Consider the following 57671-nt stretch of genomic DNA (forward strand, 5'->3'; position numbering starts at 1 on the left):
GGTGGAAGACATCACGCAACGTAAAGAGACGGAACGCCAGCTCACGGAAACTCGAAACATCATCAGTGAAGTCATCGAGAACATCGAAGACGCCTTCATCAGCTTTGACCACCAGGGCATCGTTCGTGTCGCTAACGCGGCCGCCGTACGAATGGCCGCCGTCAAGGAGCATAGCGAGCTGATCGGGAAACCCTATGAAGTCTTGTTCGCTGATGATCCGACATCTCCCTTGCTGTCACTGCTGGATCGCGTCCGTCGTTCGCAGCGTGGTGAGAGCAAAGAGTATTTTGCGACGCACTTGAACCGATGGTACGACGCCAAATCGTTTCCCATCAACGGCGGTGCGGCGTTGTACATGAGTGATGTGACGGCACGAAAGGACACCGAGGTGCACCTGGAACAAGCTCGATTGGCTGCGGAGGACGCGAGCCGGGCCAAGACGGCATTCCTGACCAACATGAGCCACGAGATTCGCTCGCCCATGTCGGCGATCCTGGGATTCACCGACATCGCCCTGCGAGACTTGAGAGACGGAAAAAAGGTGGAGGAAACGCACCTGGAAACCGTCATCCGTAACGGTCGTTTCCTGTTGAGAATCATCAATGACATCCTCGATCTTTCCAAAGTCGAAGCCGGCAAGCTACAGGTTCGGCGCTCGCTGTTCAGGTTGGTCCCAATGCTTGCCGACCTGATGGACCTGATGCGGCATCGCAGCAAGGCGAACGATGTCCCCTTGAGTATCGAATTTGAAACGAAGGTACCCGCGCAACTGCACAGCGATCGGTCGCGGGTCGAGCAAATCCTCGTCAATTTGATAGGCAATGCGATCAAGTTCACGCCGCAAGGTAGTGTCCGACTGGTGGTATCCTGTCAAGATTCCCTCATTTTCTTTAGGGTAATTGATACAGGCATTGGCATTTCGGCACGCAAGATCAAGAGTCTCTTCCAAATGTTCTCACAAGTCCACGACAACGAGAAACTCGTTGGCGTTGAAGGAACTGGTCTTGGACTCGTGATCAGTAAACGTTTGGCTAATCTGCTCGACGGAGAGATCGACGTCGCGAGCGTCGAGGGGCGAGGAAGTACGTTCACCCTGCAACTGCCCATCGGCGATATTCCACAGATTGAAATGATCACTCCCAAGACCGAGGATTTGGTTCCGGAGCGGACCAATAGCGGAATGATCACAACCGTCCGCGGCAGGATCTTGGTCGCGGATGATGCCCGAGACATACGCCACGTTACCAAACATTTCCTGTCCAGGGCCGGTGCCGAAGTCGTTGAAGCGGTCAACGGTGCGGAAGCCGTCGCAGCGGTGCGTGAAGCAGAGGCGATCGGCAGACCGTTTGCCTGCATCCTGATGGACATGCAGATGCCTGAGATGGGTGGCCGTGAAGCGACCAGAGCCATTCGTGATCAAGGGCTGACCATGCCGATCATCGCGTTGACGGCCGGTGCGACAGCCGACGAAATCCAGGAAGCCCTCAACTCGGGTTGTACTCAATTCATCAGCAAGCCCGTCAATAGCCCCAAGCTGATCGAAACGGTGGCAAAGTTGACCGGCTCTTATGCGGGCGGCGATCGTGTAAATTAGTCACTTCATTTATTCTCGTGCAGGCCGATGCCGGTCCAGAACATCCATTCTCTACCCATGAATCATCCGATCCGCAACTTGCCCCCCCTGATCGTTGGCGTTGGCGCATCCGCAGGCGGATTGGAAGCGTTTCAGGAACTGCTGCGATCACTCCAAGATACAAATGACATCGCGATTGTCTTTGTCCAACATTTAGAGAAGGAAAGCGACGAGTTACTGATCGAACTTCTCAGCAAGTCGACGCCATTGGATGTCGTTCGGATCGGTGGTCGCAAGAAGGTGAAAGCGGGGTCAATCTACGTCTGCCCCCCTTGGACGTTGTTAGAACTAAGGAATTCATCGTTACGAATCGCCAATGCGGATTCCAACGTGCGTCCCGACGCGCCCATCGACCACTTCCTCCAATCGCTCGCGGACGACCAGGGTGAACGCGGCGTCGGGGTGATTTTGTCCGGCACAGGTTCTGACGGAACCTTGGGACTGAAGGCGATCAATGACGCAGGTGGAATGACATTCACTCAATCCGCCGAGTCAGCCAAGTTCGACAGCATGCCGCGTAGCGCCATGACGACGGGAGTTGCCGACCACGTTCTTTCTCCCGAAATGATTGGATTAGAGCTGAAGAAATACGCCGCGTACCTGTCGAGCGTCGAAAACTCACTGGACAGCTTATCCACTTCACGAATTCACGAGGCCATCCCGACCATCTCAAAGCGATTGATGGAGGTCACCAACCACAATTTCCAGCACTACAAACAAAACACGTTGGCAAGACGGATTCGTCGACGAATGCACGTACTGAAACTTTCTCAAGTCGATGCGTACGTCAAGTTTCTGGTTCAAGATGAGGATGAGCCTCAGGCATTGTTTCGCGAATTGCTGATCAGCGTGACAGAGTTTTTTCGTGATCCTGATGCATTTGAACTGCTCTCACAGTCCGTCATCCCAAAGCTGTTTGCCAACCGCGTATCCAGTGACACCGTGCGGATTTGGGTCCCCGGCTGCGCCACTGGCGAGGAAGCCTATTCGATCGCCATGCTCTGCCGTGAGCACATGGACCAGATCCCATCACCTCCGGAAGTTCAGATCTTTGCCACCGATATCGATGACCACGCACTGAAGATCTGCCGGCAAGGAACTTACCCCATCGGGATCGAGGATGAAATCTCCAAGGAACGACTGCAACGTTTCTTCATCAAGCGTGGTAAGAAATTTCAAGTCACGAGAGAAATCCGTGAACTGGTGATGTTTTCGTCGCACAACCTGATTAGCGATCCCCCGTTCTCGCGTCTGGATATGATTTCCTGCAGAAATCTGCTGATCTATCTTGGCCCACACCTTCAAAAGAAACTCATTCCGCTTTTTCACTATTCACTGCGTCCCTCTGGATATCTGCTACTCGGCCCGTCTGAGAATATCTCATCGCACGCCGAGCTATTCCGAGTTGTCGATGCAAAATATAGACTGTCTCAACGTAAAGGAACCGGCGTCAATACAACGGCGGCATTGTCAACGAATGACGCGGGGAGTGCGAATGGCGGACCAGACATGAATCCATTGAATGCTGATGACGAGACAGAAGATCTGATGCAAATCATGCAGCGGATCGTACTGGATGAGTTCGCTCCAAAATCTGTCATTGTTGACGAAGACGGAAAAATACTCTGTGCATCAGCTGACATGCACAAATATTTGACCGTGGGGACCGGTAGTTTCCAAAACAACGTCATCAAAATGGCACGCAATGGACTGCGTGTCGGACTGCGTGCCACGTTGCAAGAAGCCAAAGCGAAACGTCGGCGAGTCGTTCACGACAACCTTTCGGTTCGAATTGACGGAAAACTACAGCCCGTGATGCTGACGATTCAGCCGATGCCCCGTGTCGGAGAGGAGGCGGAATTGTTCATGATCGTGTTTCATGATGCTGGGCTTCCACTCACTCATGGCGATGAGCTGGCCAATCTCGATGGAACGGAGAATTCCGTTTCCATCCGAGCCGACAGTGATGCAGATTCACTCATCGCTCATCTAGAGCGTGAACTGGCATCGACCCGAAATGACTTGGAACGATCGATTCAAGAGTTCGAGACCGCCAACGAGGAATTGAAATCCTCGAACGAGGAACTGCTTTCGCTCAACGAAGAAATGCAGTCGGCCAACGAAGAATTGGAGACATCCAAAGAAGAGATTCAAGGCGTCGTTCGCGCGCTAGAGCAATCCAACAGCGATCTTAATAATCTGCTTCGCAGTACGCAGATTGCGACCATCTTTTTGGATGATGATCTACGGATTCGCAGTTACACTCCGGCGGCGACTCAAATTTATGGTCTGATTCCGACCGACATCGGTCGTCCACTGAAACAGTTGATGCCGCTGGCGGATAAGATTCCTCCATTGCCAGAATTGAAGGATTTGGATGCTGATTCACCTATTGAAGACGCGATTCAAACTCAAACCGGTGAGTGGTATATCCGTCGCGTGCTGCCGTATCTCTCGCAGTCGGGTGAACGAGAGGGGATCGTTGTCACGTTCAACAATGTGACTGAAGAACGAGTGTCCCAAGAGAAAATCCGAGAGAGCGAGGGACAACTTCGCTCACTCGTCAGTTCCACGGCAGAAGGCATCTATGGAATCGACCTCAATGGCAATTGCACATTTGCAAACAACGCATGCGTCAACTTGCTCGGCTACGAGAGTCCAGATCAGTTGCTCGGCAGGCACATGCACGAACTGATTCATCATACCAAGCCGGATGGGACAAGCTATCCAGCAGAAGATTGCAGAATCTATGGTGCCTATCGATTGGGCGAGCGAGTCCATGCCGACGATGAATTCTACTGGAGAGCAGACGGCAGCTCGTTTGATGTGGAGTATTGGGCGTACCCGCAGTTCAAGGAAGGAGAGGTGGTCGGCTGTGTCGTAACATTCCTTGACATCTCTGAACGAAAAAAATGGCAATCCGAACTTGCCGAACGTGAAGAAAATCTGCGACGCGTGATCGACAACATGCTGGGGTTTGTCGGAATCCTGGACGTCAACGGCGTGCTACGTGAAGTCAATGCGACGGCACTTCTCGCGGGAGGACTGCGCCGTAACGATGTCATTGGCAAGCCGTTTTGGGAGTGCTATTGGTGGTCTCATGACGATCAAACTGCGGTCGACCTGAGAAACGCGATTGAATCCGCGGTGAACGGTGAAGTCGTGCGATACGACGTGGAAGTACGAATGGCAGGCGACTCACGGATCACCATCGATTTCATGCTGGTTCCCGTTCGAGATGACAATGGAGTGATTTCACATTTGATTCCCTCCGGCATCGACATCAGCGAGAGGATTTGGGCGGAACGTGAAGTTCAGCAGCGTATTGCGCAACTGAATCTTGCTCTGGAATCCGGACAAATGGGAATCTGGGAGTGGGACATTCCCGCAAACCATGTGACTTGGTCTCCCAGACTGTATGAAATGTTTGGCTACACAGAGCAAACGTTCGTTCCGACCAAAGCTGGGTTTCTCGATGCGATTCACCCCGATGACCGCGAGCGAATCGAGAGTCTTCTCGATTCCGCATTCGCCCGACAATGTGAAGACCATGAACTGGAATTTCGCGTCATTCGGGGCGACCATGACGGTTTTGTCTGGACACATTGTCGAGGCAACGTTCGACGAGATGCGGATGGACGGCCGTTGTCGATCCTCAGTGTTGCCGTCGATGTCACCGAAAGGAAGCAGCGCGAACTGTCTCTCACATTCCTTGCTGACTTACACAGTCGACTCGCTGCGCTGACATCAGCAGATGCCATCATCGCCGAAGCGAGCCAACGCATCGCGCAGCATATGCAGGTCTCGCATGTGTTGGTCGTTGAAATGGATAAAGATGCAGAGCAAGCCGATGTGATCTCGGACTTTTGCACCGACGGCTCGCCGAGCTTGGTCGGCGTCTACAACATGTCAGACTTTGCGGCGGTCGAGGAACGTCATGCTCTTGCCTCCGGTCATGCCATGGTGGTGAACGACACAAGCTCTGCTACGCGTAGTGACCGATACAAGCAGAGTTTCGCATCACTTCAGATTGGTGCGATCATCAATGCCCCGTGCAGTCGAGATCAGCAACTGGAATTCATGATCTGTATCACCAAGCGTCACGCGCACATGTGGCGAGACGACGAAATTGACTTGATGCGGCAACTTTCTAACATCATCCGCTTGAAGCTTGAGCGGGCCAATGCCGAAGCAGCTCTTCGGGAGAGTGAAATCAAATTCCGCGATCTGGCGGACAACATCTCTCAGTTCACCTGGATGGCCGACGCTTCGGGTTCTATCTCTTGGTACAACCAGCGTTGGTTTGAATACACCGGCACCACTCTTGACGAGATGAGGGACTGGGGATGGAAGTCGGTTCAACACCCCGAACATCTTGAACGCGTCATCGGTAGCTGGACTCAATCGCTTGAGTCTGGAGAAGTTTGGGAAGACACCTTCCCGCTCCGTTCTAAAGATGGAGAGTATCGTTGGTTTCTCTCACGTGCCCAACCGATTCGAGACGCAACCGGTCGCATTGTCAGATGGTTCGGCACGAATACAGACATTACTGATGCTCGACAAGCATCGGAAGCATTGCAGGCCAGTCAAGAACGATTGCGACTGGGGATCGAAGTCGCTGATTTTGCGCTCGCCCAGATCGATTATTCAACCGATACCGTCTTGCTGTCATCCGAAGCAGCGAGGCTCTACGGTTTAGGTGAGTCTGAGATACAGGTCACACGTGAACAAATTCACGAGACATTTCACACGGACGATCGGGTATCGCTGCAGCACTGCATCGCAGAAAGTCTCAAACTCGACGGAGCAGGTCAGATGGCCGTCGAACATCGCATCGTCATGCCTAATGGTAGTGTTCGGTGGCTCAACATCCGCAAGCGAATTTTCTTTGATCACGACACCAATCCGCCACGACCGAAGAACGGAATCTTGGCGGCCAGGGATGTCACCGACCACAAGCACTGGGAACTGGAACTGGCTGATCGCGAATCGCATTTACGCCGGGTCATCAATAATCAACTCGGACTCGTGGGGGTGATCGATCGCGACGGAGTCCTGGTCGAAGTCGATGACAGGTCGATGAACATTGCCGGCGTGAATCGTGATGACGTGATCGGCAAGCACTTCGCCGAATGCGCTTGGTGGACCTATGACGAATCCATTGTCGAGCAAATGCGATCCGCTATGGACACTGCCTTTGGGGGTGAAACAGTGCGATTTGACATTGCTCTCTACCAAAAAAGTGATTTGAGATTGATGATCGACTTCATGATGGCACCTGTCATGGGCGAAGACGACAACGTGGAATTTCTGATCTGGTCTGGTGTTGATATCTCCGAGCGAAAGCTGGCCGAAGAACAATTGCTGCAAGCTCGCGCCGTTGCCGAATCTGCAAACCAATCCAAAAGCGAGTTCCTCGCCAACATGAGCCACGAGATTCGCACGCCGATGACTGCCATCCTCGGATACACGGACTTGATCGCCGATCAACTTCAAGACACGGAGGCGATGGACCATGTGCGGACGATCCGCCGAAACGGCGATTTCTTGCTGGATATTATCAACGACATCCTTGATCTTTCAAAGATTGAAGCTGGCAAGTTCGAAATCAGTCAGCAAGCGTTTTCGCCTCAACGTTTGGTGGAAGATGTCCGATCGATCATGGAAGTTCGCGCGAGTGGCAGCAAGATCGAACTGGGGGTCGAGTATCGAGGCCCCATCCCTGAACAGATCGAAAGCGATCCCAAACGGCTACGCCAAGTATTGATCAACTTGGTAGGCAACGCGATCAAATTCACGCCCGAGGGCTCCGTTGAACTTGTGGTCAGCTATACCGAGCAATCCAGAAGACTACGGTTTGATGTCATTGACTCAGGGATCGGGATCAGTGACAAGCAACGCAAGCGACTTTTCCAACCATTCTCGCAAGGGGATGGAAACGTCAACCGTGAATTTGGTGGGACCGGACTTGGTTTGGCGATCAGCAAGCGATTGACCGAGATGCTCGGCGGCGACATCTCTGTCCAGAGTGAGCTCGGCAAAGGAAGCACGTTCACGGTTTCAATCGTCATCGGCGAGTCGCAACACGTTTCGTTGGTGAACCCTGTGGCGGATACTCCTGAGCCTCATTCGACCACGAGCTCCAGTGCAGTTCACCTGAGTTGCCATGTTCTGGTCGTCGATGACCGCCGTGACATTCGCTTTCTTAGCAAACGATTCTTGACTTCAGCCGGCGCTACGGTCGATGAAGCCGAGGACGGCGAAGTCGCCATTGCCAAAGTGACTCATGCGATCGAGCAAGGCAGGCCGTATGACTTGATCCTACTAGACATGCAAATGCCCCGACTGGATGGTTACACAACAGCCAAAGCCTTGCGTCAACTAGGTTTCGCCGAACCAATCATTGCACTGACCGCCGACGCCATGCAGGGAGACATGAAACGCTGCCTTGAGAGTGGTTGCGACGACTACCTCAGCAAACCCATCGATAAAACGCAATTGCTTAATCTGGTCGGTAAACTGACTTCCTAGCCACGACGCCATTGGGCACGAGAATTGCATCCCATGATTCCGTCTCACGTAATTTCTTCACCGATCTATCAAGGCGGCAAATCACGATGCTCTGGCTCATTGGTTGGATTTTCTTCGGCTTTCTCGTAGGACTGATCGCTCGTGGATTGATGCCGGGTCCTCAGCCCATGGGCTGCCTGGGAACGATTCTCCTGGGTATCAGCGGATCCTTCGTCGGCGGCGTCATCGGCTACTTGGTTCAAGGAGGCTCGCTAATCCAATCCAGCGGATGGATCGGCTCCGTCATAGGAGCTGTCATTCTGCTACTGCTGCAAATGAGACGTGAGCCGTCAAACTGAAAAAGGCGACGAAGCATGGCTGCTTCGTCGCCTCACTCATTCTTGATGAAACGACTTGATCACTTTCCTGAAAGATCCATCGCCATGAAGTTGATTTTTCGTTCTGCAAGTCGGGTCAAGGTCTGGTTGGCAAGACCCTCTTCATTAAGAGTCTGTTGCAACGTATCAGCCGCATCTCGATGCCCCAGCTTCTCAGCGTAGGAGCGTGCGGTGCCATAACCAGCCATTTCATAGTGCTCTACTCGTTGAGCAGCAGCGACCAAACCGGCGTCCAAGACTCGTGGCTCGATGTCGCTACTGATGATGGACTCGCCTTCCTTAATCAGCCCCTCCATCGCGGCACACTTGTGACCGCCAGGCTCAAAATCCAACGATTTGAAGATCCCCTCCAGTCGCGTGACATGCGTTCTTGTTTCTTCCAAGTGAGCTGAAAACGCATCTTTCAATTCGTCAGCGGTGGCCGCGTCACGCATCTTAGGAATCGCATCCAACAATTGGGTCTCTGCGCTGTAGAGATCTTTCAGTTCGTGGACATACAGCTTATGGAGTGAATCTAGTTTCATGGTTCTTTGTTCCGATTGCGAGATGAGATTTGATGAGAGGGCGAGATGACTGCTGAGAGAAGCAATGACCAATACGCCCTCTTTTTTCATCGCTGGATATCTAACGCATCCAGCGTTCACGCCAGCTCAATTCCCGTTCTCGCTGCGCCCCCATGGCGACACCGATCAACAGGCCTGCGAGCAACCCGACACCGAATGCGGTTCCAACGGATTCGAGTGGATGCCGCGAAAGTGTTTTCACTGAGGCGTTGTACCCACGTCGTGCCTGCTCGCTGACCGCGTCATAGCCTTCCTTCAACGTGTCCCCAGCAGCGGACGCATACTCGGAGGCACGATCCATCATTGATCCGCACGCTTCTGAGCACTCTTCAAAGAACGCTTCGATCTGCTCGCGAGTCTGACCTGTTTTCTCCTGAACCACGCCAACGAGCTGATCAATATTGCCTTCGGCGCGAGACAAGTCGTCATCGGTAACTTGACCGTACTTTTCTTTCACTTTACCAGCAAACTGTTTCCAATTGCCGGACATCTCTTGCTTCGTAGCCATCTGAAATCTCTCCTGAGAGTGTTTGTCGTACTCGAACCGAACTGTTTCTTCAGCGATGCAACTCATGTGCCAACCTTGTCGGAGTGGATCGACGGGCGGACAAATCGCGATCACAATGCATGTGCGTTCAAATAACGCAATGTTTGGGAAGCATCCCTTGCTCTCCGATCGACCCGGTTGTCTCTCAACCGTCCATTTCCGATCGTCGACGGATTCGCTCGATTGGCAAAGCCATCAAATCGACAGCAATGTCGGCAAAGATCGCGCGTCCTTTCGTCAGCCAAGCAGCGGCGAAGGACCAGACAGCGATCCACTCCATCCAAAAGAGAAAGTTGTATTGGTTGCAAACACTTTTCCAGTGAGCCGGAAAGAGAAACAGATACGCCCCCATCGCCACCATGCTCAACAGAATCACCAAACCACTTGATCGATAGATCAGATTACGCTCCAGAATGTGAGGCTCCAGTTCCTGCTCCGAGGCTCGCGGGTTGGGGAAATGGTAGAGCGAATAGAAAGCGAGCGTCAGAAAGAACGCACCGCCGCTGAGCGTGTGCACGTAGCCGACGAGTGATTTCTGAAACAGCGGATCGCTCTTTGCGTCGAGTGGAAACAACGCCACCCCAAGCGCTGCGAGGCAGCCGATGTTGGCTGTCCAGCTTTCGATCCAATCGTACCCCCGATAGCAGAATAGAAAGATTCCGATCGAACACATGGCTCCGACGAAGACGTCGCGCAAAGCCGTGTGGTAGTAGCTGCTGATGTTGTCTTGGATTTCAATTCCGAGCACCAGCCACCCCAGAGGCCCGAGAACGATCGGCAATAGTAATCCGATAGCACCGATCGCTCGGCGAACACTTTGATAGGACACCACCAGCGTTCGTGTGCTGTCAGAGAATGAATCATTCATGTGGTTGGTCATGCTGTGGCTGGCAATGCTTGGTGAAGTCGTAGACTCAAGCACTACGACCGGCCATAGCGTTTGACGACGATACCCAAAACGACTCCGATGGCAACGCTCGCGGCAACCGTGACGACAGGCCGTTGACCGACCCAATGTTTTGTCATCTCCATCAGCTTCCCGGCCGTACCCTGTTCGGCCTCGCTCACATGGCTCGAGCCAACGGGACCAACGGAATATCGTCCAGGGCGGTCAGACTTAGATCGTGGTTCTGCGGGGGCAATCATGATGGTGGTACCTTTTGAGTCCAAGTGAACGGGTTGTTTGAGCCGGAATGTTTCTACAGGACACTTACTTGGCATTCGCCGTACCAAAGCGAGACGGGGCGGTAAGAATACTGCCTGGAGCCCACTTCATGGCAGGAAATGGCACATTCACCACCACCATGATCGATCTCCGACCGCAATCATGATCAGGACGATTTGCAGCTGATAGCCGCGGAGGCGCCGGACACGTCAAGCCTGGAACGCCAGTCCCAGGTCCCGCGCCCCGACGGTCCCCACGTCAAGACGCGAAGGCGGCGACAGGACGTTTCGTTGAGGCATCGCATTGTACGAAACGGAGCGGAGCAAAAATGGGATTGAAATCATTTCGGTGATTCCCGTGCGGCAATCAGCGAAGTGCTGTACTCCCGATAAGCCCTGTGGATGTTTGCACGCGAAGGCGCTAAGGCGCGAAGGGGGGAGCACCTTTCTTCGCGCCTTTGCGTCTTCGCGTGAGCAATGATGGATGATGGGGACCATCTGATATCGTTGGTCGACTGTTCGCAGTCGCGGATGCGACGACAGCATAAAGCATGGGGCGTGGGAACGTGAAAGGAATCGTTGCTGCATATGACCGTGAAGCGGTCTCAGACGGTAGCCGGCGATAGAGCGCAGCGATCATCGCCGGTTCATTCAGTCTGACGAGAACCGACCCCGGAGGCGGTCGCAGCCCCGATTCCGAGAAGTCTGCGACACCCTTCGGGGTCGATTCAACATGGTCGCATACCACGGGTGCGCCTTCGGCGACCCGTGGCTACCTTCTGCGATCCCTCGCGGGATCCAATTTCGCTTTCCCGACTCAGGCCCCATGCAGATGGGTGATCAAAGACGTCAGCAATAAACTTCACGTCCCTGAGCCCCATGGGGGTGCCCATGACCGCGACAAAAAAGCCGCGAAGCGGCGGCAGATTCGGCACGGCGTCCACAATCTGTCGCCGCCTCCGCGGCTTGGCTGGAATCGTTGCGAAACGCCACCTGGGACTGACGTCCCAGGCTTTACGCTTCCGCCGCCTCCGCGGCTTTTATTTATTTGCGGGGAAAACGGGAGCAGCACTTTGTTGAGGCATCGCATTGCCTCTAACCGAGCGGAGCAAAAATGGGATTGAGATCGATTCGGTGATTCCCGTGCGGCAATCAGCGAAGTGCTGTACTCCCGTAAGCCTGGGCTGTTCAAAATTTGGCGTTGGGTCGTTTTGAGTTTGCGCAAGTTTATGTCCCTACTGCCGGCGCAGCTGGTAACCCCAGTGAGCCTCAGGCGCTAGCCGTGGACCTGAGGCGGATTGTGGTGCCGGCCCACGGCTAGCGCCTGAGGCTCACTTTGATTGCGATGCATGGAACAAAATCATGAACTGAAAAAACAATGTCAACACCAAACTTTGAACAGCCCACCGTAAGCCCGATAAGTCCTGAGGATGTTTGCACGCGAAGGCGCTAAGGCGCGAAGGGCGGGCACCTTTCTTCGCGCCTTTGCGTCTTCGCGTGAGCAATGATGGATGATGGAAACCATTTGATATCGTTGGTCGACTGTTCGCAGTCGCGGATGCGACGACAGCATAAAGCATGGACTCAGGCAGATGCTGGTGCGCAAAGTTCGGCTACAATTCACCCATCATAGAACTCCGTTGCATTGGGAGAATCGGCGACAGGACTGCACAAGAAGGAGACTTCTGGCCCAGCCTGCGAAATGGGATCCACCAAGCCGAGAACTCCCGAAGCAGTGGTCGTCCAAGTATCGAGCGAACTACGTTATGGATCAAGCCGCGCGCATTCGGCAACTTCTGGACCAATATCGGGAGGCACTCCGGCAGGATTCGGACTATGACCTGTCGGCCGTGTATCAAAGCCATCCGGATTTGATGCCTGAGCTGAAACGAATGTTCGAAGCGTTGCGATCTGACATCTTGTTTTCCCTTTCGGAGCGGACACGGACCTTTCATCCAGATTCCTCCGCCACCGAGACGCTTGATCTGGAGTCCACCGAAACAACATCGGATCCGCAGAGATTATCGGTTCGTTATGTCGGCGAGTATCGCCTGGATTCGATCTTGGGCGAGGGTAGTTTTGGACAAGTTTGGCGGGGAATGCAGTTGAGCTTATCGCGTCCGGTGGCCGTCAAGTTACTCAAACGCGAACATCAGCACCCTGACCTCGTCGCCCGCTTCCGCCGAGAAGCGATGCTGTTGGCGCGGCTCCAGCATCCAAACATCGTCTCGGTTCTGGAAGTCAACGAATGCGACGGTGTGCACTATATCGCGATGGAATTCGTTGAGGGAACGGATCTTAAGCATGTCATCCAACAAGGCTTGCCAACGCCCCACTGGTCAGCGAGAGCGATGGCGACCGCAGCACAGGCCGTCGCGCATGCTCACGAGGCTGATCTGATCCACCGCGACTTGAAACCCGCGAACATTCTGGTCGATACGAACTCGCAACTGAAACTCACAGACTTTGGCCTCGCCCGCCAAACAACCGGTGGCACGGAGCTGACCAAGACCGGCGCGATCGTCGGCACGATTTCTTACATGGCTCCCGAACAGGCGAGCGGTCGAGCTGATCAGCTTGGACCGGCGGTCGACATCTATGCAATCGGTGCAACGCTCTACCATTTGCTCACCGGACGGCCGCCATTTCCATCCCGTGACGGCCTGCACGATCTGGCTGTGCTGGACGAAATACGCGAACGAAATCCGGTGCCGCCTCGACGCCTGTGTCCCGACCGCAACATTCCTCGAGATCTTGAAACGATCTGCCTCAAGTGCCTTGAGAAGGAACCCAGGTTGCGCTACGAATCTGCGGCAGCCTTGGCGGCCGATCTGACGCGATTTCTTGACGGGGATCCCATCCTGGCTCGGCCCACATCGCTTTGGGAACGGACTTGGCGTCGCGCAAAGAAACGCCCCATGGCGGCGGCTTTGGTGGCCACGCTGCTGCTGGTCTCGCTCGTCGGCGGCGCCACGGTTTGGACACTTTCCCTGAAAACCACACGCTTGACCAACGAAGTGGAATCCGTGAGGCAGGAGAAATCGTTCGCCGAACAGGAAAAGTCCCTGGCCGAGCAGGAGAAGTCACGCGCCGAGCAAGAACGCAACACTGCAGCGGCAACCGCTGTTGCCAAGGAACAGGAAGCGGAAGCAGCGAATCAGCAGAAAGCGTGGCAGGAGTACACGACCGACATGCAGTTGGTCGGGACTGCTTGGCAGGCCGGCAAGATGGAGGTGGTACGTGATCTGTTGAACAAACATCGTCCCGAGAATGACCCCGGGGCGACAGACTTGCGCGGGCCGGAATGGCACTACTGGGACTTTCGGGTGCACAACACGAGCCAGTTGATTCCGGCCGCACACGGCCGCAGCGCAGCGGTGAGCAGCGACGGTCGCCGCTTGGCCATGGCGGATGAAACGCACGCAACGATCTGGGACCTGCAAACTCTCCAACCACTGCAGAGGTGGCGCATCTCGCCGGGGCGGCCGACCAACTTCGCCGACTCGTCGGACCATCATGGTGAATTCGACCACAGCGTCGCCTTCAGTCCTAGCGGCAGACTGTGCGCGGCGACGAACTTTCGAATCATGCGTGACCGGCGTGTCGGGTCGGTCCGTGTTTGGGACGTCGAGACCGGCGAAGAACGCCTGGCAATTACCGGTGATCGGTTTATCGGAGGACGCGCGGTGTGTTTTTCGCCAGACGAAAGGCTCGTACTGGCGGGCGGATATGGCTACGCGTACAAAGCTTGGGATCTGGAGACTCGCCAGGAAGTCATCCCGAAGCTTCGCTCGAGCGATCCGACGAACCCCAGTTTTGTCAAAGTCGGTACGCCGTGGTCAGGAGAAGTTGTCGTCTGGGACATGGCGTTCTGGAGAAACATTTTGATGCTGCGTTGTGACCTCCTCGGTCCATCATTTCCAGATTGGCCTCATCCGGAAAAACAAGTCACGCCCTGGATTCATTCCGAAATTCCACTTCGTCTCCGTGGTCCGACCCGCCAGCACCGCACCGTGTACGGATATGACGGCGTCGAACTGTATGCAGCAGTCCGCAATGATGACGACACGCTGGACCTGCACCAGATGGCAAACCCGAGGGTCAATGGAATAGAAGTCAAGCGTTTGGAGGGTGGTCCGGTGAGCTGTGTTACGATTCGCGATCAGGCACTCGTCGCCGCAGGCCGTGACCGTGTGATTCGGATTTGGGAGACTCATTTGATGAGATCGCCGCGGGAATTGCGTGGCAGCGAGCAGGAAATCACCGGCATGGCTTTAAGTCCTGACCACAATGTCCTGATCACGTTTCCACCCACGCGAGTCTGGCGTCTAGACCAGCAGTCGGAGTTCGCATTACCGCTGCCGCCTGTCGCCCCGCACTTGATCAATCGTATCGACAGTCATGGGAAACAGTATTGCGTTACCCACCAAAGTAGAAATGTAAAACTGATTGATGATACGCAGGGCCGCGTCATTGCCGACATTCCGTGCGAGCAGTTCGTCGGAGCTTGGTTCAGCCCCGATGATCGACGCGTTGCCGTGACCTTGTCCGACAAGAAGCGGTTCACAACGCAACTTTGGGATCTCGTCACCGAGCAACGGATCGCGGAGTTGCCAATTTTCGGCCGCGCCGGAAATCCCCACGCGTTCAGCGGCGGCGCCTTCAGCAGTGACGGTCGTTGGCTTGCTGGGCATGGATGCCTCTGGGATGCCGAAACGGGTAAACAAGTCCTCAACTGCGGCGATCAGTTGACACCCGCCGTCGCATTCAGCCCCAGCAACCAACGCGTGGCATTTGTCGGCGCTCGCGAAACTTGCGTGTGGGATCTGGTCAACAAACGGCAGATCGCCAAATTGCCTTGCGGCGGCAACGGAGTTGTCTTTCAGGAGGATGAAACGCAACTGATTCTTGCCGGTCAAAGCATATCTGTTTGGGACATCTCGACCGCACGTGAAATACCGACCACGTTTGGCTCCGGCGCGGCGGACAGCATCGCTTTGTCGCCAGACGGCCGCCGAATATATGCTCTCAAGCCGGGTGAAGTTCGGATTTTCAGCAATCGAGATTGGAACCACCTGCTCACGCTACGCTGTGCCACCCCACGAACTGCAGCAGAACTCGAGGCCCTCTTTGACGAAGTCGCCAGAAAGCCTCAGGTGGCGAAACGTTGAGCCGACGACTCGTTCACGTGGCTCTGCAGGACATCCCAAGCGGCGACAGATCCGGCACGGCATCATCCACAATCTGTCGCCGGCTTCGCCGCTTGGCTGGAATCGTCCCAAAACGCCACCTGGGACTGACGTCCCAGGCTTTATGCTTCCGCCGCCTCCGCGGCTTATTGTTGTTTCCTGGCAGCTACAAACGAGAAAACACGGACAGAGCACCCTGTTGGAGCAACGCGTTGGACGAAACGGCGCAGAGGAGAAATTGGGATTGAGATCCGTTCGTTGATTCCCGTGCGGGAATCGGTAAGGTGCCATGTCCCCGTAAGCCTGTCCCCGTAAGCCTAAAGTGCAATGTCCCCGTAAGATTCCCGTAAGTCCGATAAGCCCCGTGGATGATTGCACGCGAAGGCGCTAAGGCGCGAAGGGGGGGTACCTTTCTTCGCGCCTTTGCGTCTTCGCGTGAGTATTGATGGATGACGGAGACCACCTGATATCGTTCTTGGTCTGTTCGTAGTCGCGGATGCGACGACAGCATAAAGCATGGGGCGTCAGCCCCATGAGACGCCCAAAACCGCGACAAAAAAGCCGCGGAGCGGCGACAGATCCAGCACGGCAACATCGACAATCTGTCGCCGCCTTCGCGGTTGGCCTGGAATCGTCGCGAAAAGAGACCTGGAACTGACGTCCCAGGCTTTATGCTTCCGCCGCCCCCGCGGCTTATTTGTGTTTGCTGGAAGTCTTAAAGAGGAGAACAGGGAGAGCGCACCTTGTTGGAGAACCGCGTTGTACGAAGCGGTGCGGAGGAAAAAACGGGATTGAGATCGATTCGGTGAACCGGTGCGGCAATCAGCAAAGTGCTGTGTTCCCGCAAGCCCGACAAACCCCGTGGATGTTTGCACGCGAAGGCGCTAAGGCGCGAAGGGGGGGTACCTTTCTTCGCGCCTTTGCGTCTTCGCGTGAGTATTGATGGATGACGGAGACCACCTGATATCGTTCTTGGTCTGTTCGTAGTCGCGGATGCGACGACAGCATAAAGCATGGGGCGTCAGCCCCATGAGACGCCCAAAACCGCGACAAAAAAGCCGCGAAGGCGGCGACAGATACCGCACGGCATCATCGACAAACTGTCGCCGCCTTCGCGGCTGGCCTGGAATCGTTGCGAAACGAGACCTGGGACTGACGTCTCAGGCTTTATGCTTCCGCCGCCTCCGCGGCTTATTTGTGTTTGCTGGAAGTCTTAAAGAGTAGAACAGGGAGAGCGCACCTTGTTGGAGAACCGCGTTGTACGAAGCGGTGCGGAGGAAAAAACGGGATTGAGATCGATTCGGTGAACCGGTGCGGCAATCAGCAAAGTGCTGTGTTCCCGCAAGCCCGATAAGCCCCGTGGATGTTTGCACGCGAAGGCGCTAAGGCGCGAAGGGGGGGTTACCTTTCTTCGCGCCTTTGCGTCTTCGCGTGAGTGTTGATGGATGACGGGGGCCACCTGATATCGTTCTTCGTCTGTTCGTAGTCGCGGATGCGACGACAGCATAAAGCATGGGGCGTCAGCCCCATGAGACGCCCAAAACCGCGACAAAAAAGCCGCGAAGCGGCGACAGATCCAGCACGGCAACATCGACAATCTGTCGCCGCCTTCGCGGTTGGCCTGGAATCGTCGCGAAAAGAGACCTGGAACTGACGTCCCAGGCTTTATGCTTCCGCCGCCTCCGCGGCTTATTTGTGTTTGCTGGAAGTCTTAAAGAGGAGAACAGGGAGAGCGCACCTTGTTGGAGAACCGCGTTGTACGAAGCGGTGCGGAGGAAAAAACGGGATTGAGATCGATTCGGTGAACCGGTGCGGCAATCAGCAAAGTGCTGTGTTCCCGCAAGCCCGACAAACCCCGTGGATGTTTGCACGCGAAGGCGCTAAGGCGCGAAGGGGGGGTACCTTTCTTCGCGCCTTTGCGTCTTCGCGTGAGTATTGATGGATGACGGAGACCACCTGATATCGTTCTTGGTCTGTTCGTAGTCGCGGATGCGACGACAGCATAAAGCATGGGGCGTCAGCCCCATGAGACGCCCAAAACCGCGACAAAAAAGCCGCGGAGCGGCGACAGATACCGCACGGCATCATCGACAATCTGTCGCCGCCTTCGCGGTTGGCCTGGAATCGTCGCGAAACGCCACCTGGGACTCTATGCTTCCGCCGCCTCCGCGGCTTATTGTTGTTTGCCGGCAGCTATAAACGAGAAAACAGGGACAGAGCCCCCGGTTGGATCAATGCGTTGTAAGAAGCGGTGCGGAAGAAAAAACGGGATTGAGATCGATTCAGTGATTCCCGTGCGGCAATCGGTAAAGTGCCATGTTCCCGAAAGCTTGTCCCAATCGAATTCTATAGCCAGTTCCATCCACCGGTGATTGATTGAGAAGAGCAACGACGACCAAGACCTCTACTTTCTCCGCTTCGCCGCACGCATCGCCTCAAGCTCTTTCATCAATGGTCGCCAGTATCGCTGATCGGCCTCACGCTCCAACGCTCGCTCTTTCTCTAATTCTTGCGTCAAAGCGGTGCGGCTCGCAGACATCGTTTCGACGAGCAACGGCCTCGTCTTCATAGCTTCCTGAAGCAAATCGGGATGCTCGGCAGCCACTCGGATTAAAACCTCCGGCGTTCGAGATTCACGAAGCCAGAATCGTACTCGGTCTTCGGTTGGCTCGTCGCGATTCTGATCATAGTGCGCATCGATTAATCTGCGAATCATCGGCCAATCCTTGTCTCGCTGAGTTTTCTTAGCGCGGACCAAGTCTTCGATGCCAAGTAGTTCGTAAATAACTCCATCCGCATCCTCGATTGTAGTTCGCTGTTCCCACAGCGACTCGAAATCGTCGCAACCTCTCATTTTGGTCAATACGTCCAAACGAATTTGAGAGGATTCAGGATGAAAACAACGAAAGTGAATTGCATGCCCACGCTCGAGGTAAGTCCAGTCCTTTGGCGGAACGGCAATACATTTGGCTTCAAGCTCGTCAAGAGCCGAATCTAGCCGATTGAGATTTTCAGTTTCGGCGAGGATTACGATATCGCAATCTCTGCTAAACTCGGCCGCGCCGTAGAACACGCACGCTTGACCGCCCATAAGCAGGTACCGAACCCCGTGGCATGAAAGCGTCGAAAGGACTTTGACTATCGGGTTCGGGATCAAGAGAGCCACCTACCTGGAGATAAAACTGCCACAACTTCTTTGATTCCTCCCAACGCTCCAGAGGCGTTAGGCGATACCATTCCGTCCAAGAATCTTCTTGGTCGCGAGCTTCGTTCAGTCGCTGGAGATGTTGTTCTGGAGACATGCCACCATTCTACGCGAGTCTCGACTCTAAAGGAAGCGAAACCATTTTCTCATTCGGACCAAGAAAACAAACCGCCCCCGTTAGTTTTGCGGGCTGGGGACATCGTGCGTTGGGGACAGACCACCATGTCACGATCATTTGGACAGCAGGAGGATTAACACGCGAATCCTGTGTTGATTGACGATGGGGGCCGTCTGATATCGTTCTTCGTCTGTTCGCAGTCGCGGATGCGACGACAGCATAAAGCATGGGGCGTGAGCCCTTGTCTTTACCCACAAGTCTACCAATCGGCGTGAAACGCGAGGGATTTTCACGTCGTTTTTGTCCGTGTGAGTGATCGCGTGAAACACGATGAAGGTGAATTGGTCGTTGTCAATCGCAAAGATTGCGTTGTGGCCAGGATGATTTGGAAGCTACCAAGAAGCGCCGGCAAGGAGGTGTCGGCCTAGTCACAGATTTTTTTGAGGGAATGGATTGTGATGAAAGTGCTCGACAATGCGCAGTGGGTTGAGGAACATTTCTCCAATTGCGATTTGGGGGACCCTCGACGGAATAAACGATTACAGACCGTCGCTAAAAATATGCTCGACGCTCCGGATCAGTCTTTGTGCAAACAGAACACAAAATGGTCCGATCTGAAGGCCGCGTACGGGTTGTTCAATCGACCCGAAGCGACATTGGATTCGATCGCTTCATCACATTGGAATAAGACTCGCGATACAAAGCCCGGTCGGTATTTGTTAATCAGCGATACAACCGACATCGACCACTTCTCTCACAAGGCGACCACAGGCCTTGGGATGTTGGGCAGTGGCGTCGGTCGCGGGTTTCAATTGCACAATTGCTTGATGTACGATTGTGATAACGAGCAAATTGTCGGCGAAGCGGGGGCAATTCTATTCAAACGAAAACATGTCCCAAAAGATGAAACTCGGACACAACGCCTGAAACGTTATCGCGAAAGCAGCTTGTGGGGAGATCTTGTCGATCGCATCGGGCCTTCCCCGGAGGGTAGCCAGTGGGTCCACGTTTTTGATCGTGGTGGCGATAGCTTCGAAACCATGTGCCATATCGTTAGGACTGGGGATGACTGGGTAATTCGTGCTTCGAGGCTTTCGCGTAAAGTCATCGATAATCGCGGAGAAAAGGTGAGCCTTAGGCAGGCTGTGGGCAATGCAATGCGCGTTGGCACTTATGAATTATCTTTGCGCAGCCGCCCAGGAGTGAAGGCAAGAACGGCAACGATGGAGATACTCGTTGCCGAAGCAACCTTTCCTCGTCCGTCACAGGTGAGCCCGAAGATTCGGAGCTTTGGGATCGAAGAAATCACGATGAATGTGGTGGTTGTACGAGAAGTCAATGCACCAAAGGGAGTCTCATCTATTGAGTGGGTCTTATTGACAAGTCTTCCAGCGGCGACACTGGAAGATGCTTGGCAGGTCGTCTCGGATTATGAAAATCGTTGGCTGATCGAGGAGTACCACAAAGTACTTAAATCCGGATGTAATCTTGAAGGCCACTCGTTGCGTTCGGCGGATCGTCTGGAAGCTCAGATCGCATTGACCAGTGTGATAGGTGTCCGCTTGTTTCAGTTGAAACTTGTTGGACGCAACGACCAGACCGCCAAGGCCAGAAATCGAATTCCGCACGCTTGGCTGCGTTGTCTTGCCGTGTACCGCCCCAAGTTGAAACTCACTAAGCTAACGGTTTACGAATTTTTTCGTCAAGTTGCCAACCTGGGTGGATTCATTGGGCGAAAAAGCGACGGCGAGCCAGGCTGGCACACCATCTGGTACGGATTCCAGAAACTTCAGCTCCTAGTTGCCGGAATGGAACTTGCTGATACAAAAAAGGCGTGACGACTTGTGGGTAAAGACAAGGGCGTGAGCCCCATGGTGTGCCCATGACCGCGACCAAAAAGCCGTGGTGCGGCGACAGATCCGGCATGGCATCACCCAAAATCTGTCGCCGCTTCGCGGCTTGTCTGGAATCGTTGCGAAACGAGACCTGGGACTGACGTCTCAGGCTTTATGCTTCCGCCGCCTCCGCGGCTTATGGTCGTTTGCTGGTCTTTGAGGTCTTCATGGGCAAAGCAGCAATGGGCCCTGCAGTGGCGATGCCTGTCCGCCGCGCAAGGATTGCCGCCAACCGATTGGGGAAGTTTGCTATTTTTCATTCCCATTGCCCACTCTGTCATGCATAGCATGACCTACTGAGCGGCGGATCTGACTGGAAAACAGAAGTCCAGGCCAGAAGGGCTGCGGACTGGGCACGGTGAGTGGTGCAGCGCATGAAAATGGGACCCACGTCGCGACGGCGTGAGTCCCATTCGTATGAAAGAGTGCGGATGAGAGGATTTGAACCTCCACGTCCTTATCGGACACTAGAACCTGAATCTAGCGCGTCTGCCAGTTCCGCCACATCCGCTTGGTTCTTTGATTCAGACGGTCGAGAAAACCGGCGAGTTCGGGGAAATCGCCAAAGTGCCTGCCGCTGAATTTGAGTCGAGAGCGTATCGGCTCGATTTTTGAATGGCAAGATGGCCTGACTGTTTTTCCGCAAGTTGTTTGGACTGATCCGGAGGAATGATACGGTTGTTGGGGATGTCGCTGGTGTTGGGCGATCAGTGATGGGCAGCCAGGGGTATGTCAGCCTGGAAAGGCTGACGTACGGGGTGTCGCCGTAGGCTGTGCCTTGTTGTGGCGGGTGGTTGTATCAGCCAAACTGGAGGGAAATGAATTTAGCCATGGGCTGCTGCTGGAGAGACTTGTGGAACTGCACTGTTTGGGAACAGCCGGGTATCACCCGAACGAGACTCGCCACACGAGCTGTTATTTCTTGCCAGCCGATGGGATCGTGCTGGACGCCGGCAGCGGCTTCTTTCGCCTGCCGGAATTGATCCAGACCGATTCCCTGGATGTCCTGTTGTCGCATTGCCATCTGGATCATGTCTTTGGACTGACTTTTTTGCTGGACGTGCTTTATCAGCGACCGGTTCAGAACGTTCGAATTTGGGGGGAATCAGAGAAACTGGCTGCGGTCCGCGAGCACCTCTTCTCAGAATTAGTCTTTCCTGTTCCCTTGGCGGCCCACTGGCACCCCATTGATGAAACACCTCAGTTTCACGTCGGGGAGGTCATGGTGAGCTGGCGGGCTCAGGATCACCCTGGCGGTTCCGTCGGCTACCGACTGGATTGGCCGGGGGAGCCAGTTCGAGATCCGGGTAAGGAACCAAGTAGCGGCCCGCGGCGGATGCTGTATTTGACCGATACGGTGGGTGCGACCGATGCGGAATTCGTCAGCTGGGCGTCGGGAGCCGACTTGATGCTGCATGAGTGCAATTTCCGCGATTCCAGCCAAGAGTTGGCGAAAAAAACGGGGCACAGCTTTGCTTCGCGAGTAGGGGAAGTAGCGAGATTGACGAGGCCGAAAAAACTGCTTGTGGGGCACGTCAATCCGTTGGACCCGACACCGGAAACGATGCTCGGTGAAATCGCCAGCGGGTTCGCCGGCGAGATCGAGATGGCCCATGACAAACGGTGCGTAAAGTTCTGAGTGTGTCGGCGATTTGCGAGAGCGATTCGGGGTCAAAGACGGTTGGACGGGGGAATGCCATTCAAGGATTTAGAGGGCGAACCCGCGGGTGGGTCGGCGAGTCTGAAAGGGGCAGGTCGGATCGCAGGTTGTTTTTCGTCGATTTTGGGTATGAATGCCGCCAAACTCGTCTTGTTCCTGCGGGCGAGGTCGCTACACTCTGCCGTTCCGAACTGCTGCCGATCCGGACGGATCGCTTGCGGTCAGGTGAAGCAAACGCAGTAGAAGATAATGAACTAGAAGCCAGTGTAGCTCAGTTGGTAGAGCAGCTGATTTGTAATCAGCCGGTCGTGGGTTCGAGTCCCTCCGCTGGCTCTCCGCTGACCGCGGGTGCTAGTTTTGCTGCGGAGTCCTGATCGCAGGTCCAACGTCTAGATGTTGGCAAAAGCGTTGCCCCAAAAGACGGCGAATTTCTCAGCCAGACATGGCTGTGAAAATCAGAGTGCTTTACGGCGAGCTGATCATCAGGCATGCTTTATCGGAGAACGATTGAGCGAAGCAGGACGATGTTTCACCACGAGCATTTTTCCTGGGATTCTTGGTTTACAGAAAAAACGTAAGCGGGTTTTCTGGAGATCGGGGATGAGACGACCGATCGAAGACACAATTGATGTGATGGGGGTTTGCCCGAGTGGTTAAAGGGGGCGGACTGTAAATCCGCTGGCTATGCCTACATAGGTTCGAATCCTATAGCCCCCACTAAGAGAGAGAGTTTCGGCGCACGCTTTAGTGGCTGCGTCACGCGGGTGTAGCACAATGGTAGTGCAGCAGCCTTCCAAGCTGAATACGAGGGTTCGATTCCCTTCACCCGCTTTTCATTGGCGTTTTTGGTGTTTGCGGCACGTCGCGAGCTTGATCCTACGGGCGTATCCCTGAGGGAACGCGTTGGCTGAAGACGCTGGCAGCCGAGTCGCTGCTGTAGCTCAGTGGTAGAGCACTTCCTTGGTAAGGAAGAGGTCATGGGTTCAAGTCCCATCAGCAGCTTTGTTTTCGGTTCTCAACTGCGGTGCCGAAGTCCGCTGAATTCCATGGTTTGATTCCATGGTTTGATTCAGTGGAGCGAGCGATGGAGGCACGTGGTTCCGACCCACCGATCTCTCGGTGAAGCGGTTCATCGAGAGTGGTGTCTGCGGCCGCTGGGTTAGAGCGAGAGATTCTGCCGAGATCTGCACGATGGGGCATTGCGTGAGAACTCGGTTGCGGTGAGAATTCTCGCCCTGCTGACCGCTTTTTTGCGAATCAGCAATTGCAAGCCAACGCGGTTTGCGAGACAACTACGGCTGGATGGTGCGGGTGAAGAACCACACCACTGACCGGGCGTCAAACGCTCGGCAAAATGACGGTGACGCGACTCGATGTAGGGTCGCAGAAAAACAATCCCTTTCTTGTTTGTTGAACGAGTTTGGCGATGCGGCTGAGGTGCTAGCGAGCTCCCGTGGGTGTGAACGCGGTCGCTGACATTTTGGGCCGAGCTGAGGCGTATCCTTGGCGCGGTAGTGGCATTGCTGGATGCAAGTGAGTTTGAAATGGCTAAGGCACAATTTGAACGGACCAAGCCTCACGTAAACGTGGGCACCATTGGCCACATTGACCACGGAAAAACGACGACCACAGGCGCGATCCTGGCCGTCCAGGCTGCCAAAGGTTTGGCAAAGGCCAAAGGCTACGCCGATATCGCCAAGGGCGGTACGGTTCGTGACGCTACGAAGACCGTGACGATCGCTGTGGCTCACGTCGAGTACGAAACCCCCAACCGTCACTACGCCCACATCGACTGCCCGGGCCACGCTGACTTTGTGAAGAACATGATCACCGGTGCCGCCCAGATGGACGGTGCAATTTTGGTGGTCTCCGCTGCGGACGGACCGATGCCGCAGACGAAGGAACACGTTTTGTTGGCTCGTCAGGTCGGCGTGCCTTATATCGTGGTTTACCTGAACAAGTGCGACTTGGTCGACGACGAAGAGCTGCTGGAACTGGTCGAGCTGGAAGCACGCGAATTGCTGAGCAAGTACGACTTCCCGGGCGACGATGTCCCCGTGATTCGTGGCTCGTCGTTGCCCGCGTACAACAACCCAGCGGACCCAGAAGCCAGCAAGTGCATCACCGAGTTGATGGAAGCTCTGGACGAGTACATTCCTGAGCCGACCCGTGAAGACGACAAGCCTTTCTTGATGGCCATCGAAGACGTTTTCTCGATCGAAGGTCGAGGAACGGTTGCGACCGGTCGTATCGAGCGTGGCGTGGTCAAGGTCGGCGAAGAAGTCGAGATCATCGGCTTGTCCGCTGCTCCCGTGAAAACCACCTGCACGGGTGTCGAGATGTTCCGCAAGGAAATGACCGAAGGCCGTGCAGGCGACAACGTCGGTTGCTTGCTGCGTGGTATCAAGCGTGAAGACATCCAGCGTGGCCAGTGCTTGGCCAAGCCAGGATCGATCAAGCCGCACACGAAGTTCGAAGCAGAAGTTTACTGCTTGAGCAAAGAGGAAGGTGGGCGTCACACCCCATTCTTCAGCGGCTATCGCCCCCAGTTCTACTTCCGTACAACGGACGTCACCGGCACCGCCAACTTGATCGGCGCCGAAATGTGCATGCCCGGCGACAACGTGAAGGTTGAAGTGGAAATGCACAAGCCGATCGCGATGGACGACGGTGTTCGTTTCGCGATTCGCGAAGGTGGACGTACGGTCGGTTCGGGCGTCGTCACCAAGATTCTCTCGTAATCGACGAATCACAGTCATCTTGAGTCAAAAAGAGACGAACCAACGGACCGATTTCACGTCGGTTCGTTGGTCGTTTTGATTCTGGGTGGACCCCGGTACTGGGGTGACGGTATGATTTCAGGATTCATGTTTGGCTGTGCCGGCAATGTCGCCGGTTCCACAGGGGTGTAGCTCAATTGGCAGAGCACTGGTTTCCAAAACCAGCGGTTGCGGGTTCAAGTCCCTCCGCCCCTGCTCATTGGAATACGCGAGGAGTCGCGGAATAACTCAACCCAGGAGTATTTGAAGTGTCGCGAGAGATAGCCGGAGCGAGCAGCGGGACACCGTTGCTCAATGAACTGTTCCAGGCGTCGGTGTACAAACCGAACCAAGGAAGGGTTGTTCGACAATTGACGGTGCTGGCCATATGGGTGATTGTCGCCTTTGGTTGCTGGCGGCTTTATTCAACACTGAGTGGCTCGATCGACAACGGGTACGCGGCGGCTGGTATCCCCAGTGCATTGCTAGCGATCGGCCTGTGGTTCGGTTATCGTTTGGTCAACTGGCCTCGATTCGCGGACTTTTTGATCGCTGTCGAAGCCGAAATGAACAAGGTCACGTGGCCCAGCCGCGGTGAGCTGATCAGGGCATCGGTGGTTGTCGTCGTGACCATCGCCGTGCTGGCGATTTCGCTGTTCCTGTTTGATATTTTCTGGCAATGGTTCTTTAGCTTTTTCTGGACCATTAGCTAACGCGACCACTCGCTAATTTGATCGCCCATGCACGATTGCGTTCTCCAACGCATTACGGATAACGTTTTCCGGACGGACCATTTGAGAATGACTGACGAAGACTCCAAGCTGATTTCCGACGAAGCCGAGACCACCGAAGCCTCCGATGCCGCGATTGATGACCCAGGTCAGGACGCGACGGAGGATGCTGTGCTCGAAGACGGCGCAATCGAGGATGGCGATGCTGGCGACGATGATTCCTCCGGTGGTGAGTCCAAGGATTTCATGGACTCAGAGACCGACGCGGATGATGCCCCGGCAATGGACTGGTACATCCTGAAAGTAGCTTTCAATCGCGAAGACTCCATTGCGGACGCGTTGCGTAAGCGGATCAAGATGGAAGGCATGGAAGAGTTCTTTGGTGACGTGGTTGTTCCCACCGAAGACGTGGCCACCTTTACACGCGACGGAAAACGTCGCATCACCAAGCGGAAATTGTTGCCCGGTTACATCATGGCCCGCATGATCATCAATGATGACACGTGGTTCTTGGTCCGAGAAACAGGCGGTATCAGCGATTTCACCGGCTCGGCCGGAAAGCCCATGCCGATGGATCCGGCTGACATCGAACGGTTCGTCAATCGCCCCGAAGTCGATGATGATGACGAGCCCGCACCGATCAAGACGGCGATTCCGTTCAAAGTCGGTGACCGCGTGCGAGTCAAAGAGGGCAACTTTGAGAACCAAGAGGGAGATGTGGACACTGTCGATGAAGCGAACGGCCGAATCACCGTGATCATCAACATCTTCGGCCGCAGTGTCCCGATGGAATTGGATCACTGGCAGGTTGAACCGCTGTAAAGTTGCCGGACGTCCCTAGCGGGTTTCGCAGCAACGTTTACACTGTCCGAAAAAATTCCCCCAACACCACCTTAACTCAATATTGATTGCACCCGGTCGCTCAGCAAGCATGACTTGGCTGGCGACCGCGACTGGAAGGCAAACGAAAAATGGCAAAACAAGTATCAGGTATCGCGAAATTCCAAATCCCTGGTGGCCAGGCAACCCCTGCTCCCCCTGTCGGTACGTCGCTCGGTAAGTACGGTGTCAACCTTGGACAGTTCGTTCAAGCGTTCAATGACAAGACGAAGGAATACAACGGAACTCCCATCCCCGTCGTCGTGACCGTCTACAACGACCGAAGTTTTGACTTCGTCACCAAGAGCCCACCGGCAGCATCGTTGCTGAAGCAAGCCGCCGGAATCGCCAAAGGCAGTGGCGTTCCTCACGTCACCAAAGTCGGTACCGTCACCCGCGAGCAGTGCGCTGCCATCGCTCAAACCAAGATGGAAGACTTGAATGCTCGCAGTATCGATCAAGCGGTCAAAATGATCGAAGGAACCGCTCGCAGCATGGGACTGAACGTCGAAGGCTGAACGTCGAAAAGACCTTTCGCCAATATCTCAAAGGCACGACCCGCATTGCGGGTCGTGCCTTTTTTTGTGTTCCACTGGTGTCTGAATCGCGACTTGAGCATGGGGGAGTAACCGTTGCGCATACGGCACAAGGCGGATGGTTTGTGTTTGGGCGGATAGCTGTCTGCGCAAGTCAATGGTTGGGAATAGCAAAACGCTTGGCGGGGCACGCGCTATCGACTTGGAAAGCCGAGCGACGATTGTCGTTCGACTTTCCAAGTCGAAAACGAACACAGCTCCCCACCCTCGCATTCGCCTAAACGGCCAAGCGAGTCCTCCCCCAAGTCCCCTTGGGGAGGTGACAGCGGACCATGAAATGGTCCCAGATGGTAGCCGGCGGTCGAGCGTAGCGAACACCGCCGGTGCTTGCCGTCGAGTTCAAACCGACCCCGAAGGGTGTCGCAGAATGGACGCCGTGATGACTGGTAAGCCGTATTATATCATGCACAGCATGACCTACGATCGCTGTCTCTCGCTCGGTCACCGTCATCGATGTCACGCGGTGGTTCGTCGTTGATATTCGACCAATCCGTGCAACGCGTGATAAAGTCCGCCGCACTCCAGATCAATACCGTCACATTGGTCCAATACCCCGCATAACTTGCGGACGCCGCGAACGACCCACGTTTCATGAAGCGTTTGCTGATCGGCAGCGATGGACAAGAATTCCAGGACATGTCCGGTGGTCCCCAGCGTTTCTCCCAAGTCTCGAACCCAACCAGGACGATGGAAATAGGCTGTCGAGTACGTGCCGTCTGGATTCTGGTTCTCCTTTGACTCCGCGATGCAACTTGACACCAATTGTTGCGCCCGCTGCCAAACACCAGTAACGGGCATCTGTTCAGCGATTCGTTTGCGTAGGGCGGTTGCGATTCCAATCAGACGGTGAGTGCCGCCACAGGCACTTTGCTCCAAGTCTCGCTCAATCTCCGATTCTAGCAACAGTTCTGTCGAATAGGTTTCGCCGTCACGTGCAACCCAACTGTGATCGGTGGAACGATAGGCAGACAGCGCAATCAATGTCCAGCTGAACTCAAGTTCCAGATTCAGTGGCACGTCCCACTCGGCTTGGTTGAGCCAATCGGCGAATGTGAACACATGATCGCCGCCGCGGACCTCCGTCTCCAACGGCAGATCACACTGGCACAGCACCGCCAGCCATTGGTCCCGGTGCCCCTGGCTGACTTTGTTGTCAGGCGCCAGCTCCATGCGTAAACCGCGACGGGCGTCGTCGCCGAAACGATCACCAAACATCGGCTCGAACCCTCGGATCTCGCCTCCCCCAAGCAGGTAATCGATGGTCGGCTTCGTTCCGTCTGGCGTTTCGACGATGAACTCGCGACCGTATGCAAGAACACCATGCAGGATTTGCCAAGCCCCGTGGAGCTGAGTGGACAGCGCGCGAGTCTGCAGATTGCGTTGCAGTGTGTCTGCGATCAATTGTGAAAGCGGTTGCTCGCCCGCGTCGGCGTTTCCGTCGGCTTGACCTGACTCAGAGCCTGCCGTTCGGACTTGGGGCAACGACTCGGGCACCGAGAGGGGGCAGCCGGTCAGGGCGCCAGCCGAAGCAGCCATCAGGACCAAAGCGGATCGACGGGACAGAGATCGACGGGACAGAGATCGACGGGACAGAGAAGGGATGGATTGCGACATATTGGGAGCAGCGGCGGGTCGGCGAATGGTTTGAAAACAAAGGCGAGGCGGTCAGCGCTGCACGACCAATTGCTTTCCCCTGACGATCGTTTTGCCGAAGTGGGCAAATGGAGTGAATCGGAGTGGCCCACTGCCGAGAGCACTGGCGTCGACAGTGACGGTACCCTGTGAGTCGTCCAACCTCGCTACCTCGGAGCCAAAGTGCATCAAGCGGATCGAATCCGCCCCGGGGCACGTTAGCGAGAGTTTAATCTGCTGACCCTCGTTCGCAGCGATTTTTTCCGTCGGATCCTTTGTTGGATCGTCTTTTGGGGCATCAGCCGCCATTGCGGAGGGCGAAGGATGTGGACCCTGCAGCTCGATTTCTTCGATGAACCCTACTTGCGGCATCGTCGGGTCCGCTCCGATCAGTGTGGCGCGAATCTCAAGGACACCCGATGCATCTGCTGGCAAGTTGATCCGAATTTTCGGAACGGCAGGTGATGTCTGCGCCATGCGACCTTCGACCAAGATATTGATGGCGACCGTGTTTGTTTTTGGCAGCGTCAACCCCAGAGCACGTCGCTGCAGCTCGATCATCGTTTGCCCCTCGGTTGCCAGTTGCATGTCGATCAGTTCTGCCGGCGCACGGGAAAAGGGTTGTGTCATGGGATCGCCGACGATCAGCAATTGATAAGGCGATGCCACGGACAAGTAAAACGCTTCGATGGCCGAGACACCTTTGGCATAGAAGGCGTACATCATGGGCAGCGGGAATTTTTGTTGCAACGCGTAGGGTTCTGCGACCGCGCCACTGCTCATCGCTGCTCCGGCATGCAAGAACTCAGTCAGCTTGGTATGTCCATCCAAGTTGTAGGCACCACCGAGGCTGGTCAGGTTCTCCGCGATCGACCCAGGAACGAGTTTCCAAGGCATCGATCGGAATTGGATCGTTGGACGCCCGGTCATCAAGCCGACGATCGCCCCGCCCTCGGCGGGTTGGTCACCCGAAAAGACTTCCGTTTGATGCCCCATTTCTTGCAACGCAACCAACGCGTTGGCCATGCCTGGCTTTCGCGTCTTCGAACGGACTCCGGGATGGCCCGAGAAAGCAAAACGAGCTTGGGGGAACGTACGATCGGCGGTGGCCGCTCGTTGCAGTACCGCGACGGCTTGGTCCACCGTGCTGCCGCGTGGATGGACCACGGCCAAGCAGCAGGACATCAGGTACGGAATCCCACCTTGTTTGACCGGCATGTAGGAACCATTGAGCGCCCAGCCGAGATCGCCGCGAAATCCGACAGGCCCCTGTGAGGCAATGGGCAAGTCATCCAACGCGGTCACCATCGCACTGAGTCCGTCGCGATCCAACAGTTCCGACAGCACGACGCTCTCTTGCAGGTACCGTCGTGAAGACCAGCCGGATTTGATCGCCGCAGTGAGGAGCTCGACGGCCTTGTCAGATTGCTCTGCGTGCTGGAAACATTCGGCGGAACGAATGGCCAACGCGGCGGTGTAGGGCGTCTTGGCAAACAGTTCTTGATACCTTTCTGCCGCATCCGCGTACCGACCGTCCAGTCTCAGTTTCTCAGCGTCTTCGAATGCGCTGCGACGATCGTCGAGATAAGGATTGGTGAATGTTCTCTCGAAATCGCCTCGGGCATAGAAATTCGCACCGAGACTCAGGAACGCAGGGTTATTGTCCAGCAGAAAGCGGTACAGATAGGTTGCCCCGTTGATCGACGCGACGGGCAACTGATACTTTTTGATCGTCGGCTCTTTGATCTGATCGGTAAAGGATTTGATCCCCACCATCGTTGGGAAATCTGCCGAATATGCGATCACCCGCGTGTGCGATGCCAAGCCACGGCTATCGATCTGCGTCAACAAGGGCTTCAGGATCTTGTCTCGGAAGGGTTCATACTCGACCAGTAATCCCGAGGGCACATCCGACAAGACCACCACATTGCTGCTCGGAATATTTCGCAACTGCACATAGTGATTGGCGATCGTTCTGGAAACCTGGGACGAGCCGTTGACGACCACAATGATGTTTTCGGAGCTGATCCCGGCGACGGCGGAGTTGGCAATACTCAGCATACCGACGACAAGCAGGGGGATCAGTCCGCGAATGACAGAGTGCATGGATATTACTCGCAAGTGAAATTGAAAATCAGTATCGCAACGCTTGCGACCCACGACCCGCTTTCGCGTTGACAAGAATTTACCTCGCGGCGGCGAATGCATCCTGCAGTCGGCGACAGACCGGCCCAGCAGTTCCGTCGGCTATCATGGCACCATTGATCGAATTGGCAAACCACAAACCGGTATCCGTCCCCATCAACAGGACTTCATCGGCCAGTGAAAGCATCTCGGGTGTGATCACACCTTTCTCCCAGGTTATCGCAAGCCGTGCCGCGATTCGCTCAATGAATGCTTGTGTGACACCACCCAGGATTTGCGAGTCAACAGGCGAAAGAATGCTGCCTTCGCGGACGACCGCCACGTTGCAGACGCTGGTTTCCGTCACAGACCCGTCAGCGTCGAGCAGCAAACCGATGGCATTCACATCGCTGGCCTTGGCAAATTGGTCTGCCAAGTAATAGTGTAACCGACAGCGAACCTTGATTTGACGAGACCAAGATTCGGGGGGCGGCTGAACAACGGGAGTGATCACAACCGGCTGACCAAGAGAATGATGCAGATGGATTCGATCGTGGTCGAGCGATTGAAGATGAACCGCCAGAGTGGAACGATTCTCAGATGCGACTCCGGGAGTGGCAAACATCGTTAAACCCACGTCTCCTTGCCGCGATACCCAATCGGAGTTTCGCTGCAAGAGCTCCGCAAAGAGTGACTTCAGTGTTTCTTTGTCGGGCAAATCGCCCAGCAAGAGTGCGGCACTGGTCTGCTGCCAGCGATCCAGGTGTGCGTCGACTTCAAAGAGTCGTCCGTCATAGGTCCTCATTCGCTCCACTGCGATGACGGCTTGGCGAAACCCGATGTCATCGGCTGAGATCGTCAACTCATCCGGTCGGACCCACGCACCACTCAGGAATGCCCACTCTGGCTTGCCAGTGGGCACTGCGTCACTGACTGGAATGGGTGGCATTTGCAAATTCGCTCAACTGATTGATCAATCGTGACATATCACGGCCGGCGTAACATTGCTTTTCGTAGTAATCGAGTTCAGCGTGACGCAGGCCAATGGTTTGGCTGCAGTTGCGAGCATACACGGGCAACGTTGAACCATCGTACCGGGGTGCAAATGAACGTGGACCGCTGTAACCCAGGGCCATCGTCGATCTGTCACGGTCGAGTTTCCAAAACTGTCTGAGTACCGCGTCTCGTCGATTGTACATCAAACCGAGTTCGTTGATGTTTTGACAGGCATTGCGATAGACCCCACATGCACTCATCGCCCGCGCGTCCATGGCCGGTGCGACAAAACCGACTTGAAAGTGTTCGCCGACCCGATGTTCGCCCGGCAGAGTACGTCCACTGATGTTCCCACCCGCCAACGCGTGCAACGCTCCTCCGATAATCCGGCATCCAAAGCTATAGCCGATCAAGCCTATTGGCTGACCAACGTCGGTCTGGTTGGCCAGGAACCATGCCAAGTACAACGCTTGCGCGTCGGTCCGCTTCGCTTTCTCTCGTGCGTCTTCCAGCAGAATGCCGTCTTTCTCGCTCGGCCAGCTCCAAATCAGCCAATCGATCGGCTGTTGATTTCGAAACTGTCGGACACTGTTGTGAACCGACATCGCACGCGACAGCAGGTCCTCGCTTTCCATCCGATTTCCGTGCACATAGATGATCAGCGGTCGATACGGGCGTGCACGAAAATCTTCCCACTCCACTCGATAGCTCCGTCCGCATTCCATGCGACGGAGGTCCAAGCTAGGACTTTCCAAGTCTGCCGAACAAGCGTTGTACGAAAGATGACGAGTGTTCAACAGCCAATGTTGATCCGCCACGCACACTGCATCGTCTGCAAATGAGCGCGTCGAACAGACCAACAGGACTGTTGTAGCGATAAGGAAAGTCAGGCGGGTCATGATGGCGAGATGTCCAAGAAATGAGCGCGGTGTGTTGCGTGGGGACAACGAATTGTTGCTGAAAAAAAACGATGTTGCGTTTGCACATCACTCTCCACGTTCTACTTTTGAGCGGTCTCCTGTTTGAGGCCATCGAATGTACTCACTGTACCTATCACGGAAAGTTCGATGAAGAATCGCATTTTGACAATTGTGGCAGCTAGCACGCTGCTTTGCCTGACCACCGGTTGCGGCACCGTTCGCAATTTCCTGTTTGGCCGCGGTGCCGGGTGCGGCCTGTGCCGTAGCAACGCATCGATCCTGCCTCAGCCTGCATCGGTCCCCGTCGCTCCGCCCGCCTGTGGCTTGACTCAACCCGAACCCACCTGCGGCTACCCCGCACAAAACACTTGCGGGTGCCAGACACCTGCGACTTGTGGAACCTGCTCTCCATCATCCAACTCCTACGGTCCCGTGTCATCGGGCTACGCCCCTGATCCGTACAGCGGAATCATCGGCAGCTCGGTCGATGGCGGTTACATCCAGGGCGAAGTCATCAACGGTGCACCGACCTACGGTGGAACCGAAGGTTGGTACGAGCGCCCCGGCACGTCGACTCAGCAGTCCTATAAAGTCGATCGCGACGGAGCACGAATCGTGAGCGAAGATCCATTGCCCCCCGGTGCGATCGCACCGGGAATCTAATGGTCTGGGACAGCTAGAAGTTAGGGTTGAACGTAGTGGATCTTGCCAAAGATCCCACCGCTACAGGATCTTTAACAAGATCCACTACCCTAAAAATAAGTTGTCCCAGACCACTATTGGTTGAGCGATCGAAACACCAAAAAACCGACGATATCAAAACGAAGCTCGCCGACGCTCTGCTGAGGCGAATTAGAATAAATGGGATGAAACCCGCACAGTGAGTAGCGATCGGGCGTGAGCCGACATTCTCGGCTCACGCTTCGATCGTTTCTTCGCTCAGTCTGATACTCAGCGATACTTGGCCATGAAATCTGCAAACACATTCTCACGACGAACGTTGCTCGGTGCCGCCACCGCACTGGCTTGCCACTCGTCGATGCGTTGTCTGGCTCAAGACAGTCAGGCAGAAACCACGGCGCCATCGAGATTGACTTACGAGTCGCCCAAAGCCAGTCGGTGGAAGATCGGATTGATTTTGGACACGCCCGTAACCTGCGTGAACGTACAAGCCACTTTTCCTGTTCCGGTGAACTGGCCCGAGCAAGAGGTCACGGTTCGCTCGCAAAACATCGATCCGCGGGTTTCCAAGTGGGCCGTACGCAGCATCGCGGGCGGTGCCAAGCAAGTCGTCCTGCAGATCCCCCAAGTCGTTGCCGGAACAACCGCGGAAGTCACTTTTGAGTTGGATATCGAACGATCGCGAATCATGCCCCCGGCGAAGACCGACGACTTGGTCATCCCCAAAAAGCTCGACCGCGATCTGATGATGTTCATGGGAAAGAGCCCGCAAATCGATTTGACCGCACGCGGCATCCTGGCGGCATCCAAGGAAGTCGCAGAAAAGGAAGCTCAATCCGATTGGGAGCGTGTCGAACTAATCTATGACTACGTGCGTGAGAAAGTTCAGTACGTCGAAGGTGACTTGAAGAACGCGTCAGATGCACTGAAGGACGGGACCGGCGACTGCGAAGAAATGACCAGTTTGTTTGTCGCGATGTGTCGCAATGCAAAGGTACCGGCTCGAATGGTCTGGATCCCCGGACATTGTTACCCAGAGTTTTACCTGGAAGACCCCGAGGGCAACGGACACTGGTTCCCTTGCCAAGCCGCCGGCACCAGACAGTTCGGTCGCATGGACGAGTATCGACCCGTATTGCAAAAGGGTGACCGTTTCAAGGTTCCCGAGAAACGCGAAACGGTTCGCTATGTCGCGGAGTTCTTTAAGTGCGACCGCCGCGGCAGCGGAACACCCCGACCAAACTTTGTACGTGAACAACTCGACGTGTAGTTGACCCTCTCAGCCTTGCACCCACTGGCCGTCAACACGACGCCAAGTTTTTCCGGTCGGTGTTTTGTCTTGCAGGATCGCCGGCAAGCGTGAGGGGCGGACGTTGTCGTAGCTGGTCAGCTTACCGAAACGCAGCAGGCTGCCGGGAACGCCCACAGCGGTGAAACCGGGATGACCGGTGGCCGGGTAGGGACCGCCGTGATTCATTGCGGCGCTAACCGCGACGCCGGTGGGCATCTTGTCGTTGAGCATTCGCCCGACTTTGGGAATCAACTCAAAGGCCACGCGATCGTAGGCGGCATCGTCACTGCCGTCGGTTTCACTGCCCTCGGTTTCACTGTAGATGCAACCGGTCAAGTTGCCTTCCATCCGCGAGATCACTTCGCAGAGTTCGTCCACGTCCTTGGCGACGACCATCAACGACGCGTTCCCGAACGCTTCCGTTTGAAATCCGTCTGGATCGCTCAGGAACGCTTGCCCCGTCGTCCGCATCAGCGTGTTGGCAAGCGCACAACGATTGGGTTCACTTTCACCGCCACCGACCAACAATTCAGCGCCCAGACCGACCAGCGTGGAGATGCTGGCGGAAAGGCTGGACGCGACGGCGGGTGACAGCAGTGTGCCCGATGGCGTCGACGAGTACTTTTCCTTGACCGCGGAAATGAAGTTTTCTGTTGCATCGCCCTCGACCATCAGCACAACACCTGGATTGGTGCAAAACTGACCCGCACCCATCAACGCGCTACCAACAAACTCACCGACGATCTCTTCGCCACGCGTCTTCAGAGCGCCAGGTAGCAGTACCACGGGGTTGACGCTGGAGAGTTCCAGATAGATCGGTTTGCCTGCCGAATCGGCGGCGGCTTTCAATTTCAGGCCGGCATTGCGGCTGCCCGTGTATCCTGTCGCTCCCACACGTGGATCGGAAACCAAACGCTCTCCGTCGGCGTGGCTGGTACGGTAAATCAATTGCACGGTCGCCAGAGGCAAGCTGGTTTGACGCAGCGCTTCCAACGCTTCCACGGCAAACAGTCTTGTCGTTTCGGGGTGCGAACTGTTGGCTTTTCCGATCACGGGGTTGCCAGCGGCGATCGCGGCGGCAAAGTCGCCACCGGAGACACTGCCAAAGGCAAAGGGAAAATTATTGGGACCGAACACACAGACGGGGCCGAGTGGTTCGTAGCACGAGCGAATGCCCGCTTGAGAATCGATCGTCGCCATCGCCCAGTCGCCCGATCTGGCGGCCGCGGCCGCGGCTCGAAGCTGTCCCGTGGTTCGTGGCAGCTCGCCATCGGCCAACCGTGGACTGGCGGGTAATCCGGTTTCGGCCACCGCAGCGGCGACCAATGCGTCCTTGGCGGCGGCGATTCGATCCGCGTAGACCTCCAGGAACTCCGCGATTTTTTCGGCGGGCAAACGACGTAACTCGGCGGCGGCGGCAACCGCTGCGTCCAACGCTGCATCACAGTCCGACCATTTGCTGACGGGGAACGCGGCGTTGAGCTTCTCGTTCTTGTTTGGATCGGTGGCTTGAAAGGTTTCGGTGGAATCAGCGTCGCGCCATTGGCCGGCGATCAATACGGGTTGAGTCATGGATATTTATGTGAGGTTGTGATGGAGAATGTTCAGGTTGGCTTGGGCGTTCCGACTGCGATGTGCGTTTCAACTCAGGCGTCGCCTTGAACGATCGTGTTGCTGAGGGTACCCACGTGGTCGATGGTGATATTGACGACATCACCGGCTTGCAAAGTAAACTCGCTCGTCGGAACGATTCCCGTTCCTGTCATCAGGAATGCGCCTCCTGGAAAGGAGTTGTCGCGGGCGAGCCACCCAACCAGATCATCAAACTTGCGAGCCATGGCGGCCGCTGAGGTCTGTTGATCAAAAACGACTTGATCGTCACGAACGATTTTCAAGTCAACGCCGATTTGATCGACCGGTGGCAAGCTCTCCATGAGCGTGATCCACGGCCCCAGTCCGGCGCATTGGTCGTAGCACTTGGCTTGTGGCAAGTAGAGCGGATTCTCGCCCTCGATGTCGCGAGAACTCATGTCGTTGCCGACGGTCAATCCCACGATTCGCATCTTAGGGTTCAAGACCAGCGTGATCTCTGGCTCGGGCACATTCCAAGTCGCATCATTGCGGATACGCAATGGTTGTCCGTGTCCGCTGACTCGGTGCGGTGTCGCTTTGAAAAACAACTCCGGCCTGTCTGCGTTGTAAACACGATCGTAACAAGATGCAGCGGCCTCGGATTCTTCCATCCGTGCCGTCTGGCTTTTCTTGTAGGTCACACCGGCCGCCCAAACTTCCTGATGGTCGATCGGAGGCAGCCAGCGGGTCTGGGCGTCGATTTCCACCGGAGAATCTGTTTCCAAAGAACGCACGCAGGCGATAGGATCATCCGTTGCCAGAATGTCCGCGAGCGTTTGCGTCGCGGTGCCCGCGAGTTTCAGTGGAATCAATTGGTTGACTTGGACGATCGCCACGCGAGGCGTGTCGGAACCGTCGATAAATTTTGTTACTTTCATAGACGACAACATATCTCATTTACGCTCCCCATGGGAGGATCGGTACGGGTCGTGTCAGAGCAAGAAACCGAAAAAAGTAAGTCGTCGTCCTCCACGCGTTGGGCGGTCGTGGTCGCCATTTTGATCGCACTGGTTGCGATTATCGTGTTGAATCTACCCTCGACGAATGGCCCCAATCCCGCTGGGGGTACCGATGGCATGTCTGGGCCATTGCTGGAGCTCAATCAAGCGCTCGCGGCGACGGAAAACATGGAAACCGCTCAAGCCGCTCCGTTGTGGGAATCGTTAAGAAAAGAGTTCCCTGACGACCCCTCGGTTGCCCTAAACGCCGGCTTGAATGCGGTTTTGCGAGTCGACTCGCTGACGGCGCAGGCAACAGACGGCAACAAAACGAAAGAAGAACAGTCGGCCGCTCGCGGGCAGTTGGGCGCGGCGATCGCAGACGCACGCGTCGCAGTGGACCAGTACGCAAAGATTTCAGGGGATGAAGTCACCAAGGTTTGGTTGGCCAGCCGCGTCGATTCGCACGAAGCCACTTTGGTACCCGCGATGAGCAAATCGTTGCGGCGAAACCTGTTTACCAGATTGATCGACGCGTTGGCCGGTCCGATCGGCGACGATCCTCGCGCGATCATCTTGGGCGGACCGCTGACAGAACTGCTCGCGCAGGTGGAAGACCCTGACGCGTCATTTGGCCCCGGTTCAACGAAAAAAGCCGCTGCCGCACTCGCAAAGTTGTCGGACAATCATCCGGACAACCTGTTCTTGGCGATGAACGCTTTGATGACCGGAGTCGATGTTCAAGACAAAAAGGCGTCACGTTTTGTCGACAGAATGGCCGGCTTGGTGGAGTCGATGCGGCCGACGTTGGTCAAGTACATTGAGTCGGATGGATCGACGATGGAATCACTCGCTCAACGGTTGCGACAAGCCATCGCGGATGGCAAGTGGCAAGACTCGGTTCAGCCAAAATTCATCTGGCGAAATATTTTGACGCCGTTGGAAATCATGCGAACTGACCGACGCAGAACCATGCCCCACCCGCTGGATCGTCTGAGTTTCGATACCCTGCGTCGGCTCAGCGCCGAAGCCGCCGAGGCTAACCCTCTGAAACGAGCCGAAGAGTCGTTGCAGTTTGCCAACGAAGACTTGCAACAAAACGCGAACGTGGCGATCCCGATCGACTGGGACGTTGACTTGGACACCGACATCGCCACAGTCGACGGAGATGGTGTATTAACCATCTGGAACAACGATCTGGACTCGGAGAGTAAATCCACGTGGACGCAATCCGCTTCTTTGAAATTGGATTTCGAACCGACAGGCATGATCGCGACCGAGTTGTTCATGGTCGACTCAAGCAATCCAGAGCGTCTGAAGCGTGACGGAATGACAGTCGCGGACGATGACACGAAAGGGCTCTATGCTCAGAAGGTGCGTCATGACGTGATCCCGGGCATTGTGCTATTCGGTAAGTCCGGTGTGCGTTTGGTCGCGATCGATTCACGGGAAAAGACCGAGGATGCAAAACGATTGACGCTGGTCGATGGCAACACTGGGTTGCAAGATTTAAGTAACGTTCACGCCGTGATCGCCGGTGACATGGAAGGCGACGGCGATGTGGACTTGGTCGTGTCGGCCGACGATGGAATTCACGTTTTCATCAATCGGGGAACACGAACGTTCTTTGAATCCAAGTTACCCGCCAACGGTTTTGATGTCGATGATCCGGCGACTTCGCTTGCCATCGCCGATTTGGACCGTGACTTGGATCTGGACGTCGTCACGGTCCACGCCGCCAGCGGTCGAGTCGGCCTGCTGGAGAACTTGCTGCACTTGCAATTCCGCACTCGCTATCTCGACGAGATCCCCGCCAGCAAGGATGCACACAGTGTTCTGGTCGCCGACGTGGATGGTAATATCGCATGGGACATCATCATCGCCAGTAAATCTGAATCGGCGCTTGCGTTTGGTCGCACGGCTGACGTTGGGGTTTGGAACGTGGAACGGGTCGAAACCGGCAAGGGGTTTGCCGGAGCGTGCTCGTTGGCCGACTTGGACAACGATACGTTTCCCGAACTCGTTGGTGGCGGTTCGGTTTCCCGTCTCGGACCCTGGGGCATCGTTGAGCCGACACCTCTGAACATCGTGACGACATCGTCGCAACCGACACTCGTAGGTGATGTGAACATCGACGGCAAACTCGACTTGCTCTCCGCACAAGAAAACGCCGTGGTCGTGTCCACCAACACGACGCCCTCGGTCGGCCACCATTTGACGGTTCGATTCAGGGGCATCTCAGACAACGCGGAATCGAGCGGTCGCGTGAATCACTACGCCATCGGTTCCGTGCTGGAATTGCGTTTCGGTCCACACTATCGCGCTCAAATCGTTACGTCACCCGCGACACATTTTGGTCTCGATGGATTGCAGTCGGCCAGCAACGTGCGGATCATCATGCCCAACGGGCTGACACAAACGATCGCCGAGCCGACGATCGACGTGGTGCTGGAGGAGGAACAATCACTGAAGGGATCGTGTCCCTATCTCTATTGCTGGGACGGTGAAAAATTTGCGTTTGCGACGGATTGTCTGTGGGCCGCGCCGCTGGGATTGCAAGTCGCCCAAGGCGTCGTCGCTCGCGATCGTCCTTGGGAATACCTCAAGGTCGATGGCGACTTGGTTCAGGCACGTGATGGACAGTACGAATTGCGGATCACGGAGGAGCTTTGGGAAGTCGCCTACATCGATCACCTGGAGCTGACTGCCGTCGATCATCCAGACGATGTCGATATTTGGACCAATGAAAAAGTAGGTCCGGCGAGCATCGCGACACCGACCATCTACAGCTTCGATCAGTCCCAAGTCCGTCAAGTCACCGCTGCGTTGGATACGCAAGGCAACGATGTCACGGATTTGCTACGCGAGAGCGATCAGCAGTTCGTCCAAGGATTCGAATATCGGTTGAGACAAGGACTCTGCCCACCGCACTGGATCGACATGGATTTCACCGGCCAAGTCCCACCGTCACTGGATGACCAACGCGTCTACCTCGTTTTGCGTGGCTGGATCTTGCCGACCGATTCGTCGTTGAATATCCAGATCGACCAAAATCCGGAACTTCCTCGGCTTGAATTTCCGTCGCTATGGGTTCCCGACTCCAGTGGTCAATGGCAGCGCAAGATCGAATCGATTGGCTTTCCCGGTGGCAAAACAAAGACGATCGTGGTGGACGTGACCGACGCGATCAATACTGATGACCCGAGATTGCGAGTGCGAACATCTGCCCAGATCTACTGGGACAGCGCCATGCTGTCCGTGCAAAGCCAGCCCGCTGAGATCAAGCCCCAGACATGCAGCCTTGCATCGGCGGAAGTTGCCCAGCACGGTTTTTCTCAGAAATCACAAGCCAGTCCGCGTCACCCAGAAGTCTACGACTACCAAATCACGTCCAGCCAACCGCGTTGGGCTCCCTTGCGCGGCAAGGTCACTCAGCTTGGCGATTGCGACCCATTGATTCGTTCTTGGGACGATCAGATGGTAGTGATCAGCGGTGGTGACGAGATTCGTGTTCGTTTCAATGTGCCCCCAAATCCGGTTCCCGCCGGGTGGAAACGAGACTTTGTGTTGCACTGTGTAGGATGGGACAAAGACGCCGACTTGAACACTCTGACCGGACAAAGTATCGGACCGTTGCCGATGCGCGAGATGCAATCGTATCCGCCGACTATGCAGAGCCAATCGGCATTCGACGCCGTTGAATCGCTTAACGCAACGCACTTGAATCGCGAGCAATCGTTCCGTGAATTCTGGTACAGGCCGACAGGGTTGCATGACGAGCTAGAATAGAATCGGCATTGAGGCAGGTACGACAGCCGCTGAATTTCCGAACGCACAGTACACGATTACTTCTTACAGGTTGGACTGACATGCCGTACCGTTTCCTGCTGATGCTTTGCTTGGCAGCGATCGCTGCGGCTCCGACACGATGCCAGGACACGAACGAACCCACTCCGCCGGCGACAAAAAAGCCTCAAACGCTCGACGAACTGCTTCTCTTTCACCCGTCCAAATATCCGACGGGGAATTGGCAGCCGGACGGACTGTTGTTCCGCGATGTTGCGTTTGAATCTGGCGATGGGACCAAACTGCACGGCTGGTATTGCCCCTGCGAAAATCCTCGTGCTGTCGTTCTGATCGCCCATGGCAATGCCGGTCACGTTGCATCACGCGCGCCCTGGCTGCGATACCTACAGAGCAACGCGAAGCTGTCTGCATTCATGTTCGACTATCGTGGATACGGACGCAGCGAAGGCACGCCGACGGTAGATGGAGTCTTGCAGGACGCAAAAGCGGCACGAGCGAAGCTGTGCGAATTAGCTAAGGTCTCGGACTCGGAAATGTTGCTGATGGGAGAATCACTGGGCGGCGCCGTGGTCGTTCATTTGGCCGCGGATTCGGCCCCACAAGGTTTGATCGTGTAAAGCAGTTTTTCGTCCATGCGTGATGTCGCCGATGTGCACTTCCCCAAGTTATCCTGGCTGGTCCCACAACAAAAACTCAACTCAAAGACTCAGATTCAACGCTATCACGGGCCACTGTTGCTCAGTCATGGAGACAAGGATCGCACGATTCCCTATCAGCTTGGCCGACAACTTTACGAGTCCGCCAACGAGCCGAAACAATGGGTCAGGATCGAGAACGCCGGCCACAATGACTGGCTTTGTGAAGCCTACTTGCGGCAACTGGAAGGCTTCGTCGCAAGTATCGCCAAGTGAGCCGCGACGCGTCATCGGCCCAGCGTTACGCTGGGCAAACGATCTTACAGAACCCAATTGCCGTCTGTCGAAAGCACATAATCCAATGCGTCTAGCTCGTCGTCTCGGAGAATTCGATCCGTGCCTCCCGAGCTCGAAATGGCCCGCACGAAGTCATACGCAATCGCTTGAACTTGCAGCGAATCGGATGAGAAGTCGACTTCGTCTCGCTTCACGGTCAAGACATCGTTCCCCGTCGTATCGGCAATGACCACGGAGTCTGCGTCCGAACCCGATATCAAGACGACTTCGTCCACCATGTCAGCGTCGTAGAATCGTGTTTCGCCGTTCACTACGATGCGATGCGACCACTGGTGAAACGCCACGTCGGCTGGGTGGATTTCGATGTGGTTGGGCTGGTCGCTCCCGGTGATGATCAGACGAGTCCCAGAGAGACGGACCAACGGTTGCGACGAACTCGGTGTGCTGCTTGGTGGGTTGACGTATTGCACGTTTGCCGACTGAGCCGCTGTCGCTGCGGCAGTGCTGGCGACAAAGTTCGAGATTGGATTGGCCGCGGAAGGGTCAGTCGGGGATTGAGTGGGCGTCGCATTGGTGCTCGATGCGGCGCTGACAGTGGAGCTGGACGACGCGCTGACCACGGGGGTCGGGGTGGTGGTCAAGTTGTCGCTGGTGATCGGCAGCCCGAAGGTCTGACCGCCTCGAGGGCGTGCCAAGACCCGGAACCGATTGACTTGCGCTGCCGCCAATCCGATCTCACCGAAAGAGTAATTCGTGCCGATCTGAGATGGCTGCAACTGAATACCGGTGAAGCGATCGCTGGAAACGGTTCCGGATGAAACACCGCCGATCGTCCCAATGGATTCTGATCCGTCGAGGTAATTGCCAGGGTGAATCTCTGTGATCGAGTACTCGCCAGCGGACAAACCGACGAAGCGATAGATTCCCGATGCATCGGTGGTCGTCTCCAGGTTGACGTCTTCGCCCAACATGGTGGCGCCGACCAGTTGGATGACGACTCCTGGAACCGTCATTTCACCGACTTGTTCAATTCCGTCGTTGTTTGCATCGATCCAGACACGACCGGATATCTCTGCGTCCATGGGGTCGTCGGTCAAGCTGACGGTGTGCGTGGATGCGCCGCCGAGAGAGATGCTGGAGTTGGCATTTGCAAGCGACAGTCCCAACGCGATCGTCTCCGCGTCTTCGATGACCTGATCCTGTACCAAGTTGATCGAGACCGTCTGCGTTGCGCCATTCGTGCTGCCGGCGGCAAAGGTCACGCTGGTGGTCTGCAGCGTGAAGTCGCCCGGTGTGGTCGCTGATCCTCCGGTGACAGCGACATTGGCCGTCAATGGACTTGCCAAGCTGCCGCCGCCAGGAACATTCAATCTCACCAAGATCGAGTGTGAACCAGCAAGTTCCAAGACGTTACTGCTGCTTGCGACAAACTCCACGGTTGCCAGATCATTGTCGGCAATGGACATCGATGCGGAACGATTTGCCGTATCGATCTCGATCGCGTCGTTCCCGCTTGAAATAGACTCAAGCGAAACCGTGACGGTCTCGATGCCTTCCACGCTCGTATCGTCAACGGTCGCCAACGAAAGATCAACGCTGGTTTGTCCTGCAGGGATTGTCACTGTGTTTGCGATCGAGGCAAAGTCCTGCGTTCCTGCCGTTCCTCCGAGGGAGATCGCCACGGTCGTGTCTGTCGAACTGGCCGAAGAGAGGGTGATCCTGGCGGTTGCAGCAACCGCTCCGTTTTCCAAACCGTCACTCAAACGCGAGATCGATACCGTCGCGTTGTCGTTGTCGGTGATGTTCACCGAGGCTTGATTCTCGGTCGTCGACAAACTCAACAGTGGACTCCCGCTACTGATCGAATCGAGTGTCAGCACGACGGTTTCAGTCGGTTCGACCACGGCGTCATCCAGAGGTTGCAACGTGATGGTCGCGGACGTCTGACCGGCGGGAATGGTCACGCTGCCGGGCAGGGCGTTGAAATCGGATTGCGACGTGGCTGTTCCCGCGACCGTGTACGAGACGACCGTATCGGTCGTGGAAACACCGCTCTGTGAAACCGTCCAAGTACCTGCGGTCGTGTTTGCTTCACTCGCATTGCCCGCGGAGACAATGCGAATCACGCCGGTGTCATCGTCCGCGAGGATCATTTCTGCAGCAGACGCAGACGTGTCGATCTGGGCACGGTCGTCGCCGCTGACCGTTTGTGTCAGCGTCAATAAAACGGTTTCTTGTCCTTCGATCAAATCATCCTGGATCACGGGGACTGTGACGGTCGCCGATGTCTGACCCGCGGGAATGGTCACCGTCCCGGAAAGTGCGGTAAAATCGATGTCTTGAGACGCCGTACCGCCGATCGTGTAATTCAACACCGTATCGACCGCTGAAACACCGTCCTGTGTGACAGTAAACACTCCGTTGACTAGTCCGCTCTCATCCGCATTGCTGGTGACCGCGACAGAAATCAGGCCGGATTCGTCGTCAACGATCGTTGCAGTGGCTGATGACATCGTCGCGTCGAGCGAAACGTCAGGATCAGAGGCGGTGATCGAATCAAGCGTGACGATGATGGTTTCCGCCGACTCCAACAGTTCGTCATCCAAAATGGAAACAACAATGCTGGCTGAAGTTTGACCTGCGGGGATCGTGACCGATTGACTTGTGATTTGGAAATCATCGCCCGACGTCGCGGTTCCACTGACCGCCAATTGGATGACCGTATCGACGGAACTGACGGCACTCTGAGTCACCGTGAAGGAGGCTGGCGAAGCCCCCGATTCGCTGCCGTCGCTTTCCAGCTCAATGCTGACAGTCGCCGAATCATTGTCGACAATCAACAAGGTCAACGAGTCCTCTTGGGGATCAATGGTGATTCCGCCGTTGGACTGCACGACTTGATCAAGTGTGATCAGGACGGTTTCGTCTGCTTCCACGATTCCATCGTCGACAACCGGCACTGGAATGGTCACTGAAGTCGAGCCGGATGGGATCGTGACCGTCCCCGATAGAGCAGTGTAGTCATCGCCACTGGTTGCAGTCCCGCCAATGGTGTACCCGATCAAGGTGTCGCTGGAACTGACCGCTGATTGCGTGATCGTGAATTGGCCGGACGAGTTGGAGTCTTCAGCTCCGTTGTTATCGAGCGAGACTTGAATCAATGCGGTGTCGTTATCGACGATGTCGATTGAGGCGTTGTCGGCGGACGTATCCAAAGCCAAAGCGTCGTTCGAGCTTGTCACTGCGACCAATTGAACGGAAACACTTTCTGTCGATTCGACGGTGGCATCATCGATGACAGGGATCTCGATGGTCGCAGTGGTTTGGCCAGCCGGAATCAATACGGTTCGACTGACAGCAGTGAAGTCTTCCGACTCCGTTGCCGTTCCGCTGATGGTCAATGTCACGGTGGTGTCGCTGTCGGACACGCCGTCTTGTGTGACCGTGAATAGTCCTGGAATCTCGCCGGCTTCGGCAGCGTTGCTTGTAGCGGCAATGCTGATCAGGCCGCTTTCGTCGTCGGTCAAGTCGATCGTGGCGGTCTGTTGGGCGGCATCGATCTCCAATTGAGCGTCACCTGAAACGCCTGTGATTTGCAACGTGATCGTCTCGTCGCCTTCGATCATCGAATCGTTGATCGCGGTAACACTGACATCGACCGACAACTGTCCCGCCGGGATGACGGCGGTGCCGCTGAGTCCGATGTAATCGGTGTCCAGCGAAGCCGTACCGGTGACGTTGTACTGGACGGTCGTCGGAGTGGTTGTGACAACCGACTGCGAAACCGTAAACAATCCCGTGACACTTCCAGACTCTGGAGCATTTCTGGTTGCGGACACCGAAACCTGTGGAATGTCATCATCCGAGATCAAAACGGTTGCAGAGGAGGATGCACTCAGCGTCACGTCACTGTCACCAGCGGTGATGGCAGTCAGAGACACAATCACCGACTCTGCTCCTTCCGCGATCGCATCATCGAGTACGGAAACATCGATGGACGCCGTGGTTTGACCGGCCGGGATGGTGACGCTGCCACTGAGAGCGCTGAAATCAACGCCCGAAGTGGCAGTGCCGCTGACCGAGTACTGAATGATCGTGTCGGTGGCGCTCACTGCAGATTGTGTTACATCAAACCGACCACTTTGCGTGTTGGCTTCTCCCCCATTGCGACCAGCGGCGATCGAAATGGTCGCCGAATCGTTGTCCAGTATCTGAATAGCGGCTGTAGTGCCTGCTGGATTGATCGTGATGCGGTCGGTCAATCCACTGGTCACACTATTCAACGTCACTCGAACGTTTTCTGTTGCCTCGACAACCGCGTCGTCATTCACGATCACAGAAATGACGCCGGTCGTTGCACCTGCGGGCAAAGTGATGACGCCTGAAAGCGAATCGTAATCGACTCCCGCGTTGGCACTACCCGAAACGGTGTACGCGATCGTTGTCGCTTGTGCGCTCGGTGAACTGAGTGTGATCGTAAAAGAACCGTTGACATTGTTGTTTTCAGCGCCGTTCTGTGTCGCCGCGACACGAGCCGTTGCGGTGTCATCGTCGTCGATGGAAATGCTGGCGGATTGATTGGCAGAGTCGATGACCAGTGCAGAGTCACCCGCGAGCGATGTGATCGTCAACGTCAGGGACTCCGATCCCTCCACGATCAAGTCGTCCAGGACAGCAGCGCTGATCGTTGTACTCGTTGCGTTCATGGGAATCACGGCCGTCCCGCTCAATGCAGTGAAATCTGCACCTGAGGATGCAGTTCCCGAGATGGTGTAGCTGACGACCGTATCGACGTCGGTCGCAACGGTCTGCGTCAGGGTAAAGACACCTGCGGTTTGGTTGGACTCCGATCCGTTTGTTGTACCGCTCACACCGACTTGAGGCGATTCATTGTCACTGATCAGCACGGTTGCTGCGTTGGTTCCTCCAAGCGAGATTCCTGGATTGCCGTTGCTGATGGATGTCAGCGTGACAATGACGGACTCGGAGCCTTCGGCGTCGGAGTCATCCAGCACGGGGACGCTGATGGCGGCGGAGGTAGATCCGGCCGGGATCGTGACGCTGCCGCTGAGCGGTGTGAAGTCTTGGCTCGACGTTGCTGTACCGCCGACGGTGTAGTTGACGACGGTCGGTGCGGAACTGGTCGCACTCTGGGTGACGAGAAAGCGACCCGGGGTGGGGCCTTGCTCGCTGCCATTTGCATCGGCGGCTATCGTGATCGTTGCAGAATCATTGTCGGCAATGTTGAGGGTCGCCGCTTGGTTGCTCGAGCCGATGGTGATCAGTCCGGTGTTTCCTGCGGTGACTTGATTGAGCGTGACGATGATCGACTCGGAGGATTCCACCAAGTTGTCCTCCCGCAGCATCACGTTGATGGTGGCAGTGGATTGATTCGCAGGCACGGTGACGCTGCCGCTGAGTGTGTCGAAATCAGAGTTCCCTGTTGCGGTGCCCGACACCACGTAGCTGAGTGTGGTTGCTGTCGAGCTGGCTTTGCTCAGGGTCACGGTCAACGGGATCGCGTTTGAATCTGCTTCGGTAACGTTCTGTGAGCCCGAGATCGTCGCGGTCGCGGTATCGTTGTCCTCGATGCTGATTGTGGCGACACGGTTTGCGTTGTCGATCATCAGGGTCGAAGTACCTTGGATGTTCGAAAGGGTCACGATCACGGTTTCGCTTCCCTCGACCAGGCTGTCGTTCAACACGGGAACTTGGATGATTGTTGATGTTTGACCGGCGGGGATCGTCGCCACGCCGCTGAGCGTTGAGAAATCCTGTCCAGCCGCGGCAGTCCCCGTGACCGTGTAGGCGACTTGCGTCTGCGTCGCCGTCGCGATCGACTGCGACAGCGTTAATTGTCCCGCGACCGTGTTCTGTTCTTGTCCGGAGCGGGTTGCAGCGATGGAGACAAGTGGAGTTTCGTTGTCCGTGATGGCGATGGTTGCTTGGTTGGCAGTTGGGCTGATGCTGATTTCGCTGTCACCGCCAGATATTGACTGCAGCGTGACGATGACCGTCTCGTTTCCTTCGACGATCGAGTCATCCAAAACCGACAAGTTGATCAGGGCACTGGTTTGGCCCGCCGGGATCGTGGCAGTCAAACTTGGTGAAGCGTAGTCGGAGCCGACGGTTGCCGTGCCCGCCAGCGTGAATGTGACAGACGTGTTGGTTGAGCTGACGGCAGATTGCGTCACCATGAACTGACCACTGACCGGGCCGGCTTCGGCGCCGTCTCGGACCGGCGAGATGCTGAGTGTCGCGTTATCGTTGTCCGTGATGTTGATGGACGCTGAGTTTTGTGTCGTGGAGATACTGACACCGGGGCTGTTGCTGGTGATCGAGTTGATCGTCAGCGTCACTGTCTCGGTTGATTCGACGATGGCATCATCCAGCACGGGAATCACCACACTGGCGGTGGTCGAGCCGGCAGGGATCGTTGCCGTTCCGCTTCGCGGCGTGAAATCCTGTCCCGAAATTGCCGTGCCAGCGATGGTGTAGGAGACCACCGTATCCACATCGCTGGTCTTTGTCTGAACGAGATTGAATGCGCCGCTGACCGTGCCTGCTTCGTTGCCGCTGTTGCCCGCGTCGACACGCAGGATTGCCGTGTCGTCATCGATGACATTGAGCGTGGCTTGGTTATTGCTACCGACAAAAATGTTCGCGTCGCCGCTGCTGATGGAATCAAGTCGCACGGTGAGCGACTCTGAACCTTCGATGTGATTGTCCTGCAACACGGGTACATTCAGCAAAGTCATGGCGGAACCCGCCGGAATCGTGACTGTGCCGGACAACGCCGCGAAGTCGGTACCTTGGGTGGCTGTCCCGCCTGAAACGCTGTAGCTGATGACAGTATCGGTCGAGCTGATTGCGGTTTGAGTGACCATGAACTGGCCGGACACTAAACCGGCTTCATTCCCATCACGTGATTTCGCGATGCCGACCGTCGCGCTATCGTTGTCGAGCAAGTCGATCGAGGCGACGTTGCTGCTGCTGTCGATGCTAACACCCGCGGCACTGCTGGTGATCGAACCCAATGTGATGATGATGGACTCGGTTTCTTCGACCAACTGATCATTGATCGGGATCACATTGATGGTTGCGGAAGTGCTATTGGCCGGAATGGTGACCGTTCCACTGAGGGCGTTGAAGTCCGTGCCACTGGCTGCTTGCCCACCCAGAGTGTAGCTGACGACTGTGGGGGTCGTTGTGCTGACGGATTGACGAACAGTGAAGACGCCAGCGGTTCCGGATTCATTGGCATTGGTTGTGTTCACGATCGAAACGGTTGGGCTGGCCGGCGCCGCAATCATGATGGACGTGCCATCAAAGGCGATGTCACTGGCTGGAACCGCGCCACTGGGGATGAAGTATTCCACACGGTTGGTGCTGGAAGCATCCTGAGACAGCCCCAAGTTCAACGTTCCCACTGCATCGGCACGAAACGGAAAGCTGAACAGCAGAAAGGAGCCATCGGCAGGATTGGGTAGTCCCGCACTGCCGCCACCAGCAGCATCGATTCGGCCATCGACAGATGTGTCGCCAAGTTGGCGAATGGGGAACTGTGCGCCGTGAGTCACGCCACTCTGTGTCAGACTGATCAGTTGGGTGTCGTAGACGACGTCAAAGTAAGCTTGAAAGACTCCCGACGGGGAGTTTTGCCGATTGTCTTGAATAAAAACCTGTGCTTCGTAGTCTCGGTTCAACGTCAGCGTGGAAACTTGTGCCGACGGCGTGCTGGACTCCGCAAACTTCACCTCCACGCAGACATTCGCGTCACAGGCGAGCAGGCGACGGTCCTCCAGCAGCTCACCGAAAACCCGTCGACGAACACTATTGCGGCGACGAAGCGTTCCGCTGTGACGATCGGTCGATCGAGAGTTCTGTTTTCGCGATGGACGTTTGATGTGTTTCCACATGAAAGCTTTGCCTTGCCTGCGTTAACGATGCCTGCGTTGACCATGCTGAGGACGGCATGGTGATAATGGATCTGCGTCGAGCAACAGAAAATGTCGATCTGGACGGGTTTTCAATGATCATTGCCGTTTTGGACGAAGACTAACTTTGATCCCTCATTGGGAGTGAAGTTCCAGGAAATCGGGGCCTCAAATAGCTCCCATTCGGCTTTTGAGGGTTGTGCAGGTTTGATCGAGACGGCTGATCGGCTCGAATAGTGCCGGTCATCGTTTAACGACAAGCCGCAGGCGTAATCGCCACACCATCCGGCCAGGCCCGCAGGGTGAGGCTGGGCTACTGCAAAATTGACTCCCTGTTTCGGCGTTATTAGGAATGGCAAAACGCTGGGCGGGGCACGCTATCGACTTGGAAAGTCGAGCGACAATTGTCGTTCGACTTTCCAAGTCGAAAACGAACACCACCATCCGCCCAAACACAAGCCATACGTTGTGTGCCGTGCGGCGTAACGGTTACCTCGATGGATTGTTCTCGGCGAAATCGCTCGCCGGATCCGAAACAAAAAAAGGCGTCGCCATCATTAGACGGCAACGCCTGAGTCGTTGATCTTGACGAGGGACGTCTTGCATCCCGTCGTCGGTGAACCGCGTCGGTGATCAGTTCAAGATGAACTCATCGATCTCAAAGGTTTCCAGAGCCATGAAGGCGATATCGACGAGGCCTGGGGTGAGTTCCCGGATGAAGGTGTCATCGGGATGGTCTCCTGCAGCCAACGTGCTGATGCCCTTGAGACGCGATCCTGCGATCACACTCAAGGTATCTTTGCCGCCCAACAGGTTGATGGTCACGTCGTCTTCGACCGTGGTTTCCTCAAAGAGTACTTCGTCGCGGTGGTCACCGCCGTCGATTTCCAGATCGTCACCGAGGTCTGATCGCAGGAATGCGACGAAGCTTTCGCCATCGCCGAGGTCGAAATCGACCAAGTTGATGATAGAGGTGTCGGTGATGTTGACGTTATCGACGCCTTCGTCGCTGGAGAGTGTCAACGAACCTCGGATGTCACCGGTCACGATCGAAGTGTCGCTGCCGAAGGTTCCCGTTCCGTTGTTGATGATCACATCGTCGGTAATCAATGAATCCGTGATCGACAGAGTATCAAGACCGACACCGTTGGTGATTTCCAATACGGTTCCGGCAATCGAAACACCGATGTCGCTCATTTCGATGGAAACGTTGTTGTGCCCGTCGCCGTTGTCGATCGTTACTGTTTCTTTAACATCAGTTTCATGCAGACTGACGCGGTCATTTCCATCACCTTGCGAGATATCGATGCTGCCACCGATGATCGGCTGTGTGTTCATACCGAACACGACTTTGTCGTCACCGGCTCCATTGTCGATCGTGACGTCACCATCGATCTCTGCGGCGAATACGAACACGCTATCAGCGGATGCTCCGTTGATCACGTCGAGATTACCGTCGAGGATGCTGTTGTTGACAACCATCAGGGTGTTGTTGCCTTCACCACCGACGAACGAAGTGTCACCGATGATTGTTGATGCATCAATCGTCAAGTTGTCTTCGTCGATACCGCCGATCACGGACAACGCGCCCGAGACACGCGTGTTGATCAAGCTGAACGTATTCTGCCCGGTCGGGTCCGTGATCGTGACGGGGCCGGTCACAGCCAGTTTGTTCGTCGCGTCTGCGCCTCGGATCACGAACGTGTCGCTGCCGGTTGCGAGATCAACGGTTACAGAGGTCACTGGATCATTGATGAACGTATCACCGTTGACGATGGTCGGCAGACCGTTGACGACGGTACCGATCACACGATATTCGCCGGGGTTATCGCCGGGGACCAACTCGACCCCGTTTCCTTCTCCGTCACCAGTGATAGTCAGAGCGCCGGCGGCATAGGTCGCCAGGACGTCACCCGCCAACATTTGTCGACTTTCCAGCGTGTCGATTCGCAGCGATCGACGTCGCGACGTTCGGCGTTTCTTACGATTGGGGAATAGCGCAGACATTTTTTGCATCAACCTAGATTGAGTGATTGGATCGCCATCCCTAACGGTAAGTCTCGGGCACGCCAACGAGCAACTGTAAGCACCAACATCAAAACGTTTGTACCGATTTGTTCGCTCGTATCAGTCGTACCATTTCCATTCCCTTGTAGTTGCACCTTTGTGGCGCGTCAATTCTCCGGAGGGGTAAAATAGAAACAATCATTTTGAGCACTCGATACATCCAGTACTTCCTGCCCAGCCGGACTTGGTGACGTGCGTTACGCAGAGCCCCCAGATGATTCTGCAAGCATCAAAGCTTGCAATGGTTGCACTATTCGATTTTTCTTTGCAAGCGGACCGTACGAGTATTGATTGCCGCTGTTTATGCTGTAGAGGTTGCAGCGAATCGTCGGTTGAAGCGGCGAGCGCTCATTGTGTGGATTCTTGAAGTCCAAACGGGTGGTTGTTTTTCGAGCTGGGACGCGTAATTGATTGCAGGACGCATTAGCGAATGTGTCTGTCGGATCTGAGCGTTTCATGAAATCCTGGTTGCCGAATCGTTCCCTGTCGCGATCAAAGACTCGCAGGCCGTCCAGCCGCGCGAAGCGCCAGCGATTGACTCGGACACTGCGTTTGCAGCGATTCGAATCCCGCATGATGTTGGCCGGCGATGTCGTCTTCATGGAAGACTTTGAATCGGGCGACGGCGGATTCACCGTGGACAACACCGGTGGTTCCATTTTGGGGCAGTGGCATCATTCGATCGGTCGCAGTCGTGATGGCTTGCCCGGACACTCTCCCACCCACGCGTTTTACTATGGACAGTTTGAAACGGTATTGGGCGGCGGACGATATCCGGTTTTTACGGATCATCAAGGTACGCTGACATCGCCTGAAATTGAACTTGGTTGTGGCGTCAACACGCTTAGTTTTAGCTATCTGCTCGACACAAGAGATCCGCTGGATCAGGACTTTGCCGAGGTCCGAATCATTGATGTCTCAAGCGGCACCAAGACCTTGATAATGTCTCGAGCGGGAGGCGAGATAATCGAAGGTGACTACCGTTGGCACCAAGCGACCGCTGATATCAGCCAGTGGGAAGGCAAGACGATTCAAGTTGAGTTTCTGTTTGACACCGGAGACGCCGAACCGATAGATCCAGAGGGTTGGTACATCGATGACATTCTGGTCACGAACGAACCGCATGATGGATTCGTTGACGGAGTTGTGTTCGAGGACATCAACGGCAACGGCGTGCGCGACACCGCTGAACCGGGGCTATCCGGATGGGAGATTCGTGCTTATCGCGATGCAAACGGTGACGGAAAACTGGACCAATCGGAGTTCGATGCTGGACCGGCCGTTTCCGACTTCACCAGCAATGGTCTCACCGATAAAGATGCTGACGGAAATCCAGACGCAGTGGGTTTCTATCGCATCGATGTTCCCGCAGGTGAGTACATTGTCGTCGAAGGTTTACTCAATGGTTGGCAGCAGTCTTTGCCGGGGCAAGTGGTTCTCGACAACGTTGTTTCGGGATCGACGGCGGTCGGAGAGTTGGGCTACGCGGTCGTGATCGAATGTGACCAAGCCACGCAAGGGTTCGACTTCGGCAATTTTGAAACCATCGACGTTTCGGGCCGAAAGTTCGAAGACGCCGATGCGAACGGATTGTTTGACCTTAACGCAGGCGATTCGGCTTTGCCAGGTTGGCAAATCCATGCCTACCAGGACAACGGAACGACAGTCGGAGCGTTGGACCCAGGCGACACACTCGTCACGACCGTGACGACCGATTCCAACGGCGAGTATCGTTTCGACTTGGTGCCGGGCGATTATTTGATCGTCGAAGAACAGCGGAGTGGTTGGCGGCAATCAACACCGACCACGGACGTGGGTGGCAATACCGTCGGTCACGCGTCTGATGGATTCTCGTTGGCAGTGCGCTCGGGTGACTCGCTGACCGACGTCGACTTCGGCAACTACGTGACCGGGTCGATCCATGTGTTCAAGTTCAACGACTTGAACGCGGATGGGGTCCACACGAGCAACGAGCCAGGTTGGGCAGGGATCACGATTTCGTTGATGGGCGTCGATGGTTTGGGAAACACATTACCAACGATCACGGCAACCACGGACGCATCGGGAAACGTTGACTTCACCGACTTGATCCCCGGCGTGTATTCGGTCACCGAGATCCTGCCGTCCATGAACCTCGCTTCGACGCCCGTGAACGTGACGGGTATCGTCGTCAGCAGCAGGCAAGAATGGGTTGCAGTGGCCAACCAAGCCGCCTTGCCTGCGGACTCGCTAAAACGCGAATCGATCTTGGACGCCGATTTGGATGGTGTTTCGGATCTTGCGTTTGGCAACTACCTCCGCGGTTCGATTCACGGTCAGAAATTCAACGACATCAACGCCAACGGGATCAAGGACATCGATGAGCCGGGCGTGAACGGAGTCAGTTTTTCGCTTTCGGGGATCGATTCACAGGGCAACGCGATCTTGCCTGTTCGCACCACAGTGTCGATGGACATGGACTTGGACGGCGACGGTTCGATCGATCCGTTGACCGAGCGGGGTTTGTTCTGGTTTGCCGATTTGGACCCGGGGACGTACACCGTCACGGAAACCGTTCCCAACAACAGTGTGGCCACGACGGGGAGTTCCGTTGGCGGGATTGTGCTGACCAGCGGTGTCGAGTTCGTAGCCGCTGCAGGTCAAGCGATGTTGGCGGCGAATTCTGCAAAGCAAGAGCAGGTTCTTGATCGCGACAACGACGGGGTAGCGGATCTCGCGTTTGGAAATGCACTCAAGAGTTCCATCGTCGGGCACAAGTTCGAGGACTTGGACGGCGATGGGATCGAAGACCTTGGCGAGCCTCGGTTGAACGGTTTTGTGGTCGAACTGCTGGTGGAAACCAATGGCGTCTTCGTCATTGCCACCGACAGCAATGGCAATGCGCGTCGAACGGTCACCGCCGATCGTGATCTCAATGGCGACTCGACGATCGATCCAGTGACCGAGCGAGGGCTTTATTGGTTTGACGGGCTGAGCGAAGGAATCTATCGGGTGCGAGAGGTTCTGACGGCGACTCAAGTCGACCGAAGCTGGCGGCAATCGACGGCGTCGGCTGGCGACATCTCGCTGCCCCTTGGTGCGGCCGTGGTTGCGATTTCAGGGCAATCGATCGGCGGGCAGCAAGAAACTGTCCTAGCAGACTTGGCCATCGGCAATTACGTGCTCGGCTCGCTGCACGGTCAAGTCTACAACGACATCAACGGCAACGGTGTCCAAGATCCTGGCGAGACGGGACTCGACGGCGTGACAATCACGCTGTCGGGGATAGATGGCAAGGGCGTTGCGATTGGGAGCCGGTCATTTGTCACCACCAGCATGGACCTGAACGGCGATGGTTCGATCGACTCACTGACAGAGAGAGGCCTGTACGGTTTCACCGATTTGGCCCCTGGCACGTACACCTTGACGGAAGTGGTTCCCGCGGGCAGCTCTTTGACGACGCCGAATCCCGTGGTCGATGTCTCCGTTTCTAGTCGAATGGAGTGGGTTTCCGGCGTCGGGCAAGCGATGTTGGGCAGCGGTGCGGCGAAGGTGGAGATGGTCTTGGACCGCGACACCGATGGTGTGCCCGATTTGAATTTCGGCAACGCGGGCAATCTGGATTTCGGTGATGCACCTAGTCCGTCCTTCCCAACGTTGCTCGCCAGTGATGGTGCACGTCATGCGATCGTGCCGGGTTTTCATCTCGGTGCGTTGATTGATGCGGAACCTGATGGGCAGCCGACCGCCGCTGCGGATGGCGACGATAACGCTGGTGTCGACGACGAAGACGGAGTGGTGTTTGCCAATCAAATCCTTGCCGGATTCACCAGCGAAGTCACGGTGACCTTGGCGAATGATGACCCAGATAACCGAGACGCGTTACTCAACGCTTGGATCGATTTCAACGGCGATGGTGCGTGGGATTCCGGCGAGCAGATTTTCACCGACTTGGCGTTGACTGCGGGCGCACAGACATTGACGTTCAATGTCCCGCTGTCGGCGACGTTGAACGAGCCGCTCGTGACGCGATTCCGATTGAGTTCGACGGGCGGACTACCAAGTGACGGCAGCGGCTTCGCCATCGATGGCGAGGTGGAGGACCACACCGTCACGATCCGGGGATTTGATTTCGGTGATGCCTTACGAATCGATGGAGGTACGCCTACTTATCCGACATTGTTAGCGGACGATGGTGCTCGCCACATCATCCAGCCGGGGTTCTATCTCGGCAGCGATACGGAACCCGACGCGGAGAGCGATGGCCAGCCAACGGTTCTGTCCAATGGTGATGATGCCGACGGGACTGACGACGAAGACGGGGTGGTGCTGCGAACCGCTGCGGTTCAAGGACAAAGCAACGAGATCGATGTTCTGGTTCCGTCGACCTTTGGACAAGGGTTTCTCGATGCGTGGATCGACTACAACTTGGACGGTGACTGGGATGATCCTGGGGAGCAGATATTCTCAAGCCAGTCGCTGTCCTACGACGGATCGACGGGACTGAATATTTTATCATTCACGACACCGCTGCTGGCTGATGTGCTGCAAGACTTTGTAGCGCCCGCCAGATTCCGAGTCAGTCGTGCGGGGGGCTTAAGTCCTGGAGGTCTTGCGATGGACGGTGAAGTCGAGGATCACTTGATCACCATCACGGCACAAGACCCGGCCTTTGACGGTGGAGATGCCCCGACGGCGGCGCAGTCAGGCTTTGCAAAGAGTTACCCGACGCTGATCAGCAATGATGGGGCGTTTCATCAGATCTTGGAAGGGTTGCATTTAGGCAATGCGGTTGACGATGACGGTTTCACGGGTTTGCCCACGTCGATGGCCGATGGGGACGACGTCAGTGAAGCAGATGATGAAGACGGTGTCGTGATTCCAGAGT

The 57671-nt window shown here is 55.7% G+C and carries 28 protein-coding genes and 6 tRNA genes (2 of these 34 only partly in view); 21 read left to right on the plus strand and 13 right to left on the minus strand.

Features of this window, described 5'->3' with window-relative positions; translation table 11 throughout:
* The 3 genes from Pla52nx_RS20510 to Pla52nx_RS20520 all read left to right on the plus strand — a co-directional run.
* Positions 1 to 1594: the final stretch of a PAS domain S-box protein gene (locus Pla52nx_RS20510; RefSeq protein WP_197454707.1), read on the plus strand. Its footprint begins 3632 nt before the window's first position; 1594 of the gene's 5226 nt are visible here — the last part of the coding sequence; its start codon lies off the left edge, out of view; the stop codon is at positions 1592 to 1594.
* A 57-nt stretch (positions 1595 to 1651) separates the two neighbouring features.
* Positions 1652 to 8164, plus strand: a complete 6513-nt coding sequence (locus tag Pla52nx_RS20515; protein ID WP_197454706.1) for a PAS domain S-box protein — start codon at positions 1652 to 1654, stop codon at positions 8162 to 8164.
* An 86-nt stretch (positions 8165 to 8250) separates the two neighbouring features.
* Positions 8251 to 8502 (plus strand): GlsB/YeaQ/YmgE family stress response membrane protein, encoded by a 252-nt coding sequence (locus Pla52nx_RS20520; protein WP_146520892.1) that lies wholly within the window; start codon positions 8251 to 8253, stop codon positions 8500 to 8502.
* Positions 8503 to 8561: 59 nt separating this feature from the next.
* Here the strand turns inward: Pla52nx_RS20520 and Pla52nx_RS20525 are convergent, their stop codons facing one another.
* The 3 genes from Pla52nx_RS20525 to Pla52nx_RS20535 form a co-directional block, all read right to left on the minus strand.
* The gene (locus Pla52nx_RS20525; protein WP_146520891.1) at positions 8562 to 9065 is read right to left on the minus strand and encodes a ferritin-like domain-containing protein; all 504 of its coding nucleotides are present in this window, start codon (positions 9063 to 9065) and stop codon (positions 8562 to 8564) included.
* Positions 9066 to 9165: 100 nt separating this feature from the next.
* Positions 9166 to 9612 (minus strand): CsbD family protein, encoded by a 447-nt coding sequence (locus tag Pla52nx_RS20530; protein ID WP_146520890.1) that lies wholly within the window; start codon positions 9610 to 9612, stop codon positions 9166 to 9168.
* Between the two features lie 184 nt (positions 9613 to 9796).
* The gene (locus tag Pla52nx_RS20535) at positions 9797 to 10519 is read right to left on the minus strand and encodes a hypothetical protein (RefSeq protein WP_231742074.1); all 723 of its coding nucleotides are present in this window, start codon (positions 10517 to 10519) and stop codon (positions 9797 to 9799) included.
* A gap of 2062 nt (positions 10520 to 12581) precedes the next feature.
* On the opposite strand from Pla52nx_RS20535, the gene Pla52nx_RS20540 reads away from it, so the two are divergent.
* Positions 12582 to 15986, plus strand: coding sequence for a WD40 repeat domain-containing serine/threonine protein kinase (locus tag Pla52nx_RS20540; protein WP_197454705.1), 3405 nt, complete (start codon positions 12582 to 12584; stop codon positions 15984 to 15986).
* Between the two features lie 2422 nt (positions 15987 to 18408).
* On the opposite strand, the gene Pla52nx_RS20545 is transcribed toward Pla52nx_RS20540, so the two are convergent.
* A complete protein-coding gene (locus Pla52nx_RS20545) occupies positions 18409 to 18858 on the minus strand; it encodes a hypothetical protein (RefSeq protein ID WP_146520887.1) in 450 nt (149 codons plus the stop codon).
* Between the two features lie 927 nt (positions 18859 to 19785).
* Here Pla52nx_RS20545 and Pla52nx_RS20550 point away from each other — a divergent pair.
* Complete coding sequence (locus tag Pla52nx_RS20550) at positions 19786 to 21165, plus strand: IS4 family transposase (protein ID WP_342190210.1); 1380 nt, start codon at positions 19786 to 19788, stop codon at positions 21163 to 21165.
* A gap of 483 nt (positions 21166 to 21648) precedes the next feature.
* Here the strand turns inward: Pla52nx_RS20550 and Pla52nx_RS20555 are convergent.
* Positions 21649 to 21733 (minus strand) — tRNA-Leu (locus Pla52nx_RS20555).
* A 342-nt stretch (positions 21734 to 22075) separates the two neighbouring features.
* Between Pla52nx_RS20555 and Pla52nx_RS20560 the strand changes: the two genes are divergently transcribed.
* From Pla52nx_RS20560 to rplK, 10 genes are all read left to right on the plus strand, one after another.
* Positions 22076 to 22861, plus strand: coding sequence for an MBL fold metallo-hydrolase (locus Pla52nx_RS20560; RefSeq protein WP_231742073.1), 786 nt, complete (start codon positions 22076 to 22078; stop codon positions 22859 to 22861).
* 281 nt (positions 22862 to 23142) lie between these two features.
* Positions 23143 to 23215 (plus strand) — tRNA-Thr (locus Pla52nx_RS20565).
* Between the two features lie 302 nt (positions 23216 to 23517).
* A tRNA-Tyr gene (locus tag Pla52nx_RS20570) sits at positions 23518 to 23599 on the plus strand.
* Between the two features lie 43 nt (positions 23600 to 23642).
* A tRNA-Gly gene (locus Pla52nx_RS20575) sits at positions 23643 to 23713 on the plus strand.
* A 99-nt stretch (positions 23714 to 23812) separates the two neighbouring features.
* Positions 23813 to 23884: transfer RNA gene (locus Pla52nx_RS20580), tRNA-Thr, on the plus strand.
* Positions 23885 to 24426: 542 nt separating this feature from the next.
* A complete protein-coding gene (tuf, locus tag Pla52nx_RS20585; RefSeq protein WP_146520884.1) occupies positions 24427 to 25623 on the plus strand; it encodes an elongation factor Tu in 1197 nt (398 codons plus the stop codon).
* 161 nt (positions 25624 to 25784) lie between these two features.
* Positions 25785 to 25857: transfer RNA gene (locus tag Pla52nx_RS20590), tRNA-Trp, on the plus strand.
* A 53-nt stretch (positions 25858 to 25910) separates the two neighbouring features.
* Positions 25911 to 26354: a preprotein translocase subunit SecE gene (gene secE / locus Pla52nx_RS20595; protein ID WP_146520883.1), complete on the plus strand. Its 444-nt coding sequence runs from the start codon at positions 25911 to 25913 to the stop codon at positions 26352 to 26354.
* Between the two features lie 87 nt (positions 26355 to 26441).
* The gene (gene nusG / locus Pla52nx_RS20600) at positions 26442 to 27194 is read left to right on the plus strand and encodes a transcription termination/antitermination protein NusG (protein WP_231742072.1); all 753 of its coding nucleotides are present in this window, start codon (positions 26442 to 26444) and stop codon (positions 27192 to 27194) included.
* A 149-nt stretch (positions 27195 to 27343) separates the two neighbouring features.
* A complete protein-coding gene (gene rplK, locus Pla52nx_RS20605; RefSeq protein ID WP_146520882.1) occupies positions 27344 to 27769 on the plus strand; it encodes a 50S ribosomal protein L11 in 426 nt (141 codons plus the stop codon).
* Positions 27770 to 28303: 534 nt separating this feature from the next.
* On the opposite strand, the gene Pla52nx_RS20610 is transcribed toward rplK, so the two are convergent.
* From Pla52nx_RS20610 to Pla52nx_RS20625, 4 genes are all read right to left on the minus strand, one after another.
* On the minus strand, positions 28304 to 29383 hold the full coding sequence (locus Pla52nx_RS20610) for an ADP-ribosylation factor-directed GTPase activating protein isoform b (RefSeq protein ID WP_146520881.1): 1080 nt from the start codon (positions 29381 to 29383) through the stop codon (positions 28304 to 28306).
* Between the two features lie 129 nt (positions 29384 to 29512).
* A complete protein-coding gene (locus Pla52nx_RS20615; protein WP_146520880.1) occupies positions 29513 to 31585 on the minus strand; it encodes a hypothetical protein in 2073 nt (690 codons plus the stop codon).
* 79 nt (positions 31586 to 31664) lie between these two features.
* Positions 31665 to 32552 (minus strand): aminotransferase class IV, encoded by an 888-nt coding sequence (locus tag Pla52nx_RS20620; RefSeq protein ID WP_146520879.1) that lies wholly within the window; start codon positions 32550 to 32552, stop codon positions 31665 to 31667.
* Positions 32530 to 33417, minus strand: coding sequence for a hypothetical protein (locus tag Pla52nx_RS20625; RefSeq protein ID WP_146520878.1), 888 nt, complete (start codon positions 33415 to 33417; stop codon positions 32530 to 32532). The genes Pla52nx_RS20620 and Pla52nx_RS20625 overlap by 23 nt, the downstream gene beginning before the upstream one ends.
* Before the next feature lie 249 nt (positions 33418 to 33666).
* On the opposite strand from Pla52nx_RS20625, the gene Pla52nx_RS20630 reads away from it, so the two are divergent.
* Together Pla52nx_RS20630 and Pla52nx_RS20635 are read left to right on the plus strand one after the other, a co-directional pair.
* Complete coding sequence (locus Pla52nx_RS20630; RefSeq protein WP_146520877.1) at positions 33667 to 34182, plus strand: hypothetical protein; 516 nt, start codon at positions 33667 to 33669, stop codon at positions 34180 to 34182.
* A gap of 304 nt (positions 34183 to 34486) precedes the next feature.
* Entirely contained in the window at positions 34487 to 35470 is a 984-nt protein-coding gene (locus Pla52nx_RS20635; RefSeq protein ID WP_146520876.1) for a transglutaminase-like domain-containing protein, read from the plus strand.
* A gap of 9 nt (positions 35471 to 35479) precedes the next feature.
* On the opposite strand, the gene Pla52nx_RS20640 is transcribed toward Pla52nx_RS20635, so the two are convergent.
* Together Pla52nx_RS20640 and Pla52nx_RS20645 are read right to left on the minus strand one after the other, a co-directional pair.
* The gene (locus Pla52nx_RS20640) at positions 35480 to 37063 is read right to left on the minus strand and encodes an aldehyde dehydrogenase (NADP(+)) (RefSeq protein WP_146520875.1); all 1584 of its coding nucleotides are present in this window, start codon (positions 37061 to 37063) and stop codon (positions 35480 to 35482) included.
* A 74-nt stretch (positions 37064 to 37137) separates the two neighbouring features.
* A complete protein-coding gene (locus Pla52nx_RS20645; protein WP_146520874.1) occupies positions 37138 to 38001 on the minus strand; it encodes a fumarylacetoacetate hydrolase family protein in 864 nt (287 codons plus the stop codon).
* 51 nt (positions 38002 to 38052) lie between these two features.
* Here Pla52nx_RS20645 and Pla52nx_RS20650 point away from each other — a divergent pair, with 51 nt between their 5' ends.
* The 3 genes from Pla52nx_RS20650 to Pla52nx_RS20660 all read left to right on the plus strand — a co-directional run bounded on the left by Pla52nx_RS20650 (position 38053) and on the right by Pla52nx_RS20660 (position 42779).
* Complete coding sequence (locus Pla52nx_RS20650) at positions 38053 to 41850, plus strand: FG-GAP repeat domain-containing protein (RefSeq protein ID WP_231742071.1); 3798 nt, start codon at positions 38053 to 38055, stop codon at positions 41848 to 41850.
* An 80-nt stretch (positions 41851 to 41930) separates the two neighbouring features.
* Positions 41931 to 42485 carry an alpha/beta hydrolase gene (locus Pla52nx_RS20655; RefSeq protein WP_146520872.1) on the plus strand — a complete coding sequence of 185 codons (555 nt, stop codon included), beginning with the start codon at positions 41931 to 41933 and terminating at the stop codon, positions 42483 to 42485.
* Between the two features lie 15 nt (positions 42486 to 42500).
* Positions 42501 to 42779 carry an alpha/beta fold hydrolase gene (locus tag Pla52nx_RS20660; RefSeq protein WP_146520871.1) on the plus strand — a complete coding sequence of 93 codons (279 nt, stop codon included), beginning with the start codon at positions 42501 to 42503 and terminating at the stop codon, positions 42777 to 42779.
* Between the two features lie 44 nt (positions 42780 to 42823).
* Here the strand turns inward: Pla52nx_RS20660 and Pla52nx_RS20665 are convergent, their stop codons facing one another.
* Both Pla52nx_RS20665 and Pla52nx_RS20670 read right to left on the minus strand, forming a co-directional pair.
* Positions 42824 to 50719, minus strand: coding sequence for a Calx-beta domain-containing protein (locus Pla52nx_RS20665; RefSeq protein ID WP_146520870.1), 7896 nt, complete (start codon positions 50717 to 50719; stop codon positions 42824 to 42826).
* 651 nt (positions 50720 to 51370) lie between these two features.
* A complete protein-coding gene (locus tag Pla52nx_RS20670) occupies positions 51371 to 52744 on the minus strand; it encodes a hypothetical protein (RefSeq protein ID WP_146520869.1) in 1374 nt (457 codons plus the stop codon).
* A gap of 516 nt (positions 52745 to 53260) precedes the next feature.
* Between Pla52nx_RS20670 and Pla52nx_RS20675 the strand changes: the two genes are divergently transcribed.
* Positions 53261 to 57671, plus strand: the 5' portion of a protein-coding gene (locus Pla52nx_RS20675) for an SdrD B-like domain-containing protein (RefSeq protein WP_146520868.1). It continues 590 nt past the right edge of the window; 4411 of the gene's 5001 nt are visible here — the first part of the coding sequence; it begins with the start codon at positions 53261 to 53263; its stop codon lies off the right edge, out of view.

Source organism: Stieleria varia (genome assembly GCF_038443385.1).
Classification (GTDB): domain Bacteria; phylum Planctomycetota; class Planctomycetia; order Pirellulales; family Pirellulaceae; genus Stieleria; species Stieleria varia.

Coding starts and splice junctions, on each gene's coding strand:
- Pla52nx_RS20515 (WP_197454706.1), top strand. CDS start 1,652: ATGAATCATCCGATCCGCAACTTGCCCCCCCTGATCGTTGGCGTTGGC.
- Pla52nx_RS20520 (WP_146520892.1), top strand. CDS start 8,251: ATGCTCTGGCTCATTGGTTGGATTTTCTTCGGCTTTCTCGTAGGACTG.
- Pla52nx_RS20525 (WP_146520891.1), bottom strand. CDS start 9,065: ATGAAACTAGATTCACTCCATAAGCTGTATGTCCACGAACTGAAAGAT.
- Pla52nx_RS20530 (WP_146520890.1), bottom strand. CDS start 9,612: ATGGCTACGAAGCAAGAGATGTCCGGCAATTGGAAACAGTTTGCTGGT.
- Pla52nx_RS20535 (WP_231742074.1), bottom strand. CDS start 10,519: ATGAATGATTCATTCTCTGACAGCACACGAACGCTGGTGGTGTCCTAT.
- Pla52nx_RS20540 (WP_197454705.1), top strand. CDS start 12,582: ATGGATCAAGCCGCGCGCATTCGGCAACTTCTGGACCAATATCGGGAG.
- Pla52nx_RS20545 (WP_146520887.1), bottom strand. CDS start 18,858: ATGAGAGGTTGCGACGATTTCGAGTCGCTGTGGGAACAGCGAACTACA.
- Pla52nx_RS20550 (WP_342190210.1), top strand. CDS start 19,786: ATGAAAGTGCTCGACAATGCGCAGTGGGTTGAGGAACATTTCTCCAAT.
- tuf (WP_146520884.1), top strand. CDS start 24,427: ATGGCTAAGGCACAATTTGAACGGACCAAGCCTCACGTAAACGTGGGC.
- nusG (WP_231742072.1), top strand. CDS start 26,442: ATGACTGACGAAGACTCCAAGCTGATTTCCGACGAAGCCGAGACCACC.
- rplK (WP_146520882.1), top strand. CDS start 27,344: ATGGCAAAACAAGTATCAGGTATCGCGAAATTCCAAATCCCTGGTGGC.
- Pla52nx_RS20610 (WP_146520881.1), bottom strand. CDS start 29,383: ATGGCTGCTTCGGCTGGCGCCCTGACCGGCTGCCCCCTCTCGGTGCCC.
- Pla52nx_RS20615 (WP_146520880.1), bottom strand. CDS start 31,585: ATGCACTCTGTCATTCGCGGACTGATCCCCCTGCTTGTCGTCGGTATG.
- Pla52nx_RS20620 (WP_146520879.1), bottom strand. CDS start 32,552: ATGCCACCCATTCCAGTCAGTGACGCAGTGCCCACTGGCAAGCCAGAG.
- Pla52nx_RS20630 (WP_146520877.1), top strand. CDS start 33,667: ATGAAGAATCGCATTTTGACAATTGTGGCAGCTAGCACGCTGCTTTGC.
- Pla52nx_RS20635 (WP_146520876.1), top strand. CDS start 34,487: ATGAAATCTGCAAACACATTCTCACGACGAACGTTGCTCGGTGCCGCC.
- Pla52nx_RS20640 (WP_146520875.1), bottom strand. CDS start 37,063: ATGACTCAACCCGTATTGATCGCCGGCCAATGGCGCGACGCTGATTCC.
- Pla52nx_RS20645 (WP_146520874.1), bottom strand. CDS start 38,001: ATGAAAGTAACAAAATTTATCGACGGTTCCGACACGCCTCGCGTGGCG.
- Pla52nx_RS20655 (WP_146520872.1), top strand. CDS start 41,931: ATGCCGTACCGTTTCCTGCTGATGCTTTGCTTGGCAGCGATCGCTGCG.
- Pla52nx_RS20660 (WP_146520871.1), top strand. CDS start 42,501: ATGCGTGATGTCGCCGATGTGCACTTCCCCAAGTTATCCTGGCTGGTC.
- Pla52nx_RS20665 (WP_146520870.1), bottom strand. CDS start 50,719: ATGTGGAAACACATCAAACGTCCATCGCGAAAACAGAACTCTCGATCG.
- Pla52nx_RS20670 (WP_146520869.1), bottom strand. CDS start 52,744: ATGTCTGCGCTATTCCCCAATCGTAAGAAACGCCGAACGTCGCGACGT.